The sequence below is a fragment of the Pseudomonas asiatica genome (assembly GCF_040214835.1).
GTDB lineage: Bacteria > Pseudomonadota > Gammaproteobacteria > Pseudomonadales > Pseudomonadaceae > Aquipseudomonas > Aquipseudomonas putida_Z.
In genome coordinates, this window is sequence record NZ_CP157874.1 from 182,672 (window position 1) to 238,397 (window position 55,726).

At 64.6% G+C, this 55,726-nt stretch carries 50 protein-coding genes and 1 tRNA gene (2 of these 51 cut by a window edge); 31 read left to right on the top strand and 20 right to left on the bottom strand.

Annotated elements, in window-relative coordinates; genetic code table 11:
- The 5 genes from ABNP31_RS00785 to rsd all read left to right on the top strand — a co-directional run.
- Positions 1 to 359, top strand: partial view of a uroporphyrinogen-III synthase gene (locus ABNP31_RS00785; RefSeq protein WP_350012907.1) — the 3' end only. Its footprint begins 409 nt before the window's first position; only the last 359 of its 768 coding nucleotides appear in the window; its start codon lies beyond the left edge, outside the window; it ends in the stop codon at positions 357 to 359.
- A 45-nt stretch (positions 360 to 404) separates the two neighbouring features.
- Entirely contained in the window at positions 405 to 1,505 is a 1,101-nt protein-coding gene (locus ABNP31_RS00790) for a uroporphyrinogen-III C-methyltransferase (protein WP_084785108.1), read from the top strand.
- Positions 1,502 to 2,740: a heme biosynthesis protein HemY gene (locus tag ABNP31_RS00795; RefSeq protein ID WP_015268543.1), complete on the top strand. Its 1,239-nt coding sequence runs from the start codon at positions 1,502 to 1,504 to the stop codon at positions 2,738 to 2,740. Before ABNP31_RS00790 ends, ABNP31_RS00795 begins: the two co-directional genes overlap by 4 nt.
- A gap of 221 nt (positions 2,741 to 2,961) precedes the next feature.
- Positions 2,962 to 3,468: a disulfide bond formation protein B gene (locus tag ABNP31_RS00800; RefSeq protein WP_085664199.1), complete on the top strand. Its 507-nt coding sequence runs from the start codon at positions 2,962 to 2,964 to the stop codon at positions 3,466 to 3,468.
- Between the two features lie 230 nt (positions 3,469 to 3,698).
- On the top strand, positions 3,699 to 4,169 hold the full coding sequence (gene rsd, locus ABNP31_RS00805; protein ID WP_085664198.1) for a sigma D regulator: 471 nt from the start codon (positions 3,699 to 3,701) through the stop codon (positions 4,167 to 4,169).
- Between the two features lie 9 nt (positions 4,170 to 4,178).
- Here the strand turns inward: rsd and ABNP31_RS00810 are convergent, their stop codons facing one another.
- Entirely contained in the window at positions 4,179 to 4,817 is a 639-nt protein-coding gene (locus ABNP31_RS00810; protein WP_238067131.1) for an FKBP-type peptidyl-prolyl cis-trans isomerase, read from the bottom strand.
- A gap of 380 nt (positions 4,818 to 5,197) precedes the next feature.
- On the opposite strand from ABNP31_RS00810, the gene ABNP31_RS00815 reads away from it, so the two are divergent.
- Positions 5,198 to 6,325, top strand: coding sequence for an AlgP family protein (locus ABNP31_RS00815; RefSeq protein ID WP_238067132.1), 1,128 nt, complete (start codon positions 5,198 to 5,200; stop codon positions 6,323 to 6,325).
- Here ABNP31_RS00815 and ABNP31_RS00820 read toward each other — a convergent pair.
- The gene (locus tag ABNP31_RS00820; RefSeq protein WP_238067133.1) at positions 6,301 to 6,783 is read right to left on the bottom strand and encodes a TIGR02444 family protein; all 483 of its coding nucleotides are present in this window, start codon (positions 6,781 to 6,783) and stop codon (positions 6,301 to 6,303) included. The two genes, ABNP31_RS00815 and ABNP31_RS00820, sit on opposite strands and share 25 nt — an antisense overlap.
- Before the next feature lie 50 nt (positions 6,784 to 6,833).
- Between ABNP31_RS00820 and abc-f the strand changes: the two genes are divergently transcribed.
- The 3 genes from abc-f (at position 6,834) to ABNP31_RS00835 (ending at position 10,163) form a co-directional block, all read left to right on the top strand.
- A complete protein-coding gene (gene abc-f / locus ABNP31_RS00825; RefSeq protein ID WP_085664195.1) occupies positions 6,834 to 8,744 on the top strand; it encodes a ribosomal protection-like ABC-F family protein in 1,911 nt (636 codons plus the stop codon).
- Entirely contained in the window at positions 8,744 to 9,331 is a 588-nt protein-coding gene (locus ABNP31_RS00830) for a mechanosensitive ion channel family protein (protein WP_085664194.1), read from the top strand. Before abc-f ends, ABNP31_RS00830 begins: the two co-directional genes overlap by 1 nt.
- Before the next feature lie 199 nt (positions 9,332 to 9,530).
- Entirely contained in the window at positions 9,531 to 10,163 is a 633-nt protein-coding gene (locus ABNP31_RS00835; protein WP_046616418.1) for a LysE family transporter, read from the top strand.
- Positions 10,164 to 10,235: 72 nt separating this feature from the next.
- On the opposite strand, the gene ABNP31_RS00840 is transcribed toward ABNP31_RS00835, so the two are convergent.
- Positions 10,236 to 10,988, bottom strand: coding sequence for a slipin family protein (locus ABNP31_RS00840; RefSeq protein WP_025337287.1), 753 nt, complete (start codon positions 10,986 to 10,988; stop codon positions 10,236 to 10,238).
- A 2-nt stretch (positions 10,989 to 10,990) separates the two neighbouring features.
- The gene (locus ABNP31_RS00845) at positions 10,991 to 12,337 is read right to left on the bottom strand and encodes an NfeD family protein (RefSeq protein ID WP_085664193.1); all 1,347 of its coding nucleotides are present in this window, start codon (positions 12,335 to 12,337) and stop codon (positions 10,991 to 10,993) included.
- Between the two features lie 98 nt (positions 12,338 to 12,435).
- On the opposite strand from ABNP31_RS00845, the gene ABNP31_RS00850 reads away from it, so the two are divergent.
- From ABNP31_RS00850 to ABNP31_RS00860, 3 genes are all read left to right on the top strand, one after another.
- On the top strand, positions 12,436 to 12,894 hold the full coding sequence (locus tag ABNP31_RS00850; protein ID WP_003260230.1) for an aminoacyl-tRNA deacylase: 459 nt from the start codon (positions 12,436 to 12,438) through the stop codon (positions 12,892 to 12,894).
- A gap of 60 nt (positions 12,895 to 12,954) precedes the next feature.
- Positions 12,955 to 13,197, top strand: coding sequence for a DUF2789 domain-containing protein (locus ABNP31_RS00855; protein WP_350012908.1), 243 nt, complete (start codon positions 12,955 to 12,957; stop codon positions 13,195 to 13,197).
- Positions 13,198 to 13,266: 69 nt separating this feature from the next.
- Positions 13,267 to 13,905, top strand: coding sequence for an NADH:ubiquinone oxidoreductase subunit N (locus ABNP31_RS00860; RefSeq protein WP_075044293.1), 639 nt, complete (start codon positions 13,267 to 13,269; stop codon positions 13,903 to 13,905).
- 6 nt (positions 13,906 to 13,911) lie between these two features.
- Here ABNP31_RS00860 and ABNP31_RS00865 read toward each other — a convergent pair whose 3' ends face one another.
- Positions 13,912 to 14,349 (bottom strand): CBS domain-containing protein, encoded by a 438-nt coding sequence (locus ABNP31_RS00865; protein WP_025337291.1) that lies wholly within the window; start codon positions 14,347 to 14,349, stop codon positions 13,912 to 13,914.
- Between the two features lie 213 nt (positions 14,350 to 14,562).
- Positions 14,563 to 16,293 (bottom strand): dipeptidase, encoded by a 1,731-nt coding sequence (locus tag ABNP31_RS00870; protein WP_085664192.1) that lies wholly within the window; start codon positions 16,291 to 16,293, stop codon positions 14,563 to 14,565.
- Positions 16,294 to 16,563: 270 nt separating this feature from the next.
- Here ABNP31_RS00870 and ABNP31_RS00875 point away from each other — a divergent pair, with 270 nt between their 5' ends.
- Positions 16,564 to 17,973, top strand: coding sequence for a PLP-dependent aminotransferase family protein (locus tag ABNP31_RS00875; protein ID WP_085664191.1), 1,410 nt, complete (start codon positions 16,564 to 16,566; stop codon positions 17,971 to 17,973).
- On the opposite strand, the gene panB is transcribed toward ABNP31_RS00875, so the two are convergent.
- From panB to ABNP31_RS00920, 9 genes are read right to left on the bottom strand one after another with little or no spacing between them, the layout of a single operon-like run.
- Complete coding sequence (gene panB / locus ABNP31_RS00880) at positions 17,961 to 18,776, bottom strand: 3-methyl-2-oxobutanoate hydroxymethyltransferase (protein ID WP_085664190.1); 816 nt, start codon at positions 18,774 to 18,776, stop codon at positions 17,961 to 17,963. The genes ABNP31_RS00875 and panB overlap by 13 nt on opposite strands.
- 47 nt (positions 18,777 to 18,823) lie before the next feature.
- Complete coding sequence (locus tag ABNP31_RS00885) at positions 18,824 to 20,077, bottom strand: ATP-grasp domain-containing protein (RefSeq protein WP_085664189.1); 1,254 nt, start codon at positions 20,075 to 20,077, stop codon at positions 18,824 to 18,826.
- Positions 20,058 to 21,314 (bottom strand): methylaspartate mutase, encoded by a 1,257-nt coding sequence (locus ABNP31_RS00890; RefSeq protein ID WP_085664188.1) that lies wholly within the window; start codon positions 21,312 to 21,314, stop codon positions 20,058 to 20,060. The genes ABNP31_RS00885 and ABNP31_RS00890 overlap by 20 nt, the downstream gene beginning before the upstream one ends.
- A 2-nt stretch (positions 21,315 to 21,316) precedes the next feature.
- Positions 21,317 to 22,813, bottom strand: a complete 1,497-nt coding sequence (locus ABNP31_RS00895; protein WP_238067136.1) for a hypothetical protein — start codon at positions 22,811 to 22,813, stop codon at positions 21,317 to 21,319.
- Positions 22,810 to 24,048, bottom strand: a complete 1,239-nt coding sequence (locus ABNP31_RS00900) for an ATP-grasp domain-containing protein (protein WP_085664186.1) — start codon at positions 24,046 to 24,048, stop codon at positions 22,810 to 22,812. Before ABNP31_RS00900 ends, ABNP31_RS00895 begins: the two co-directional genes overlap by 4 nt.
- A 32-nt stretch (positions 24,049 to 24,080) precedes the next feature.
- A complete protein-coding gene (locus ABNP31_RS00905; RefSeq protein ID WP_085664185.1) occupies positions 24,081 to 24,539 on the bottom strand; it encodes a cobalamin B12-binding domain-containing protein in 459 nt (152 codons plus the stop codon).
- On the bottom strand, positions 24,536 to 25,759 hold the full coding sequence (locus tag ABNP31_RS00910; protein WP_085664184.1) for an MFS transporter: 1,224 nt from the start codon (positions 25,757 to 25,759) through the stop codon (positions 24,536 to 24,538). Before ABNP31_RS00910 ends, ABNP31_RS00905 begins: the two co-directional genes overlap by 4 nt.
- On the bottom strand, positions 25,752 to 26,822 hold the full coding sequence (locus tag ABNP31_RS00915; protein ID WP_085664183.1) for an LLM class flavin-dependent oxidoreductase: 1,071 nt from the start codon (positions 26,820 to 26,822) through the stop codon (positions 25,752 to 25,754). Before ABNP31_RS00915 ends, ABNP31_RS00910 begins: the two co-directional genes overlap by 8 nt.
- 59 nt (positions 26,823 to 26,881) lie before the next feature.
- On the bottom strand, positions 26,882 to 27,811 hold the full coding sequence (locus ABNP31_RS00920) for an asparagine synthetase A (protein WP_085664182.1): 930 nt from the start codon (positions 27,809 to 27,811) through the stop codon (positions 26,882 to 26,884).
- A gap of 187 nt (positions 27,812 to 27,998) precedes the next feature.
- Here ABNP31_RS00920 and ABNP31_RS00925 point away from each other — a divergent pair, with 187 nt between their 5' ends.
- From ABNP31_RS00925 to ABNP31_RS00935, 3 genes are all read left to right on the top strand, one after another.
- Positions 27,999 to 29,315 carry an MFS transporter gene (locus tag ABNP31_RS00925; RefSeq protein ID WP_085664181.1) on the top strand — a complete coding sequence of 439 codons (1,317 nt, stop codon included), beginning with the start codon at positions 27,999 to 28,001 and terminating at the stop codon, positions 29,313 to 29,315.
- Positions 29,312 to 30,700: an amidase gene (locus ABNP31_RS00930; RefSeq protein WP_085664180.1), complete on the top strand. Its 1,389-nt coding sequence runs from the start codon at positions 29,312 to 29,314 to the stop codon at positions 30,698 to 30,700. The genes ABNP31_RS00925 and ABNP31_RS00930 overlap by 4 nt, the downstream gene beginning before the upstream one ends.
- Positions 30,701 to 30,763: 63 nt before the next feature.
- Complete coding sequence (locus tag ABNP31_RS00935) at positions 30,764 to 32,083, top strand: OprD family outer membrane porin (RefSeq protein WP_350012909.1); 1,320 nt, start codon at positions 30,764 to 30,766, stop codon at positions 32,081 to 32,083.
- A 288-nt stretch (positions 32,084 to 32,371) separates the two neighbouring features.
- On the opposite strand, the gene ABNP31_RS00945 is transcribed toward ABNP31_RS00935, so the two are convergent.
- Positions 32,372 to 32,448, bottom strand: a tRNA-Arg gene (locus tag ABNP31_RS00945).
- A gap of 207 nt (positions 32,449 to 32,655) precedes the next feature.
- On the opposite strand from ABNP31_RS00945, the gene ABNP31_RS00950 reads away from it, so the two are divergent.
- From ABNP31_RS00950 to ABNP31_RS00985, 8 genes are all read left to right on the top strand, one after another.
- Positions 32,656 to 33,405: a GntR family transcriptional regulator gene (locus ABNP31_RS00950; protein ID WP_085664178.1), complete on the top strand. Its 750-nt coding sequence runs from the start codon at positions 32,656 to 32,658 to the stop codon at positions 33,403 to 33,405.
- Positions 33,402 to 35,126, top strand: a complete 1,725-nt coding sequence (locus ABNP31_RS00955; RefSeq protein ID WP_238067139.1) for a fumarate reductase/succinate dehydrogenase flavoprotein subunit — start codon at positions 33,402 to 33,404, stop codon at positions 35,124 to 35,126. The genes ABNP31_RS00950 and ABNP31_RS00955 overlap by 4 nt, the downstream gene beginning before the upstream one ends.
- Positions 35,127 to 35,189: 63 nt before the next feature.
- Positions 35,190 to 35,435 (top strand): 4Fe-4S dicluster domain-containing protein, encoded by a 246-nt coding sequence (locus tag ABNP31_RS00960; RefSeq protein WP_008096634.1) that lies wholly within the window; start codon positions 35,190 to 35,192, stop codon positions 35,433 to 35,435.
- Positions 35,436 to 35,553: 118 nt separating this feature from the next.
- A complete protein-coding gene (locus tag ABNP31_RS00965; protein ID WP_015268564.1) occupies positions 35,554 to 36,960 on the top strand; it encodes an ABC transporter substrate-binding protein in 1,407 nt (468 codons plus the stop codon).
- A 15-nt stretch (positions 36,961 to 36,975) separates the two neighbouring features.
- Entirely contained in the window at positions 36,976 to 37,758 is a 783-nt protein-coding gene (locus ABNP31_RS00970) for an ABC transporter permease (RefSeq protein ID WP_015268565.1), read from the top strand.
- Positions 37,758 to 38,609: an ABC transporter ATP-binding protein gene (locus tag ABNP31_RS00975; RefSeq protein ID WP_015268566.1), complete on the top strand. Its 852-nt coding sequence runs from the start codon at positions 37,758 to 37,760 to the stop codon at positions 38,607 to 38,609. The genes ABNP31_RS00970 and ABNP31_RS00975 overlap by 1 nt, the downstream gene beginning before the upstream one ends.
- Positions 38,606 to 39,571, top strand: coding sequence for a HEAT repeat domain-containing protein (locus ABNP31_RS00980; protein WP_350012910.1), 966 nt, complete (start codon positions 38,606 to 38,608; stop codon positions 39,569 to 39,571). The genes ABNP31_RS00975 and ABNP31_RS00980 overlap by 4 nt, the downstream gene beginning before the upstream one ends.
- Complete coding sequence (locus ABNP31_RS00985; RefSeq protein WP_025337299.1) at positions 39,571 to 39,852, top strand: DUF971 domain-containing protein; 282 nt, start codon at positions 39,571 to 39,573, stop codon at positions 39,850 to 39,852. The genes ABNP31_RS00980 and ABNP31_RS00985 overlap by 1 nt, the downstream gene beginning before the upstream one ends.
- Before the next feature lie 177 nt (positions 39,853 to 40,029).
- On the opposite strand, the gene ABNP31_RS00990 is transcribed toward ABNP31_RS00985, so the two are convergent.
- Both ABNP31_RS00990 and ABNP31_RS00995 read right to left on the bottom strand, forming a co-directional pair.
- The gene (locus tag ABNP31_RS00990) at positions 40,030 to 40,893 is read right to left on the bottom strand and encodes an ABC transporter ATP-binding protein (protein WP_025337300.1); all 864 of its coding nucleotides are present in this window, start codon (positions 40,891 to 40,893) and stop codon (positions 40,030 to 40,032) included.
- Positions 40,890 to 42,479 (bottom strand): ABC transporter permease, encoded by a 1,590-nt coding sequence (locus ABNP31_RS00995; RefSeq protein ID WP_256578981.1) that lies wholly within the window; start codon positions 42,477 to 42,479, stop codon positions 40,890 to 40,892. Before ABNP31_RS00995 ends, ABNP31_RS00990 begins: the two co-directional genes overlap by 4 nt.
- A 297-nt stretch (positions 42,480 to 42,776) precedes the next feature.
- Between ABNP31_RS00995 and ABNP31_RS01000 the strand changes: the two genes are divergently transcribed.
- Complete coding sequence (locus tag ABNP31_RS01000) at positions 42,777 to 43,814, top strand: ABC transporter substrate-binding protein (RefSeq protein WP_350012911.1); 1,038 nt, start codon at positions 42,777 to 42,779, stop codon at positions 43,812 to 43,814.
- A 37-nt stretch (positions 43,815 to 43,851) separates the two neighbouring features.
- Positions 43,852 to 44,757, top strand: a complete 906-nt coding sequence (locus tag ABNP31_RS01005) for a TauD/TfdA dioxygenase family protein (RefSeq protein ID WP_025337303.1) — start codon at positions 43,852 to 43,854, stop codon at positions 44,755 to 44,757.
- 114 nt (positions 44,758 to 44,871) lie between these two features.
- Here the strand turns inward: ABNP31_RS01005 and ABNP31_RS01010 are convergent, their stop codons facing one another.
- A complete protein-coding gene (locus ABNP31_RS01010; RefSeq protein ID WP_075044302.1) occupies positions 44,872 to 45,786 on the bottom strand; it encodes a LysR family transcriptional regulator in 915 nt (304 codons plus the stop codon).
- Positions 45,787 to 45,942: 156 nt separating this feature from the next.
- Here ABNP31_RS01010 and ABNP31_RS01015 point away from each other — a divergent pair, with 156 nt between their 5' ends.
- The 5 genes from ABNP31_RS01015 (at position 45,943) to ABNP31_RS01035 (ending at position 54,648) form a co-directional block, all read left to right on the top strand.
- Positions 45,943 to 48,315, top strand: coding sequence for a TonB-dependent receptor (locus tag ABNP31_RS01015; protein WP_433916052.1), 2,373 nt, complete (start codon positions 45,943 to 45,945; stop codon positions 48,313 to 48,315).
- 17 nt (positions 48,316 to 48,332) lie between these two features.
- Positions 48,333 to 50,009 (top strand): aryl-sulfate sulfotransferase, encoded by a 1,677-nt coding sequence (locus ABNP31_RS01020; RefSeq protein WP_085618370.1) that lies wholly within the window; start codon positions 48,333 to 48,335, stop codon positions 50,007 to 50,009.
- Positions 50,010 to 50,347: 338 nt separating this feature from the next.
- On the top strand, positions 50,348 to 51,790 hold the full coding sequence (gabD, locus tag ABNP31_RS01025; RefSeq protein ID WP_015268576.1) for an NADP-dependent succinate-semialdehyde dehydrogenase: 1,443 nt from the start codon (positions 50,348 to 50,350) through the stop codon (positions 51,788 to 51,790).
- Positions 51,791 to 51,973: 183 nt separating this feature from the next.
- Positions 51,974 to 53,251 carry a 4-aminobutyrate--2-oxoglutarate transaminase gene (gene gabT, locus ABNP31_RS01030; RefSeq protein WP_003255866.1) on the top strand — a complete coding sequence of 426 codons (1,278 nt, stop codon included), beginning with the start codon at positions 51,974 to 51,976 and terminating at the stop codon, positions 53,249 to 53,251.
- Between the two features lie 137 nt (positions 53,252 to 53,388).
- Positions 53,389 to 54,648: a response regulator gene (locus tag ABNP31_RS01035; protein WP_075044305.1), complete on the top strand. Its 1,260-nt coding sequence runs from the start codon at positions 53,389 to 53,391 to the stop codon at positions 54,646 to 54,648.
- Between the two features lie 191 nt (positions 54,649 to 54,839).
- Here the strand turns inward: ABNP31_RS01035 and ABNP31_RS01040 are convergent, their stop codons facing one another.
- A protein-coding gene (locus ABNP31_RS01040; RefSeq protein ID WP_085664173.1) for a GGDEF domain-containing protein crosses the window boundary here: on the bottom strand, positions 54,840 to 55,726 show its 3' portion. It continues 142 nt past the right edge of the window; only the last 887 of its 1,029 coding nucleotides appear in the window; its start codon lies off the right edge, out of view; it ends in the stop codon at positions 54,840 to 54,842.

Consider the following 55,726-nt stretch of genomic DNA (forward strand, 5'->3'; position numbering starts at 1 on the left):
GTGGCGTCGGAGGTCGCGAACTGCTGGCAGAGCGTCTTGCAGAGCAAGGTGCTAGTGTCGATTATCTGGAACTGTATCGTCGCTGCCTGCCGGCTTACCCGGCGGGCACCCTGATGCGCCGCATCGAAGCGGAACGCCTCAATGGCCTGGTGGTCAGCAGTGGGCAGGGTTTTGAACACTTGCAGCAGATGGCCGGCGCCGATTGGCCGCAGCTGGCGCGTCTGCCGCTGTTCGTGCCCAGCCCTCGGGTTGCCGAGCAGGCCAGGGCCGCCGGGGCCCAACAGGTTGTGGATTGCCGTGGCGCCAGTGCCACGGCCTTGCTGGCAGCCGTGCAGCGCAGCGCTGCACCTGCCTCTTAAGGCGCTAAGCTGAACGCGATGCGCCCCCATGCAAAGGATGGATACGTGAGCGAGACTGTCTTGTCCAATAACGATCAGCCGTCGGCACAGGCGCCGGCGGAACCCGTCACCACCCCACCTGCCAAGCGCTCCGGCAGTGGCCTGGCAACGTTGGCCCTGCTGTTGGGCGCGGCCGGGGTGGCGGTAGGTGGCTGGGGTGTCTGGCAGGTGCGTCAACTGCAAGGCAGCGAATTCAACCAGGGCCAGCACATCGAGGCGCTGAACCAGCGCGCCGAAGCCCTGCAGCAGCGTGAACAGCAGATCAGCGCGCAGCTGGCCAGCCTGCCGGCGGCCAGCGAGCTGGAAGACCGCCGCCGCCTGGTGGCGCAGTTGCAAGGCGACCAGCAACGCCTCAGCCAGCGCCTGGAAACCGTACTGGGCGAAAGCCGCAAGGAATGGCGCCTGGCCGAGGCCGAGCACCTGCTGCGCCTGGCCACCCTGCGCCTGTCGGCGCTGCAGGACATCACCAGTGCCAAGGCTTTGGTCGAGGGGGCGGACGAGATCCTGCGCGAGCAGAGCGATCCGGGTGCCTTCGCCGCCCGTGAGCAACTGGCGCGCAGCTTGGCCACGCTCAACAGCACCCAGCAACCGGACCGTACCGGCCTGTTCCTGAAACTGGCCGCTCAGCGCGAGCTGGTGCAGCAACTCAGCGCCCAGTCGCCGGAGTTCGACACCAATGCCGATGCCTTGGGCGCGCTCACCGCCGATGGTGACGGCGCCAGTCGCCTGTCCCAGTGGTGGGCCGAGATCTCCAAGTACTTCCAGATCGACTTCAACGCCGATGACAACGTGCGTCCGCTGCTGGCCGGGCAGCAACTGAACCAGCTGCGCCTGGCCCTGAGCCTGACCATCGAGCAGGCCCAGTGGGCAGCGCTCAATGGCGATAGCAAGGTGTACACCCAGGCGCTGGACGACGCCCGCAGCGTGCTGCTGGCCAACTTCAACGCCGACAACCCGCAAAGCAAGGCCATGCTTGACAGCCTCAACGCCCTGGCCGAACAGCCGGTGTCGGTGGTTACCCCCGACCTCAGCGAAAGCCTGGCCGCAGTGCAGGCCTATATACAGCGCCGCCACCTGCCGGCCGAGGCTGAAGGGGGCAAGCCATGAAGCGTGTCTACCTGCTGGCCGTGCTGGCGATCGTGGTCGCCGCGGCGCTGGGTATTGCGGTCGCCAAGCACAGCGGCTACGTGCTGATTTCCTATGGCAGCTTCCGCTACCAGTCGGGGCTGTGGGCGGCCCTGGCCGGCTTGCTGGTTGTGGTGCTGCTGCTGTGGCTGGTGCGCTACCTGGTCGGCCTGGTGCTGACTTCCAGCGGCGTGGTCAACCCGTGGTCGCGGCGTAATCGCAGCCGGCGCGTTCGTCTGGCCATCGAGCAGGGCCAGCTGGACCTCGCCGAGGGCCGTTGGGCCAGTGCCCAGCGCCATCTGCACCGTGCCGCCGAGGCCGAGCGCCAGCCGTTGCTGTACTACCTCGGTGCCGCGCGTGCCGCCAACGAGCAAGGCCGAACCGAAGACAGCGACAACCTGCTGGAACGTGCCCTGGAGCGCCAGCCGCAAGCGGAACTGGCTATCGCCCTGACCCATGCACAGTTGCAGATGGACCGTGGCGAAAGCGACGGCGCCCTCGAAACCCTGTTGGCCATGCAGGAGCGCCACCCGCACAACGGCCAGGTGCTGCGCCTGCTGCAGCGCCTGCACCTGGAGCGCGGCGACTGGTCGGCATTGATCCGCCTGCTGCCCGACCTGCGCAAGGGCAAGGTGCTGCCAGCCGCCGAGCTGGCTGCCCTGGAGCAACGTGCCTGGGGCCAGAACCTGAGCCTGGCCACCACCCGTGGCGAGGATGCGCAAAGTGCCCGTCAGGCCCTGGAGCGCGCCTGGCAGCAACTGACCGCAGCCCAGCGCCAGGAGCCACAGCTGGTGCTGGCCTATGCCGAGCAATTGCGCCAGGTGGGTGCCCAGAGCGAAGCCGAACAAGTGCTGCGTACCGCCCTCAAGCGTGAATACGAAAGCCACCTGGCCCGCCTGTACGGCCTGGTGCGCGGCGATGACCCGGCGCGCCAGCTGCAAACAGCCGAAGGTTGGCTCAAGGCCCACCCGCAAGATGCCAGCCTGCTGCTTACCCTGGGCCGTCTGAGCTTACAGAACCGCCTGTGGGGCAAGGCGCGCGACTACCTGGAAAGCAGCCTGCGCATGGAGCGCAACCCCGAAGCCTGTGCCGAGCTGGCGCGCCTGCTCGCTGGCCTTGGCGAGACCGAGCGCAGCAACCAGCTGTTCCAGGAGGGCCTCGGCCTGCTGGACGAGCGCCTGCTAGCCCTGCCTTTGCCCGAAGGCGTACGCGCCTGACCTACCCCAGGGCCCGCGCAAAGGCGCGGGCCTTGGGGGCGGGTAACCTTTCTCTCGATGTAAGTTAGATCTGCAATCCATTTCTTCAGACGTTTCCTACTGCATAGTTGGAAATTTCCTTCGCGATTCAGCGACTTGTCGTTGCTGTCGCGCCTTGAAACAAAGCGCGTCTTTCCTCTACCGTTTCAGGCCACTTCATTATCCCGGGACCTTCACCGCCCATGTTGCCGGCCCGTTTGCGCACCTTTTTCCTACCTGCCTGTCTTGCTGCATTGGCGGTACTGGCCGCGTCCTTCCACCTGGAAAGCGTCCTCGGGCTGGTGCCCTGCCCATTGTGTTTCAGCCAGCGGCTGCTGCTTGGCGTGTACGCGCTGCTGTGCCTGGCGGCAGTGCTGCAGGCACCGGGTACGGCGGGCATTCGCTGTTACGCGCGGGCGACGCTGGGCTGTTCGCTGGCCGGGGCGTTGCTGGCAGCGCGACATGTCTGGTTGCAAGGGGATGACGGGGCCATCCCGGTCTGCCCGGTGCCGCTCGGGCGGCTGTTCGAGCAATCCTGGGGCGAGGCGGCACGGCAATTGTTGTTCGGCGGACCGGATTGCAACTCGCTGACCTGGAGCTTTCTCGACCTGACCCTGCCCGAGTGGAGCCTGCTGGCCTTCCTGCTGCTGGCGGTGCTGCCCTTGAGTTGCCTGCTGGCGTATCGTTTCCGCACCCTAGCGAGAACATGACCTGGCGCAAGGTTGCGCCATTGGCACGACCAATGGCCGTGTAACAGGGTATTAAACACTTGTATGAACTTTGTCCGCTGCGTACCTTGAAGGGCAGCACGCGCGGGAATAATCTCCCAGCACGCATACCGAAAACACAACTGCTCGATGCCGCCTGCTGATGTCACCTTTGTGCTGCACGGTCGTGGTGCGAGGTGCAGCGGCATCTACCCAGAAGGGAAGAGATCGCCATGCTCGATAGTTGTCAGAACGCTCAGGAACGCTGGGGTGGGGTTCACAAACTGATCGACCGCTGGCTGGAGGAGCGCCAGGAACTGGTGCAGGCTTTCCGCGCGCTGCGGGTTGCCAAGCCGGCCTTCGCCGACAAGGACACGAACGGGGAGTTTTGCACGCTCCTTGTCGACTACGTTTCGGCGTGGCATTTCGAAGTCTGCGAGCAGCTGGTCAGTGAGGCCAAGGCCTTCGGCGACGAGAAGGCGCTGAAGCTGGCCGAAGAGATCAACCCACGGATCAACGACAGTACTCAGATCGCACTGGCCTTCAATGACCATTGCGCCAAGGGTGAATGCAAGGACACCGAACGCTTTGCCGAAAAGCTGGGCAAGCTGGGTGGCCTGCTGCACGAGCGCTTCGAACTGGAAGACTGCCTGATCGAAGTGTTGCACAACGCGCACAAGGAAGAAGGCGCGGTCCAGGCCTGAGGGTTGGCGTCAGTCGCCAACCGCCAGCAGTTCGATCTCGAACACCAAGGGTGTATAGGGTTCGATCAGGTCGCCCGCGCCCTCGGCGCCATAAGCTTGCGCTGAGGGAATCACCAGGCGCCATTTGGCGCCGGTGTGCATCTTTGGCAAGGCCACCTGCCACCCTTCGATTACCGAGTCCAGGCTGAACCACTGGGGCGTCTGGTTCTGGTCGAACACCGAGCCGTCTGGCAGACTGCCCACGTAGCGCACTTGCACCTTGCCACCGGCTTTGGGCTGCGCACCCGTACCTGCTTGCAGTTCGCTGTAGAGCACGCCCTCCGGTAGTTCGTGCACGCCATAACGACCACGCTCGATGGCCATGAAGCGTGTTTCGGCAGCTTGAAGTTTCTGCATGGCGGCGTCGCCTTCCTGGGCTTCCTGCTGCTGGAGCAAGGCCTGCATGCGTGCCTTGTCGAGTTTCAGCGGTTGCCCCTGGTAGGACTGGCGCAGGCCTTCTACCAGCGCATCCAGTTGCAGGCCCGGCATATCCTGGCGCAGCCGCTCACCCAGGCTGGCGCCGATACTGTAGGCGAGGTCATGTTCTTCGCTGTCAGCCAAGGCGATGGGTGCCAGCAGGCATAAACCTAAAACAAGATATCGAGGCATGGTCAGTTCCTGCGCCAATGAGCGGGGAAGTATGCCAGTGTTCGTTATTTGTATTCGCCTTTTTACGCCCGCTGTAGGAGCGGCCTTGTGTCGCGAAAGGGCTGCGGAGCAGCCCCGGCGATATTTGCCCTGGCGCTGACACCGGGGGCCGCTCTGCGCCCCATCGCGACACAAGGCCGCTCCTGCAGCGGGCTGCGCAGTACAGATAATTGCCAAATATCAGCAATGATTTATTCAGCAACTACACTTGCTCGGAGCTGCAAGATAACAACTTTGCCCAGGCATGCAACGCGGCGTAAATAATACTGTCAACATGCCCTAGCGGCGGTAGCAGCAGAAGCATAGTATGAGCCGCAATCTCGTCAGCCAGGAGGTAAACCATGTCGGCTAAAAAGAAGCCAGTAAGCACGCCGTTACACCTGCTCCAGCAACTTTCGGGCAGCTTGCTCGAACACTTGGAAGATGCCTGCTCGCAAGCGCTGGCTGATGCGGAAAAACTGCTGGCCAAGTTGGAAAAGCAGCGTGGCAAGGCCCAGGAAAAACTGCACAACGGTCGCCTGAAACTGCAAGACGCGGCCAAGGCAGGTAAAGCCAAGGCGCAGACCAAGGCGCAAAAAGTCATTGGCGAACTTGAAGAATTGCTCGACTCCCTCAAGGAACGTCAATCCCAGACCCGTTCTTATATCCAGCAACTCAAGCGCGATGCCCAGGACAGCCTCAAGCTGGCCCAAGGTGTAGGCAAGGTTCGCGAAGCTGCAGCCAAGGCGCTTGACCAGCGTGCTGCCAAGACCTCCAAACCGGCAGCCGCCAAACCTGTCACCAAGGCTGCTACGGCCAAACCTGCAGCCAAGCCGGCCGCCAATGCCACTGCTGCCAAACCTGCGGCCAAGCCAGCCGCCAAGCCAGCCGCCAAGGCCACTGCTGCTGCCAAACCTGCAGCCAAGCCGGCTGCCAAGGCCACTGCTGCTGCCAAACCTGCAGCCAAGCCAGCCGCCAAGGCCACTGCTGCTGCCAAACCTGCGGCCAAGCCGGCTGCCAAGGCCACTGCTGCTGCCAAACCTGCGGCCAAGCCAGCCGCCAAGGCCACTGCTGCTGCCAAACCTGCGGCCAAGCCAGCCGCCAAGGCCACTGCTGCTGCCAAACCTGCGGCCAAGCCAGCCGCCAAGGCCACTGCTGCTGCCAAACCTGCAGCCAAGCCAGCAGCCAAAGCCACCGCAGCCGCTAAACCTGCAGCCAAGCCAGCGGCAGCCAAAACGCCAGCCAAAGCCGCTGCTGCCAAGCCGGCCGCGAAACCAGCTGCCGCCAAGGCCCCAGCACGTACGGCCGCCAAACCCGCCGCCAAGCCAGCAGCTGCGAAGCCTGTTGCCAGCAAGCCAGCCGAAGCCAAACCGGCTACGCCAGCCGCCAGCACTCCTGCCGCCGCGACCAACTTGGCCACCCCGACAGCTTCGGTAGCGCCATCGGCACCTGCTAGCACCCCGGCTCAGGCACCGTCTTCGGCGTCCTGAAGCGCTGCCGCCGCGACGCGCAACCGAACCAGCGCGTCGTGGTGGCGGGCCTGGGCCGGCGCCAGCCGGTCCAGCCAGTTTTCCATGGGCTCATGGGCGCCCACCGGCCACTGTCGCGAACGCTCCTGCAAGCGTTCCAGCAAGGCTTTCTCGGCCTGTAACTCCAACCCCTTCACCTGCTCACGCAGCGCCGCCAGCTGCGCATCACCTTGCGCTGCTGCTCGCCACTGTTGGCGCAAGCTACGTAACGGGTTGACCACTTCGCGCTGCCAGGGCTCGGTAACCTCGCACAATGCCTGTACGCGATCGTCCCGCACGGCCACGCCACGTGCCTGCAACCAGGTTGCGCACAGCAGCAGACAGACATCGCCACCCAGCGCCTGCAGGTCTAGGCAGGCGGCTTCTACGCCGGGCCTGGCGTACAGGGCCAGGGCGTGATTCCACAGGTCGGTGTGCATGGTTCCACTCGCGCTATGGGCCGAGGAAGCTGGTAGACTCCGCGACCATCATGATCAGACTATCCAACCTCACTTTACAGCGTGGTCCGCAGCGCTTGCTAGAAGGCGCCGAGATGACCCTGCACACCGGTCACAAGGCCGGCCTGATCGGCGCCAACGGCGCCGGAAAATCCAGCCTGTTCGCCTTGCTGCGCGGTGAGCTGTCGCCCGATGCCGGCGATTGCCAGCTGCCCGGTGACTGGCGCATCGCCCACATGCGCCAGGAAGTCGATACCCTCGACCGCCTGGCCGTGGACTATGTGCTCGACGGTGACGTGCGCCTGCGCAAGGTCCAGGCCGAACTGGCCGCGGCCGAGCAGGCCCACGACGGTACCGCCCTGGCGCGCCTGCACATTGAGCTGGATAGCGCCGACGGCTATACCGCCGACGCCCGCGCACGCAAGTTGCTGGCCGGCCTTGGTTTCACCAACGAACAGATGGACCGCCGCGTCGGCGACTTCTCCGGTGGCTGGCGGATGCGCCTGAACCTGGCCCAGGCCCTGATGTGCCCGTCCGACCTGCTGCTGCTTGACGAGCCCACCAACCACCTGGACCTGGACGCTATCCTGTGGCTGGAGGACTGGCTCAAGGGCTACCCCGGCACGTTGTTGCTGATCTCCCACGACCGCGACTTCCTCGATGCCGTGGTCGACCATGTGCTGCACGTCGAGCAGCGCAAGCTGAACCTGTACAAAGGCGGCTACACCGCCTTCGAGCGCACCCGGGCCGAGCGCCTGGCGCAACAGCAGCAGGCCTACGAGAAACAGCAGGCCCAGCGTGCGCACATGGAAAAGTACATTGCCCGCTTCAAGGCCCAGGCCACCAAGGCCCGCCAGGCACAGAGCCGGATCAAGGCCCTGGAGCGCATGGAGGAGCTATCGGCGGCGCATGTCGATTCGCCGTTCGACTTCGTTTTCCGCGAGTCGCAGAAAATCTCCAGCCCGCTGCTCAGCCTGTCCGAAGGCCGCCTGGGCTACGGTGACAAGGCGATCCTCGACAAGGTCAAGCTGCAGCTCACCCCCGGTGCGCGCATTGGCCTGCTCGGCCCCAACGGCGCTGGCAAGTCGACCCTGATCAAGAACCTCGCAGGCGAGCTCGAACCATTGTCGGGTCGCCTGGTGCGGGGTGAGAACCTGGCCGTGGGCTACTTCGCCCAGCACCAGTTGGATTCGCTGGACGACAAGGCCAGCCCGCTACTGCACCTGCAGCGCATTGCCCCCACCGAGCGTGAGCAGACCCTGCGCGACTTCCTGGGCGGCTTCGACTTCCATGGCGATCGCGTCGACGAGCCGGTGGTGAACTTCTCCGGTGGCGAGAAGGCCCGCCTGGCGTTGGCCCTGATCGCCTGGGAGCGACCGAACCTGCTGCTGCTCGACGAACCGACCAACCACCTCGACCTGGAAATGCGCCTGGCGCTGACCATGGCCCTGCAGGAGTTTGCCGGTGCCGTGGTGGTGGTGTCGCACGACCGCCATCTGCTCAAGAGCACTACCGACGACTTCCTGTTGGTGGCTGACGGCAAGGTCGACATCTTCGATGGTGACCTGGACGACTACAGCCGCTGGCTGGTCGAGTACCGCCAGCGCAGCGCGCCGGCCAGTACCGCCCCGGTCAACCCGGACAAGACCGACAAGAAGGCCCAACGCCAGGCTGCCGCAGCCTTGCGCCAGCAACTGGCCCCGCACAAGAAGGCCGCTGACAAGCTGGAAGCCGAGCTCAACCAGGTGCACGCGCAACTGGCCGAGATCGAGACCGCGCTGGGTGATGGTGGCCTCTACGACGCGTCGCGCAAGGACGAGTTGCGTGACCTGCTGGCGCGCCAGACCAAGCTGAAACAGCGCGAAGGCGAACTGGAAGAGGCCTGGATGGAAGCGCTGGAAACCCTCGAAAGCATGCAGGCCGAGCTCGAGGCGCTGTCCTGATGGAGGAACTGCGTTCGCTGCTGCCAGGGCAATGGATGGACACCTTCTGGCTGGGCTTGCAGATCCTGTTGATCCTGGTAGCGGCCTTCGTCCTGCAGCGCATCGTTGCACGCGGGCTGAGCCGCCTGGGCCAGCGTTACCCGTTGCCGCCGGAACTGCTGGTGCCGGTGCGTGGCGGCCTGCGCTGGCTGATCATGGGCAGCGCGTTGCTGTTTGTGCTGGAGCGCCTGGGTGTATCGGCGACTGTGCTGTGGACAGCACTGTCCGGCTTCGTCGCGGTGGCGGCGGTGGCCTTCTTCGCCATGTGGAGTGTGCTGTCCAACCTGCTTTGCGCGGTGCTGATCTTCACCGTCGGGCCGTTTCGTATTGGTGACGTGGTCGAACTGGTCGACACCCTGGACAAGCCGGGCGTCAAGGGCCGGGTGATTGCCATCAACCTGCTGTTCACCACCCTGATGGAAATGCCCGAGGCGGGCGGGGCGCTGGTGCAGGTGCCCAATAGCCAGTTCTTCCAGAAGTCGGTACGGCGCTGGCGCGGGGCTGAGGTGCAGTCCATGCAAAAAGAGTCGTCCGCCGAGGCTGACTGAACCTGCACCGGCCTCTTCGCGGGTAAACCCGCTCCCACAGGAGTTCCGCAGCCCTTGGGGACAGCGCGATACCTGTGGGAGCGGGTTCACCCGCGAAGAGGCCAGCACAGGCAATACAAATCCTTCAGAAATCGCTGGTTATTTTTTCACCAACACCTTAGCTTAACGTTTTGCAACATATGTTCGAGCGAGGTGTGTGATGTCGATGGAAGTGTGGTTGGGCTTCTTTGCCGCCTGTTGGGTGATCAGCCTTTCACCCGGTGCCGGGGCGATTGCCTCGATGTCCAGCGGCCTGCAATACGGCTTCTGGCGTGGTTACTGGAACGCCCTGGGCCTGCAACTGGGCCTGATCGTGCAGATCGCCATCATCGCCGCCGGCGTCGGCGCCATCCTGGCCGCCTCGGCCACGGCCTTCCAGATCATCAAATGGTTCGGCGTCGCCTACCTTGTCTACCTGGCCTACAAGCAATGGCGAGCCTTGCCGATGGACATGAGCGATGAATCCGCCGTGCGCCCTATCGGTAAACCGCTGAGCCTGGTGTTCCGTGGCTTCCTGGTCAACGTCAGCAACCCCAAGGCACTGGTGTTCATGCTGGCGGTGCTGCCGCAGTTCATCAACCCGCATGAACCGCTGTTGCCGCAGTATGTGGCGATCACCGTGACCATGGTCACCGTGGACATGCTGGTGATGGCGGGGTACACCGGGTTGGCTGCGCGGGTTTTGCGCTTGCTGCGTACGCCCAAGCAGCAGAAGCGTTTGAACCGGACGTTCGCCGGGTTGTTCATTGGTGCGGCCACCTTCCTGGCGACCCTGCGCCGCGCGCCAGTCTGATAGGCCCGGGGGCTGCTTTGCAGCCCATCGCGACACAAGGCCGCTCCTACAGGGATCGCATGGCGGCCTTTGCTATTTCTGCTTGTCCACCAACCCCTTGAGCAAATCCACCGGCAGCGGAAAGACGATGGTCGAGCTCTTGTCCCCCGCAATCGTCCCCAGCGTCTGCATGTAACGCAACTGCATCGCCCCCGGCTCCTTGCTCAGCATCTGCGCCGCCTGCATCAATTTCTCCGACGCCTGCAACTCACCCTCGGCATGGATCACCTTGGCCCGTCGTTCACGCTCGGCCTCGGCCTGGCGGGCAATGGCACGCACCATCGATTCGTTGAGGTCGACGTGCTTGATCTCGACGTTTGCCACCTTGATGCCCCAGGCATCGGTCTGTGCATCCAGCACCTGGCGAATGTCCGAGTTCAGCTGCTCGCGTTCGGCCAACAGTTCATCCAGTTCGTGCTTGCCGAGCACCGCGCGCAGCGTGGTCTGGGCCAGCTGGCTGGTCGCCACGAGGAAGTCCTCGACCTGGATGATCGCCTTCTGCGGGTCGAGCACGCGGAAGTAGACCACGGCGTTGACCTTGACCGAGACGTTGTCGCGGGTGATCACATCCTGCGGTGGTACATCCAGCACCACGGTGCGCAGGTCGACCCGCACCATTTGCTGGATCACCGGAATCAACAGGATCAGCCCCGGCCCCTTCACCTGCCAGAAGCGCCCCAGCTGGAACACCACGCCGCGCTCGTACTCGCGCAGGATGCGGAATGCCGACAGCAACAGCATCGCCAGCACGATCAGCACCGCGCCGAAGCCCAATTGCATGAACATGGTCATTCTCCTTGCGCCGCGGGCGCGGCGGCGCTCACTTCCAGCATGACGCCATGGCGCGCGGTCACCCGCACGTTCTGGCCCGCTTGCAGTGGCGTTGCACACTGCGCCTGCCATTGCTCGCCCTGGGCCAGCACAAAGCCACAGAACGGGTTGCCCGCCATCACTTGGGTGACGGTGACCAGGCTGCCGACCAGGCCGGCGTCACCGCTGACCAGCGCCCGTCGGCGGGCCTTGAGGGCCATGCCCAGCACACCGCCGATCAGCAGCGCCGAGAGCACCGCCAAGGTGCCGATCAGGGCCAGCGGGATGCCGAAACCAGGGGCATCGGTGTCGATCAGGATCAGCGCGCCGACCACGAAGGCGACGATGCCGCCAAAGCCGACCACGCCGAAACTGGGCAGGAAGGCTTCGGCGATCATGAAGGCGATGCCGAGCAATATCAGCGCCACCCCGGCGAAGCTCACGGGCAACAGCTGCAGGGCATACAGCGCCAGCAGCAGGCAGATGCCGCCGACCACGCCGCCTACCGTCGAGCCGGGGTTCATGAACTCGAACAGCAGGCCGTACACACCGATCATGATCAGGATCAGCGCCACGCTGGGGTTGGTGATGACCGCCAGCACCCGTGTGCGCCAGTCCGGCAGGTGCTCGACCAGGCTGGCGCCGGCAGTCTGCAGCTGCTGGGGCTGGCCAGCGACAGTGAGCGTTTTGCCATCGAGCTTGCGCAGCAGGTCGGGCAGGTCATCGGCCACCAGGTCGATCACGTCGAGCCGCAAGGCCTCGCTGGCGGACAGGCTGACCGCCTCGCGCACAGCCTTCTCCGCCCAGTCGGCATTGCGCCCGCGCAGCTGCGCCAGGCCACGAATGTAGGCTGCCGCATCGTTGACCTGCTTGCGCGCGAGGGTTTCGTCATCGCTGCCTTTGGCCTTGTCGTCCTTGGGCGTGCCTGGCGGGGCGCCTATCTGCACGGGGGTTGCGGCGCCCAGGTTGGTACCGGGCGCCATGGCCGCGACATGGCTGGCATAGAGGATATAAGTGCCAGCGCTGGCGGCGCGGGCACCACTGGGGGCGACGAAGGTTGCGACCGGCACGGGGCTGGCGAGAATCGCCTTGATCATCTGGCGCATGGCGCTGTCCAGCCCGCCCGGGGTGTCCATGCGGATAACCACCAGTTGCGCACCCTGCGCCTTGGCCTGGTCGAGGCTGCGCACCAGGTAGTCGGCGCTGGCCGGGCCGATGGCGTCATCGATGCCCAGCACCCATACTGTACCGGGCGCTGCCCAGCCGCCTGGCGTGATACCAAGCAGCAACAGCAGCAACAGCCAGCGCCAGCAGCGGGTGATCACCTGTCGTCACCTCGTTTGCCTCTATTGCACAAGTTTAGCCCTGCCTGCTGGTACCCGACCTAAAATTGGAAATTGGGGGGCGAAACCGGAGGTGCATCATGCGTATGGCAAAGACCCTGCAGGATCGCCTGGACAAGGCCAACTGCGATTACGACATCATTCCCCATCCACATTCGGCCACCAGCCTGGAGTCGGCCCGTACGGCCGGCGTGCCCGCCGAGCGGGTCGCCAAGTCGGTGATGCTCGATGACCGTCATGGCAACTACATCATGGCCGTGCTACCGGCCAACCGGCATCTGGACATGACCAAGGTACGCATGTCCGGGGCCTGGCAACTGACCCGTGAAAGCGGCCTGCCGAGCCTGTTCGGCGACTGCGAGCGCGGTGCCGTACCGGCGCTTGGCGATGCCTACCAGATAAAGATGCTGCTTGATTCGAGTCTTACCCGCCAAGGCGATGTCTATCTGGAGGCGGGTGATCACGATCACCTGATCCACATGAGCATGGAGCAATATCTGAAGCTGGTGCCGCGCGCCGAAGTGCGTGAGCTCAGCTGATGCTCTCAACCCATGCCGGGCCGGCATCGTCGACGACCGGTCTGGCGACGAGGAGGAACCATGGATAACCCGATTCATCCTTTGTCCGAGATTTTCAAACAGCTGGGGCTGTCTGACGACCCGGTCGATATCGACCGTTTCATCACCACCCATTCGCCGCTCGACGACGATATAAAGCTGGTTGACGCGCCTTTCTGGAACGATTCACAGCGCGCTTTTCTGAAAGAGAAGTACATCGCTGATGACGACTGGATTCCGATGATCGACCAACTGAACGAGGCGCTGCATCCAAGCAAAAAATAAAGCGCCGAGTGGTGCCTGACGAGTGATTGGCCGTTGCTATGCTCAGGAAAACAACAAGGGGATAGCGCGATGAAAGATCCCTACGCACCAGGCTTCTGGTGCTCCGTGACGATCCTGGGCACGTTGACGGCCAGTTATTTCTACGGCATACGGCAAACGCAACAGATGAACCAGGCGGTGCATTTCCTGTATGCCGCTGCCGCTGTCACTGTGGCGGTTGCACTGGTGGCGCTGGCCTGGATCGCCTGGCAGCAACTGCACCTGAACAAGCGTGAGGTGGTGCAGGGGCGAACGTTGCTGACCATCTGGAACACCAAGGTCGCGCTACGCCGCGTCGAGACGGTGTTCGACCGTTACTTCTGGGGCAGCTACTGGCATTCGGGGCGCACCTTCGAAGAGGTCATGGGCGAGCTCAAGGGCACGCCGCTGGAGCAGAGCCTGGATGCCCTGAAACGCCAGTGCCGCTTGCTCGATCGCGAAATTCATGACCACCATCACCACTGGCTGGCCAATGCCCGCGACCTGTCCAGCGTGGCCCAGGCCATGGCCCGTGAACGCTACCAGCTGGATGTGGGAGAGCCGACCCGCAGCGGCCATGGCAACACCGCCGTGCTCAACCGGGACCTGGAAGTGCTGGTGTACACCTGGTCGGCGCGCCTGCGCAGTTTCGACCATCAGCTGGACGAGCTGGAGCGCGCCTACCACTGAGGTGCTTCATTCGCCGCGGATGTATTGCTCCAGTTTCAGGATCAGGTTTGCCTGTTCGGCGATGGTTTCCTTGACCAGGTCACCGATCGACAGCAGGCCGAGCAGCTCGCCATTGCTGACCACCGGCAGGTGGCGCAGGTGGCGGTTGGTCATCAGGTTCATGCAGTACTCGAGGTTCTGCTTCGGTTCCACGGTGACCACCGGCGCACTCATGATCTCGCGCACAGGGGTGGCGGCGGACGAGCGGCCCTTCAGCACCAGTTTGCGCGCATAGTCCCGTTCACTGACGATACCCACTACCTGGTTGGCCTCGACCACCGGTAGCGCACCGACGTTTTTCTCCGCCAGCAGCTTCAGGGCGTCGAGTACCGAGTCATCCGGGCCGATGGTGTACACGGTCTGGTGCTGGGACTTGGTCTTGAGGATTTGTTCGACGGTCTTCATACGGGCCTCTGCGGGTGAAAAAAGCGATGTCTCGGAGTAAATAAAGCATCCGGCACGGCGCTCTGCACGGCAATGCAGGAAACGGCATCGAGTCGATTGAAAAACGTCATGAGCGGTCGCCTGTGCCGGCCTCCTCGCGGGCATGCCCGCTCCCACAGGTTGCGTAATTCCTGTGGGAGCGGGCGTGCCCGCGAAGAGGCCGGTAGAGTTGGCTCAGAGCTTCGGCATCTGCCCGATCCGCGCCACCATCTCGCTCACCACCTGCAAGTCCAGCATGAACTGCTCAACGGTCTTGAACTCGTTGTCGTTGTGCCCGGTGTACTTCACATCCGGCATGGCCAGGCCGAACTGCACGCCGTTAGGCAAGTCGTGTACCGAGGTGGCACCCGCCGAGGTACCGAACTCGTGCTTCATGCCCAGGTTCTCGGTGGCCACATCAAGCAAGGCCTTGACCCATTCGCCCTCGGGGTTGCGGTACATCGGCTCGTCCAGGCTGTAGTCGAAGGCCACCGAGGTATGGCTCTGCCGGGTCCATTTGCCCAGCTTGTCAGCCAGTTCGTCCTTGATCGTGGCAATTGGCTTGCCTTTCGGAATGCGCAGGTTCACCGCCAGTTTCAGGCCTTTTTCATCCACCCCGACAAAGGTCAGCGAGGCGGTCAGCGGGCCCATGAACGAATCCTTGAAGGCCACGCCGAGCTTGTTGCCCAGGTAGTCCAGGCCCCAGTTGTCGGTGGCATAGCGGGCGGCATCGGTGAAGTGGTTGTGCTTGAGCGGCACATCCTTGCCCAGGCCGTTGATGAAACCAAGCATGCGCGCCACCGGGTTGACCCCGGACTCCGGCTCCGAAGAGTGGGCGGACACGCCGGTCACGGTGAGCAACACCTGCTTGCCATCGGCCTTGGCGGCGATGCTGAAGTCGCCGCCATTGCGCTTCACGTAATCGGCGCCGGCTTTTTCCAGCTGGCTGGCCAGCTTCGCCGGGTTGTCGGTGACCAAGGTCGCGACCGAGGTTGTCGGGATCTGGTTGGTGGCCAGGCCGCCGGTCAGGTTGACGATCTCGGCACCCTTGCCACTGGCCTGGCGCTTGCTGAAGCTGGCCATGATCGTGCCGTAGCCTTTCTCGGCGATGACCACCGGGTAGCCGCCATCGAGGGCCAGGTTGTAGTCGGGCGTGGGGTTGCGTTCGAAGTAGTAGGGGATGGCATCACCGCTGGTTTCTTCAGTGGTGTCGATCAGCAGCTTGAACTGGCGAGCCAGCGGCAGGTTCTCGTCCTTGGCCACTTTCAGCGCGTACATCGCCACGACAATGCCGTTCTTGTCGTCTTCGGTGCCGCGGCCGTACATGCGGTCACCGACCAGGGTGACCTTGAACGGGTCCAGGCGCGTGCCATCGGCCAGCTTCCAGTTGTCCGGGTTGACCGGCACTACGTCGGCGTGGGCATGGATGCCGACCACTTCCTTGCCGCTGCCCAGCGAAATCTCGTACACCCTGTTGTCGATATTGCGGAAAGCCAGGCCGAAGCTGTCGGCCAGGGCCTTGATCTTGTCGGCGATCCTGAGGAACTCGGGGTTCTCGTGCTGCGGCGTGCCTTCGACGTTGAAGGTGGGGATGGCCACCAGTTCACGCAGGGTTTCGCTGGCAGCCTTGCCGTACTTGATGCGGGTATACAGGCCGAGCAGGCGGTTGATCTCGTTCTGCTGCTCGGCGGCCAGTGGCTTGCCGGCCAGGTAGGCATCCAGGGTTGCCGCGAGGTTGTCGGCCTTGGCCAGGTCGCTGCCTTTGAGCTTGCCGAGGAACTGCTTGAAGTCGCTTGGGTCGCTGCCGTCGAAGGCTTTGACAATGGCCGCGGACTGCTGCTGGGTAAGGTTGGCCTGTGCCGGTTGGGTGAACAGGCCGATGCTGGCCAGCAGCAGGGTGGTGGCGGTAAGTTTTTTCAGGTGCATGGTTGTGCGCATTCCTTCGCCAATCATTGTTGTGGGTTACCCGTCGGGAAACGGGAAGACGCCCACGCTAACACCAATGACCCGTGGCACGGGAGTGCCAGAAACGCGACATGTCGCACAAACGAAAAAGCCCCGGGCGAGTTGCCGGGGCCTTTCTGTGCTTCTGTCCCGTCCTGAGCAAGGTTCATACCTACAGCCCGGGGCGTAGCGCAGCGCGCGGGATTCGCGTGTAACCTGTGCCTGCGCTTTTTCACAAGTGACCCCGTGAGTATGGAAGCAGACAACAACACCAAGTCCCACTACACCTACCAGGCCGTGTACCGGTACCTGCTCGATTGGATCGAGGCCTCACCGTCGGACGTTGAACAGCGCCTGCCGTCGTTGCGCCAGCTGGCCCAGCGCCTGAACGTGTCGGTGTCCTCCACCAAGTACGCCTATTCGCTGCTCGAAGACGAGGGCCGGGTATACGCGAGGCCCAGGCTCGGTTATTTCACCCGAGCCAGCAAGGCGCCGCTGCACGGCGAATGTTCACCCAGCCTGCTCGATACGGTGTTTTCCAGCGCCCGCCAGCCCGGCATGCTGGCCCTGAGCAGCGACGCGCCGGCCATGCTGCTGTCGCTGGAGAAACCGCTGCTGATGATCGAGCGTGAACTGGCGCGCCAGTACCCCCGCTCCCATGCGCCGCTGTACCAGCCGTTCGGCGAGCCGGAGCTGCGCGGTGTGCTGGCCGACCGCTACACTCGCTCGCCCCAGCGCTACTGGCATGCCGAGCATGTGTTCATCGGCTCGGACCTGCGCAGCATCCTCGAGCTGTCGTTGCGCGCCCTGGGCTTGGAAGGCCAGGTGGCGCTGGTCGAGTCGCCTTGTTCCTGGGCGGTGCTGCGGCAGTTGCTGGCTGCGCGCATGACCATCGTCGAGGTGCCATTGCGCGCCGACGGCCGTTTCGACCTGGAGCAGTTCCGTCAGTTGCTGCATGCCCAGCCCGTGCGCCTGGCGGTGCTGTCGTCGGCCACCAATGTGCCCCAGGGCGGGTTGATGCCGGCCGCGGACAAGCGGCAGATCTCCCGCTGGCTGGCCGAGCGGGATGTGTGGCTGTTCGAGAACGATGGCTACGGCGAGTTCTGCTTTGAGGCCTCGCCGGCCCGCTATCGTGACTTCGCCGACCCCAACCGCTTGCTGGTGTTTTCCACGCTCGACAAAGTCATCGGATCCGAGGCGCCCTATGGATACCTGCTGTGTCGGCGCCAAACCGAGCAGTTGCAGCAGCTGTTTCTGGAACGTGCCTTCCGCCTATCGCCGATACGCCAGAAGGCCATCGCCAAGATGTACACCACCCGCCGGGTTGACCAGCACTTGCAGTTGCTACGCGCCATGCTGCGCGAACGCATGCAGCACATGCAGGGCCTGCTGGAGCTCCACGGCCAAGGTTGCCTGCGCTGGGTCGCGCCCCAGGGCGGGGCCAGCCTGTGGCTGGAAGCGACCCGGCCGGTGGAAATGCGCCGGGTATTCCAGCGCCTGCTGAGCCAGCGCATCGTCATCGCGCCCGGGGAAATCTTCAGTCAGCGGGGCCTGTGGCGCAGCCATCTGCGCTTGTGCTACACGCTGGACTGGAGCAAGGACATTCCCCAGGCGCTGCAGCGCCTGGTCAAGGCGATCCAGGACGAGGCTCAGACGCCGTAGCAGTGCTCAAGCGTCGGGAAGGTGCCGTCACGCACCTCGTCTGCGAAGTGCGTGCAGGCCTTGCGAATCACACCGGCGACATCGGCGTACTGCTTGACGAACCGTGGCACATGCTCACCCCCCAAGCCCAGCAGGTCCTCGGTGACCAGCACCTGGCCATCGCAGGTCGGGGAGGCGCCGATACCGATGGTTGGCTTGTCGCTGGCCTCGGTTATGGCCCGGGCCACCGGCTCGGCGACGCCTTCGAGCAGCAGCGCGAAGGCGCCCGCCCGCAGGTTGGCGCGTGCATCGGCCATCAATGCTGCGCCGCTTTCCGAGCTCATGCCCTGGGCCTTGTAGCCGCCCATGACGTTGACGAACTGCGGCATCAGGCCGATGTGCGCCATCACCGGCACACCGCGTTCCACCAGAAATTCCACGGTGCCGGCCAGCACCTGGTTGACTTCCAGTTTCACCCCGGCGCAGCCGGTACGGGCAAGCACCTCGGCGCAGTTGCGAAACGCCTGCTCGGGGCTCTCCTGATAGCTGCCGAACGGCATGTCGGCGATCACGCAGGCCAGGCGCGTGCTGTCGACCACCGCGCGGGTATGGGCGATGGTCTCGTCCAGGCGCATGCCCAGAGTAGAACTGCGTCCGTAGCCGACCATCGCGGTGGAGTCACCGACCAGGATGAAGTCGACCACGGGGTCGATTACCTGGGCAATCGCGCTGGAGTATGCCGTCAGCGAGACGATCTTCTGACGGCCTTTCATGGCCACCAGTTGCGGGACAGTCATTCGTCCGTTACGGATATGCGTGCTCATCAGTGTCTCCTTAGTGGTGAAACGGCCCCGGTAATCGGGGCTCCCGGTTACAGCCAGTCTTGCTCCCACGTCCGCCAGGCGAGTTGGTCCTGGCGGATGCGGTCAGGTTGCGGATGGACCATGAACACGGCCCCCGGCGAACTGTTGAGGTCGACGGTCGGCGCCAGGGCGCGGCCGTCGCTGAAACGCCAGCGGGCGCTGTGGTAAGAGGCCAGCTGGTCGAGGTGCGAGGTTACCCGGCCCAGGTCGAAGCGACCCTGGCCGCGGGCGATCAGGTTGAGGGTGCAGGCCGCCTGCAGCTGGCGATAGCGCCGTGGGCGCTGCAGCAGGCGCGCTGGGGTCAGGCATGCCTCGACGGTCAGGCTGACCTGGTCGGCGCCGGTGGCAGCCTGCAGGGCGGGTGGGTTGGCCAGGCCGGACAGGCGCGCGCCGGTTTCCAGCAAGCGTGGCCCGGCGGCGGTGAGGATCACCTCGGTATGTGCCGGACCCTCACCGATAGCCAGGGCATCGAGCACGCCCTCGACATAGCCGACCAGGGCCTCCAGCCACGGGTCGTCGGGGGCCAGCAGGTATTCGCTGTCGTAGATCTTTCGCCCATCCTCGCTCAGGGTCTTGGTGCAGCGCCAGGCATCGCTGAGCCAGTGCCGGCCTTGGTGGCTGACGGTGTTGATCACGTACTCGTCCCCTTCGAGGTACTCCTGCACCAGCACTTCATGGTTGTCGCACATCATCAGGTTGGTGCCGCCGAGGATAGCGTCGGCGGCATCGCGGACCTGGCTGGCGTTGCGGCAGATGAACACCTGGTCGGAGCCAGCGCTGTCCAGCGGCTTGACCACCACCGGCCGCGGACCCTGGGCCTGGAACCAGGCGCAGGCCTGCTCGGCACTGCCGGTGCGCAATTGCGCTGCCACCGGCAGACCTGCGGCGGCCACCTGCTCGGCCATCAGCGCCTTGTCGCGGCGCGCTGCCGACAGCGCCGGGTCGTTGCCCGGCAGACCAAGGGTGGCGGCCAGGCGATCGGCCAGCTCAACGCCGAACTCGCTGCCGGTCAGCACGGCTTCGGGGTGCTGGGCCGCCAGCACCTGACACAGTGGCTCGAAGCCGACCTCGTGCAGTTGGTAGCGCTGGGCGAACAGGGCCTGCGGGCAGCTGGCGGCGAAGGCGGCCGGCATGTCCCGTCGCGAGCTCACGTGCAGCAGCGGACGGTGCTCGGCCAGGGCACGAGCGAGAAAGGCCCCGGTGGAGTAGGCGTCCACCAGTACCAGTGGGCGCTGGCCCGGTTCAATGCAAGGGTTGGTCATAACGGTTCACCATGTAGTGCAGCATCTGGAACAGTTGGTCGGCGCGCACGCCGTGTTCGGCGTTGCCTGCCGCGTGGCTACGCGCAAGCGGCAGGCCGCCCAGGGTGGCCCAGCGCAGCGCACCGTGGTCGTCGATCAGGGTGGTGGCGCGGCCGGCGTTGTCGGAGTGCAGGCAGTAGGGAATATCCAGCAAACCTCGGGCGAAGGCCTGCAGCAGCGCAATGCCCAGGTCGGCGTGCAGGTCGAGCACGGCGTCGACCAGTTGCCTGGTTTCCATCAGGATTTCCTCGTAATAGCCCTGGTTGGCAGGATCGAGCGCCGCTGGTGCCTGCGCCGCGCTGCTGCTGGCCATGTCCAGCGCCTGAAGGTTGTCGCGCACCGAGGGAATCTGTCGGGCTTCGGCCACGGTCTTGACGATCAGCCGTTCGCAACCGGTGGCCTGTGCCAGGCGGGCGCTGTCGACGATCAACCGGCGGGCGCCATGTTCGGTACAGGGGAACACGCCCATGTAGGTGTACACCACCACGTGCCAATGGATATCGCCCAAGTAGTGCGCCGCCAACTGGCGCAAGGCGCGCAGCGCGCCTTGGTCCTGGGCCATGCTGGTGCCCTGGGCATAGCTCAGCGACACGCTGCGGATGCCGTACTGGCGAAAGAACATGGTTTCGAGCAGGCCGACCGCCAGCAGCATCGAGGGTGGGCATAACTGACCCAGCAGGCAGCCGCCGAAGCTCTCGATATGGCCATGCGCGGTGCCCTCGGCCAGCGCACGGCAGCTTTGTCCCCAGGCGTCCACCGCACGCAGCAGCGGCAAGCGACTGTAGGGCATGCAGTAGGACACAGGGCCGCCTTCGGTGGCATCCAGGCCAACTGCGGCCATGCGCTTGAAGATGTTCTGCGGCTGGGCCGTGCCATGGCGTACCTGGATCGGAAAGTGCTCGCTGTAGAGGCCGTCGAGCATGCCGCGCAGGGCTTCCAGCGGGTGGCTGACGATGGGAAAGCCATTGAGCGGGCTGCCGTCGTTGAGGCAGCGCAGGGCGCTCTGGTAATCGCCGACACGGGTGTAGCTGTCGAGGGTGATGGTGCCCAGGGCGTCCGGTTGGCGGGCCACGGCCTCCAGGCCAGCACGCATGCTGGGGATGTCGGCGAAACCCATGCGCGGCTGCACCACAAGCTGCCTGCGCTCGCGGGCGCGTTCGATGAAGCGCTGGAAGTGGCTGGTATTCGTGCTGGCCATGGTCAACGCCCTGACACCAGTTCGACCACCTGTTCACCGGTGATCGGATCGTGACGCACGATCCGCCCCTTGTGCGGGTCGCCGGCGCGCACTCGGGCGATCAGCGAGGTATCGCTGTCGAAATCGATGGGCGCGTGCCGGTAAAGGCTGCGCAATGCCGCCAGCGGCAGGCCGCTGACCTCACCAAGCCATTGGCCGAGCATCTCGTCCTCGGCCTGGCCGTCAAGCAGCGCGTGCAAGTCCTCCAGCCGCCCGACAATCTGAGGATGACGCAGGCTCAGGTATAGCGCCAGGTCACGGCCATGGCTGACGAAGGGCGAGAACTGCATGCAGACAAGCTGCTCTTCGTCGAGGTCAAAAGCCGAGCGGGCGAAGCTGTCGGCCAGGGCGCGCCGGTTGGCCATGCCTGCGGCGCCGGCATAGGGCGCCAGGGCCAGCTCGATAAGACGATCGGGCATTTCCTTCTTGCGCATCAAGGCCTGGGCCAGTTCCAGGTATTCGGCCAGGCCATCATCGTAGCTGCGTCCTTGCACCTGCTCGGCCTTGAGCCCGCGCAGATGGGCCATGAGCATCGGGTTGGCGCAGTCCGACTCGGTGAAGCTGAATGCCAGCTCCTCGAAACGGAAGCCGAGGAACTCGGTGATCAGCTCCCAGTGGTCGTCGACCCGGTAGCTCACCAGGTCGTAGATGCTGATGAACGCAGGTTCCCCGCCGGCGTTGCCGGTACTGACCCGACGCTCGTCAAGTGCGGCGTCGAAGCCTTCGCCGAGCAGTTCGATGAAGTAGGCCTGGGCGATACCGTCCAGCGCCTGCAGCAGCCCGCGAAAGCCTTGGCGGCGGCAGGCCTCGACGTTCAGCCCCAGGCGTTCGGCCAGGCGCATGATCCAGGTGAAGTAGTGCTTCTGTTCCTTGCGCGAGTCGCCGGTGACCACCGCGTCGACGCCACCCTGCCACCAGGCGGCGCGGCCAAAGAAGTCGGCCACCGCAAGGTTGCAGCTGTTGCAGAAGGTCGGGCGACCGTCGCCGGCGGTGCGGTGGCCGTTCATCAGCACGTCGAAGCGGTTCATCGCCTTCACCTGGCCGGGGAAGGGCAGGTGGCGTTCGAACGGGCGGATCTGCCGGTGGTCGACCACCAGCATCTCGACCCGTGCGTCGCCGTACAGCGCCAGGGCATGGTAGACCCGATCGATGTTGGCCATCACCGCGTCGGCCACCCCGGCATGACGCATGTTGGCGATACGCAGGTGGAAGGTGCGACCATGGGTGATGGCCAGGTGCAGCTGGGTCGCACGCAGCAGCGACACGGTATAGGAGCTGTCCTTGCCGCCGCCGTAGGCGACCATCAGGCGGTAGTCGGCCAGGCCTTCCAGGCCTCCGGCGGCCTCGATCAGGCGTTCGCCGAACACGCGCACGGCGTTCTGGTCGTTGTCGCTCAGGTAAGGGGTGAGCCGGGCCAGCAGCGCGGCGTCGTCGTGTTCGGTACGTGCGGCGTGGTTCATGCTGGTTGCGTCTCCAGGCGGTAGTGTTCGATGACATGTCGGATGTCTCGCTCGATGCCGGCCTGGTCGCTACCGGTGAAAATGAAACGTCCGCCCTGCAGCGCGTCGTAGCCGCCGCCGACCTCCAGCACTTCGCCGGGCTGGGGCAGCAACTCGCGCCAAAGCGAAGCGACCTGGGTGCGCTGCGACGGTGCCTCGAGCACTGTGCACGGCAGTTGCCGCGGCTTGGGGATGATCAGCCAGCCGCCGCTGGGGTCGCTGTCCTGGCCGGGCAGGGTGGCAGGCTCGCCGAGCAGGTTCTTCAGCCAATGCTCATAGAGATTGACGCCGAACACCTGGTTGATCAGGTGTGGCACCTCGCTGCCGCCAACCCGCGCACCCACTTCCAGGAATACCAGGCGACCGTCCTCGCACACGAACAGTTCCAGGTGGAACGCGGTGTCGCGCAGCCCCAGCGCCTGCAGGCACTGGCGACTGAAGTCGGCGATGCGCGTACGCAACGGCGAGGCTTGCAGCAACACCGAGCCCAACGGCTGGTGCCGGGCGAAGTCCAGACAACTGTTGAGGTAGCGCGACACGGCCTGGAACGGCACCTGACCGGTAGCGTCGGTGTAGCCGTCGACGTGGTATACCTGGCCCTCGACGAAGGCCTCCACTTCGTGGCGCGCCAGGTCGACGCCGTCGAGCGCGGCCAGCAGCTGGCGCTCGTCATCGACCCGCACCACGCCGATGCTGGCGGCGCCGTCCACCGGCTTGACGATCAGCGGGTAGCCGGTTGCGTTGGCGAAGTTCAGGGTGTGTTCCAGGCTATGGCAGCGAGTGAAGGCCGGCACGGCCAGGCCATGCTCTTGCAGCACGTGTTTCATCCGCGCCTTGTCGCGGTACACCCCCACTTCGTCCGGCCCATGGCCCGGAATGTTCAGTGCCTGGCGCACCTGGGCGGCGATTTCGAGGGTGAATTCGGACAACGCGATCAGCAGGTCGACCGGGCCGACCCGTTCGATCACTTCAGTCACTGCGGCCAGCAACTGTGGGTACTGGTTTACGTCCTCGACCTGCACCATGTGGGCGATCTGCTCGCGTGGCGTCAGCACGCCGAGCGCGCCGGGGCCGTCGACCACATAACTGATGCGGTGGGCATGGTGATCGAAGAAGGCTTCGTAGCGGGTCAGTTCGTTGTCCCAGCGCTGGCCGTCGTGGAAGCGCGGCCAGCGGTTGACGATCACGATATGCATGGGTTCGTTCCTTGTTCGGGCAAGAAGGGGGCTCAGGTCCAGTGCGTCACGTCGCCAGCGCCGAGCACCAGCGAGTGACGGGCCTGGGCCAAGCGATCGAGATGGCGCTGGAAGGCGTCTAGGGCGTCGTCCTCGGTGAACACCGCGTCGTACCCGGCAGCCAGCAGCTCCTCGCGGACCGCGCGGGTTTGCGCCTCGGAGGTGGTCAGCTTGCCGCCAATCACGATGTGCAGGTGCGGGTGCTGCTGGCGCAGCGCGCGAATCAGTGCCAGACCCTGGGAGTAGCCGTGGCCGTTGACACTGCTGATCACCAGCAGATGCGCGTGTTGGTGCTGGTCGACGGCGTCGAGCACGGCCTGGACCGGTGTGCAGCTGCCCAGGTTCTTCACCTCCAGGCCGCGCTCGCCCAGCCACAGTTGCAGGTACACCAGGTTCCACATGTGCGAGTCGGATTCGACCGTGGCCAGCAGGCACAGGTGTTGGCTTTTCATCGGGATGCCTCCATGGCTAGTGTGTCAGTGCCAAGTGCGGCGTTCAGGCGCCGCGTGGTGAGGTGGAACAGCAGGGCGCCCGGCACGCTCAACAGCAGGCCCATGGCGAGAATCAGGCCCTGAATGCCGTAGCGTTGGCCGATGCTGGCGCTGAGCAGGCCGCCCAGCGGGTAGGACGCCAGGTTGAGAAGGTAGAAAGGGCCCATTACCTTGCCCAGGTGCTTGCGCGGGATCACCTTGATCCGCTGGGTGCGGTTGAACACGTTGAACAGGGTGCAGCCGGCCATGGCCAGGACGAAGCTGGCACCGTAGGCGAATACGCCATTGGCCATGCCCATGGCCAGGATCCCGCCGCACAGCACGGCGAAACCCAGCGCCCCCACCTGGTGGATCGACAGTCTTGTCAGCAACCACGGCACCAGCAGGAAGTTCAGCAGGCCCAAAGCCCCGGCGGCGCTGTTGATCAGGCCGAAGGCACTGTCGGTGGCCTGGAACACGTCGCTGACGACGAAGGCATTGGCGCTGAGCACGCAGGCGAAGGCCAGGTTGATGCTGCAGTTCAGCAGCGCCAGGCTGATGATCGGCGGGTTACCCAGCAGCAGCTGCCAGCCCTGGCGCAGGGCTGCGAGCACAGGTTGCCGAGTACTGTCGGCGTGGGCGTTGGGCAGACCGCGCCAGCACAGTGCTGCCAGCAGCAGCGCGACGGCGGCCAGGCCCAGCAGCGCCAGCTTGCCGCTGTACAGCACTAGCGCGGCGGCGCAGGCCGGACCCAGCACCTGTGCCAATAGCTCCATGTTCTGCACCAGCGACTGGGTGTGGGCCAGGCGCTCGGCCGGCGCCACCTGCGGCACGGTGCGCTCCACGGCCATGCGCACCGGAGCCATCAGCAGCGACAGCAGTACGCCGTTGGCCGCCAGCGCCCAGACCGTCAGGGCCGGCGCCAGGCTGCAGCACAGTACGGTCAGCCCCAGGCTGGCGGCGCGCAGCACGTTGGCCCACTGCAGCAGACTGCGCCCGCCTACACGGTCCGCCAGCACCCCGGCGAACGGGTAAGCGAGCAGCGCCGGCAGCCATTCCAGGGCGAACACCAGCCCGGAGTAACGCAGGCTGCCGGTGACCTGGTAGACCATCAGCGGGACGGCAAACAGCACCGTCTGTTCGGCCATCAGGCCCAGCAGCAGGCCGGCGCCGAAGCGGCGCAGGGGCGGGTGCTCAGCCATGCTGGCGGTCCAGTTCGGCTTCAAGTTCGCGCAAGCGTGGCAGCACGTGCTGGCAGAAGCTGCGCATCTCGTCGCGGGTCGGCCAACCGGAGAAGATGAACTCGCTCACCCCGGCCTTCTTGTACTCCAGCAGGTAGGCGGCCACTTCCTCATAGCTGCCTACCACGCACAGAGCCGGGCCGCCTCGGTAGGCCACAGCCCCCGACCAAAGCATCGGCGACAGCCAGTCGTGATGGGCACCCTCGGCCAGACGAAACGATGTCTTGACCGCCTCGGAGTCGCAGCGGGCGACAAACTGGCGCACCCATTCACGGTGCTGCTGGTCGGGGTTTTCCATCATTGCGTCGACCTCGGCCAGTGCCTCGTCGCGGGTTTCTCGCGCCAGCACGTGCATGCGTATGCCTACCGAACGTCCGGCCGCGAGTACTTCGCGCGCGGCCTCGGCAATGCCTTCGGGCGTGTCGCCGTAGCGCAGCCAGCAGTCGCTGTGGGATACCGCGACCTGCTGGGCGATGCCTGAGGCGCCGCTCAGATACAGGCGTGGCCGCTCAAGGTCCTTGAACGGGAGGCCCAGCTGGGCCTTGTCCAGCTGGTAGAAGTCGCCATGGTGGCTGAGTGGCGTTTCCCCGGCCCAGAAGCGCCTGAGAATCTCGATGAACTCGCAGGTGCGCGCATAGCGGCCATCGTGAGCAACGTAGTCACCGTAGTACGCCTGCTCGTCCGGCGAGATGCCGGCCACCAGGTTCAGGGCGATGCGCTTGTCGGACATCCACGACAGCGTGTTGACCACCTGGGTGAACAGGGTCGGGTGCAGCAGCCCGGGGCGGTAGGCGAGGATGAACTTGACGTTGCGAGTTTCGCGCACCAGCGCGCCGATCATCGGCAGCGGGTCGGGCATGTGGTAGCTGATGCCCATCAGCAGCGAGTCGATGCCCAGTTCGTCGGCCTCCTGGGCGAAATCGACGATACCGGCGAAGTCCAGGCGTCCGGTGTCGTACTTGTCGGAGGCTTTCTGCTGGCCGCTGTCGAGCGGCGAGCACCAGTGAATGCGCAAGGGGGTCATGCGGGTGTCTCCGGAAAAGGCCCGCCGTCAGAGCGGGCCGGTGCGAGGGCGTGAAGGGCTCAGAACAGGAAGTCACTGCCGACACTGCGGTCGAACAGGGCGACATCGCGGATATGGCGCTTGCCGCAGATGAAGCGCAGCAGCCGTTCGATGCCCAGCCCGCCGCCGGCGCTGGGATGCAGCAGCCCCTGGCGGGCTGCTTCGAGGAAGTTGCCGAACGGGGTCAGGTCCATGTCCAGCTCGTTCATGCGGTAGAGGATCTGACCGTGCTCGTACTCCCGTTCGGCGCCCGACAATGCCTCGCCATAGCCCTCGGGCCAGACCAGGTCATAGTTGTTGTAGTGGCCGCGTTGGCCGGGGGTCTCGCGGTCGTAGAACTCGCGGCGGTGGTTGGTGATGAAGAACGGCGTATGGGCCTTTTCCGACATCAAGCGCTCGAAGTCATCGCCCAGTTCGGCCTGCAGTTCGTCGGTGCTGTACACCGGGAAGGCGGTTTCGTAACGCGGCAGTTCACGGCCCAGCTGGGCCAGTTGCGCGGCGCAGTGTTGGCGCACCTCGTCCAGGGTGTGCTTGACCATCTGCTCGATCAACTGCATGGCCTGTTGCATGGTGCCGCCGCGAATCTCGAAGTCGAACTGGGAGAACTCCAGCAAGTGACGCTGGGAGTCCTTGATCTCCGGCTTTTCCAGGCGGATGTTCGGCGCAACGATAAAGATGCGCTCGTGGCCGCGGGCGGTCAGGGCCAGTTGCTTGTGGAAGATCATGCTGGCGGTGAGTTTCAGGCGCCGCTGCTGGTACTGGATCTCGGCCGGGTACACCGCGTGGTTCAGGGGGTCGGTGATCGGCGACATCAGTATCGGCAACAACTGGCGGAAGTCACGGTCGAGCAAGAAGGTCTGTAGGGCGTGCAGCACACGGCCACGGATAATGGCCACTGCTTCGACGTCTGGGTGGTCAAATGCGGCGATCTGGCGCTGAATTTCATCCATGTTGGGGCCATCTTGTGGGTCAAAGGTGGCCCGATTATTGGCTTTCGCTGTCAAAACTCAATGTACAGATTCCGGTGAAAAAGCGACCCAGACGCGCTTTTTATTGTCCTGTCCGCCCGCGACGGTGACCATGAACCCGACCGGTTCTGCCGCGCCTTCGTTACCCGATTACAGGACACCCATGCCAATGACGGCCCATCCTCGACCCGTTTCCACGCGCTTCGGCCGCGCCGACTACAAGACCCTGGGCCTTGCCGCGCTGGGCGGCGCTTTGGAGATCTACGATTTCATCATCTTCGTGTTCTTCGCGCTGATCCTCAGCGAGCTGTTCTTCCCGCCGCACATGCCCGAATGGCTGCGCTTGCTGCAGAGCTTCGGCATATTCGTCACCGGCTACCTGGCGCGGCCGCTGGGAGGCATTCTGCTGGCGCACTTCGCCGACCGCCTGGGGCGCAAGCGTGTGTTCAGCCTGAGCATCCTGATGATGGCGTTGCCGTGCCTGCTGATCGGCCTGATGCCGACCTACGCGCAGATCGGCTACTGGGCACCGTTGCTGTTGCTGGCCCTGCGCATCCTGCAGGGCGCCGCCGTAGGCGGCGAAGTGCCCAGCGCCTGGGCGTTCGTCGCCGAGCACGCACCGGCCGGCCACCGCGGCTTCGCCCTGGGCATGTTGCAGGCCGGGCTGACCTTCGGCTACCTGCTGGGCGCGGTCACCGCGGCGGTGCTGGCGCGGGTCTACACCCCACAGGAGATGCTCGATCACGGCTGGCGTCTGCCGTTCATCCTGGGCGGTGTGTTTGGTCTGGTCGGTGTCTGGTTGCGTCGCTGGCTCAGCGAAACGCCGGTATTCGTCGCCCTGCAGGCGCGCCACGCAGCCGACCCGGAGCTGCCGTTGCGCACCGTGCTGCGCGGACACCGGCGAGCCATCACCCCGGCACTGCTGCTGACCTGCGTGCTGACCTCGGCAGTGGTGGTGCTGGTGGTGATTACCCCGACGGTGATGCAGAAGCGCTTCGGACTGCCGGCGGACCAGACCTTCGCCCTGAGCAGCCTGGGCATCGTCTTCCTCAATATCGGTTGCATCCTCGCCGGGCGCATGGCCGACCGCCTCGGCCCCTGGCGTGCCCTGGCGATCCACAGCGCCCTGCTGCCCGTCGGGGTGGCGGCGCTGTACGCCAGCCTGATTTTCGAGTTGCCGCTGATCGGCGTGGCCTACGCGCTGGCCGGCTTGTGTTGCGGCGTGGTCGGGGTGGTGCCGTCGATCATGGTCGGGCTGTTCCCGGCGGCCATTCGCGTGTCGGGGATATCTGTCACCTACAACATCGCCTACGCGTTGTGGGCGAGCGTTACACCGTTGCTGCTGATCGCCCTTATGCCTTGGAACCAGTGGGTCGCGGTGGGCTTCAGCGTGCTCATGGGCGCAGTGGGGCTCTGCTGCGTGCGCCTGTTCGCCCAGCGTGGGCCGGACGTCGAAAATGCCAGTGTGCCGGCAGGTGCCAAATGAGCTGCGGCCCTTTGCAGTGGCTGTCGGTGGCCGAACTGACGTCGCTGTATGATCGCCGCGAGCTGTCGCCACTGGAGTACCACCAGTACCTGATTGACCATGTACAGCGCCGCGAGCCGGCCTTGAATGCACTGTGCCAGTTCACCCCTGAGCTGGTGCTGGAGCAGGCCGCTGCGTCCACCCAACGTTGGGCCAGGGGCGCGCCGCTCGGGCCGCTGGATGGCGTGCCGGTGACCTTGAAATCGTTGATTGCCACCCGTGGGCAGCTGCTCGACCAGGGGTGCGCGGGCCTGGAGCCGCGCCTGGCATTAGCCGATGCGCCACCGGCGGCGCGCCTGCGCGAGGCGGGCGCGGTACTGCTGGGCAAGACCTGCGTGCCGGATTTCGGCATGTTGTCCTCGGGCCTGTCGAGCCTGCACGGCATCACCCGCAACCCATGGAACACGGCACTCAACCCCGGTGGCTCCAGCGCCGGGACGGCGGCCGCGGCAGCGGCGGGCTACGGTCCGCTTCACCTGGGCACCGACATCGGTGGTTCGGTGCGCCTGCCGGCCGGCTGGTGCGCGCTGGTGGGCTTCAAGCCGACCCTCGGGCGCATACCCATCGACCCGTATTATACCGGCCGCTGCGCCGGGCCCATGACCCGCACGGTAGACGACTGCGCGGCGATGATGGCGGTGCTGGCGCGCCCGGACCTGCGTGATGCCACCAGCCTGCCGGCGGCCGAGCTCGACTGGGGGTTGCCCCCGGTGAGCGTGCGCGGCCTGCGGGTGGGGCTGCTGCTTGAACCCGGTTGCGGCCTGCAGCCCGACGCGCAGACCTGCGCCGCGGTGCGCGCCGCCGCCGGGCTGTTCGAGGCGCAGGGCGCCAGGCTGGTGGAGGTGGCGCCATTGATGGAGCGTCGTCTGCTCGACGGCCTTGACCGCTTCTGGCGCGCGCGGCAGTGGAGCGAACTCCGCCAGCTGGCGCCCGAGCGCCTGGCCCAGGTGCTGCCGTACATCCGCCAGTGGGCCGAGCCGGCCCGCCACATGACGGCGGTGGAGGCGGTGGAAGGCTTCAACCAGACCTTCGAGATGCGCCGGCGAGCTGCGCGGCTGTTCGAGCAGTGCGACCTGCTGCTGTCGCCGACCAATCAGGTGCAGGCCTATCCCGCCGAGCTGGCCTCCCCCGGCAACGACCCGCAACTGCCGTTCGAACACATAGTGTTCACCGTGCCTTGGAACATGGGCGAGCAACCGGCGCTGTCGATCAACTGCGGCTTCAGTGACCAGGGTATGCCCATTGGCTTGCAGATGGTCGCCCCGCGCTTCGCCGACACTTGGCTGCTGCGCCTGGCCAAGGCCTTCGAAACCTGGCGCGGGCCGATCCGGCACTGGCCCGATTGACCCTATGAAGTGCCTGGCAGGCACGGCACCGACCTTCGTTCACGGACAGGACACCCCTTGCATATGCAAAGACGCACACTTCTGTGCTGCGCCCTCATCACGCCCTGCGTGGCTGCTGGCCAGCCCGGCTTCATCGACGGCAGCCGTCTGGACCTCAACCTGCGGCACTACTACTCCAACCAGCATACGCAGGGCGACACCTACCTGGCGATCCGCAAGGACGGCCGCCTGACCCCCTCGCGTCTGCGCGAGACCTGGGTGCAGGCGGCGATGCTCGACTATGCGTCAGGCTACACTAGCGGTGTGCTCGGCATTGGCGTGGATGCCTCGCTGTACGGCGCGATAAACCTGAATCGCGGCCATGGCCGGGTGGCCAACGGTGGCGACCGGGTACTGGTGGACAGCGACGGCGACGCCATCCCCACCTGGAGCCGCCTGGCTGTCGGCGCGCTGCGCCTGCGCCTGGCCGGCAGTACCTTGCGGGTTGGCCGACAACGCCTGGACAATCCGGTCCTGCGCTACAAGGATAACCGGGCGCTGCCGTCGAGCTTTCAGGGTGTGGCGCTGAGCAACCAGAGCATCGCTGGCCTGCAACTGGACGCCGGGCGCTTCGATCGGGCAATCCCGCGCACCGGCACCGGCAGCGAGCTGCTGACCAGCACCTTCGGCGATCGGGCGGTGAAGGCCGATTCGATCAGCTATATCGGTGCCCGTTACAGCGGCGCGCTGTCTGCCAGCCTGTACGGCTCGCACCTGGCAGATACCTGGCAGCAGCTGTACGTGGGGCTGGGCGGCACGCTGGGCGATCGGGCCAAGCTGGCTGTGCGCCCGGCCTTTCACTACTACCGCACCCGCGACAGCGGCCAGCAGCAACTGGGCTATATCGACAACCAGGCCTGGAGCCTGGCCACCACGCTGGCGCACCAGGCCCATGGTCTGACGCTGGCCTGGCAGCAGGTCGAGGGCAACGAGTATTTCGACTATGTGTGGGAGTCGACCGGCAACTACATGGCCAACTCGCTGTATTCGGACTACAACGGCCCGAACGAACGCTCCTGGCAGTTGCGCTACGACTTCGATGCCAGCGCCTACGGCGTGCCGGGCCTGAGCTTTGGGTTGTGGCACGCCAAGGGCTGGGGCATCGATGGCAGCCACTACCAGGGTGACCGCAATGGCCGCCACGCCGGATACAACGTGCGCGGTCTGCGCGGCGCGCGGCACGAGGAGAATGGCTTGGTACTTGGCTACGTGCTGCAGGGCGGCGCCTGGCGCGACACCAGCGTGCGTACCATCGTCTACAACCATCGCGCCCACGGCGGGCAGATCGATGGCAGCTACGACGAAGTGCGGCTGGTGGTCAACATGCCGCTGCGATTGTTCTGACCTTCCTCAACCCAGCGCCTTGTGCCGCCGGTGCCAGAGCATGCCCAAGGCCAGCAGCCATGCGGCCCAGTGGGTTACGTTCAGGCCGTACCTGGAATAGCGCCGGGAATAGAATACATTTGGGGGCGAGCCGGCCGACTTGAGCGAAACGGTTCCGGTGATGCCGATCTTCGGCCTATTGATAGTCCAGACGCACATCGCCCAGTTGCACTTTGGCAAAGCGACTTTCAGGACCAAGGCAAGTTCTGCGCGGAAGCGCCAACCCCTTGTGACACAAGGGAAAGAAGATGGCGCACTCGGCGGGATTCGAACCCACGACCCCTGCCTTCGGAGGGCAGTACTCTATCCAGCTGAGCTACGAGTGCAACGCGCACGCATGATACCCATCTGTGGTGGTGCCGTCCATCACCTTGATCTGTAGCCATTTTTCCCTTCAGCCGTGAAACGGGCGGTAATGGCACTCACAAATGCCTCTATCCATATGCAATATCGATATTTCCATCGTTGCTGTTATGCCCACTATTCTCTAGTCACAACTTGTTATAACAAGTAATCGATCAGTGAAGAGACCTATGGCCCAACTGCTCCCCCTGTCCCCGGTACCGCTCTACACCCAGCTCAAGGAATTGCTGCGCGAGCGCATCCTCGATGGCACTTATCCGCCACATAGCCGCATGCCCTCGGAAAGCGAGCTGGGCAAGGCCTTCGACGTCAGCCGCATCACCGTGCGCCAGGCACTGGGCGACCTGCAGAAGGAAGGGCTGATTTTCAAGATCCACGGCAAGGGCACCTTCGTAGCCAAGCCCAAGGCTTTCCAGAACGTCAGTACCCTGCAGGGGTTGGGCGAGTCGATGACGCAAATGGGTTACGAGGTGATCAACCGCCTGCGCAGTTTCCGCCATGTGCCAGCCAATGCATTGGTGGCCGCGCGGCTGCAGGTCGAGGAGGGCAGCCTGGTCACCGAGATCCGCCGGGTGCGGCTGATCAACCGCGAGCCGGTGTCGCTGGAGCTGACCTGGTTGCCCAAGGCCGTCGGCGAAAAACTGGAAAAGGCCGACCTTGTCACCCGCGACATTTTCCTGCTCCTGGAAAACGACTGCGGCATTGCCCTTGGCCACGCCGACCTGGCCATCGATGCCGTGCTGGCCGACAGCGACCTGACCCAGGCCCTGGATGTTGAAGAAGGCTCGCCGATCATGCGCATCGAGCGCCTGACCCATGCCGCCGATGGTACGCCACTGGACTTCGAACACCTTTACTACCGCGGCGATGCTTTCCAGTACCGCCTGCGCATCGACCGCCAGAAGGGGAGCAAGGCATGAGCATCCAGACCCAGGACTACGACATCATCGTCATCGGTGGCGGTACCGCCGGGCCGATGGCGGCGATCAAGGCCAAGGAGCAGGACAAAAACCTGCGCGTGCTGCTGCTGGACAAGGCCAACGTCAAGCGCAGCGGTGCCATCAGCATGGGCATGGATGGCCTGAACAACGCGATCATCCCAGGCCATGCCACCCCCGAGCAGTACACCAAGGAAATCACCGTGGCCAATGACGGTATCGTCAACCAGGCCACGGTGCATGCCTACGCTACCCACAGCTTTGAAACCATCGAGCAACTCGACCGCTGGGGGGTGAAATTCGAGAAGGACGAGACCGGCGACTACGCGGTGAAAAAGGTTCACCACATGGGCGCCTACGTGCTGCCCATGCCCGAAGGCCACGACATCAAGAAGGTGCTGTACCGTCAGCTCAAGCGTGCCCGGGTCGAAATCAGCAACCGTATGGTCTGCACCCGTGTGCTGCTCGATGGTGAAGGCGCGGCCGCTGGCGTGCTGGGTTTCGATTGCCGTAGCGGCGAGTTTCGCGTGGTGCGGGCCAAGGCGGTGATCCTTGCCTGCGGAGCGGCCGGGCGCCTGGGCCTGCCGTCGTCGGGCTATCTGATGGGCACCTACGAGAACCCGACCAACGCCGGTGATGGCTACGCCATGGCCTACCATGCAGGTGCCGAACTGGCCAACCTCGAGTGCTTCCAGATCAACCCGCTGATCAAGGACTACAACGGCCCGGCCTGTGCCTACGTCACCGGCCCACTGGGTGGATATACCGCCAACAGCAAGGGTGAGCGCTTTATCGAGTGCGACTACTGGAGCGGCCAGATGATGTGGGAGTTCCACCAGGAGCTCGAGGGCGGCAATGGCCCGGTGTTCCTCAAGCTCGATCATTTGGCCGAGGAAACCATCCAGAACATCGAAGAAATCTTGCACAGCAACGAGCGCCCCAGTCGTGGCCAGTTCCACGCCGGGCGTGGCACCGATTATCGCCAGCACATGGTCGAGATGCATATCTCGGAGATCGGTTTCTGCTCGGGGCATTCGGCGTCGGGGGTTTGGGTCAATGAAAAGGCCGAGACTAGCGTCAAAGGGCTGTATGCCGCGGGCGATATGGCAGCGGTGCCGCACAACTACATGCTCGGGGCCTTCACCTATGGCTGGTTTGCCGGTGTGAACGCTGCGCATTACGTGACCGGGCGCGAACTAGCCGAGGTCGATGCCGAACAGGTCGAGCGCGAGCGCGCGCGAGTGTTTGCCCCGCTGCAGCGTCAGCATGGCCTGCCGCCGGCGCAGGTCGAGTACAAGCTCAGACGCATGGTCAACGATTACCTGCAACCGCCGAAGGTGACCAAAAAGATGGAAATCGGCCTGGCGCGCTTTGCCGAGATCGAACGTGACCTGGACCAGATGAAGGCCAGCAACCCTCATGAACTGATGCGTGCGATGGAAGTTTCGGTGATTCGCGATTGCGCCGAGATGGCGGCGCGGGCCTCGCTGTTCCGCGAGGAAAGCCGCTGGGGGCTGTACCACCACCGGGTGGACTTCCCTGAGCGCAATGATGGCGAGTGGTTCTGCCATTGCCATCTGAAAAAGGGCGAGAACGGTGAAATGACCAGCTTCAGGAAAGCGGTCGAGCCTTACCTGATTGCGTTGGACGCAGAAGAGCAATCCGCCTACGACCAGCTGCGGGTAAAGGCCGATGCAGCCTAGGCGACGCTGTGTCCGGTGAACACTTCGAAGAACGAGGGCCGCAGGCCCCGAGGACTCCGTGAAATGGCCTACCAGCCGCAAGAAATCTTCTTCCGCAGCAGCGCCCCCGTCACCATCGACGAAGACAAGTGCATCGCCGAAAAAGGCTGCACCGTCTGCGTGGAGGTTTGCCCCATGGACCTGCTGGCGATCAACCCGGCCACGCAGAAGGCCTACATGGCGTTCGACGAATGCTGGTACTGCATGCCCTGCGAAAAGGACTGCCCCACGGGTGCGGTGAAGGTCGACATCCCGTACCTGCTGCGCTGATTCATCCCGCCATCCGGCGCACCACCGGACGCCCTCCTGCTGTGCCCCTCGTTTCCCACCACCCAAGCCGGGCGGCGGAGACGACCCAACTCTTATAACGACTCGAGGGGAAACACCCATGCGCCTTGTTGCAACCGTGGCCGGCCTCGCGCTGGCGCTCACTGGCCTGAATGCCAGCGCCGAAACCATCCGCATCGCCATTGGCACCCAGGACACCACCATCAACTGCGCCACTGGTGGCCTGCTGATACGCGAGCTTGGCCTGCTGGACAAGTACCTGCCGCATGACGGCAAATACAAAGATGCCAAGTATCAGGTGGAGTGGAAGAACTTCACCAGCGGTGCGCCACTGACCAATGAAATGGTCGCTGGCAAACTCGACTTCGGTGCAATGGCCGACTTCCCCGGGTCGTTCAACGGTGTTGCCCACCTGGATGCCGGCAAGCGCAGCCTGTTCGTAAGCGTGCTGTCGGGCAGCGTGCACGGCAGCGGCAATGGCATCGTCGTACCGGCGGCGTCCAGCGTGCAGTCGCTGGCTGAACTCAAGGGCAGGACCATTTCCGTGCCGTTCGCCTCCACCGCCCACGGCATGCTGCTGCGTGCCGTAGCAGCCCAGGGGTGGGACCCGCAGAAGGATGTGCGAATCATCGCCCAGGCGCCGGAAATCGCCGGTTCCGCCCTGCGTAGCAACCGCATCGAGGCCCATGCCGACTTCGTGCCGTTCGCCGAACTGTTCCCCAACCGCGGCTTCGCCCGCAAGATCTATGACGGCGCCCAGGCCAACGCACCGACCTTCCATGGCGCTTTGGTCGATGCCGATTATGCGAAGAAGTACCCCGAAGTGGTCACCGCCTACCTGCGCGCCAGCCTCGAAGCCGATCGGCTGATCGCTGCGGAACCTGAGAAGTACAGCGAGTTGATCGAGAAAGTCACCGGCATCGAGGCCGAGGTCAATTACCTGTTCCACGGCCCGCTCGGCCTGCAGACCCGCGACCTGACATGGAAGCCTGAATACCGTCAGGCAGTCGCAACCTCCATCGATACGCTCAAGCTGCTTAAAAAGACCGACCGCGGCCTCGACACCGACAAGTTCATCGACGACCAATACATCCGTGCGGCCTTCAAGGAGGCTGGCCTGGACTACGACAAGGCGCTGAAAGACTACGATCCGCAGCCACTCAAGGCCAATGACGCGCTGACAGGCAAACCGATCACCGACTTCAGCCGCCTGGCACAGATCTGGGTGCGCGGTGAAGGCAAGGTCCGCCACTACGCTTCGCCGGAGGCCGCGCTTGGCGCCTTGGCCCAGCTGGAGCAGGAGGGCAAGGACATCCGCGCCATCTACGCCCAGGCCGCCGACAGCGGAATCAAGTTGCTGGCGAACCAGGCCTGGTTCGTGCGTAACGCCAAGGGTGAACTGGCGGCGTTCCTGCTCAAGGACCAGGCCGAGCAGTATGCCAAGGCCCATGGTGGTGAAGCGCTGGACTTCGTCAGCGCCAACCAGAAGCTGGTCGCCCAGCGCTGACCGGGAGGCACCGACATGACCTGCAACCTCAAGCGCTGGCCGGTGCGCCTGGCTTCGCTGCTGGCCTGCCTGCTGTTCTGGCAGGTCGCGGCGAGCGTGAAGCTGGACCTCGGGCTGCTGACGTTCACCTATGTCCCCACACCGAAGGCGGTACTGGAAGCTGCCTGGCAGTTGCTGACCTCCAGCACCCTGCTGGCGCACCTGGGCAGCAGCCTGTCGCGGGTTTTTGCCGGTTATGGCGCCGCGGCGCTGATTGGCGTGGCCCTGGGGTTGTTGATCGGCCGCTCGAAATGGGCCGAGGACACCCTGCTGCCGCCACTCGAAGTGCTGCGGCCGATTCCTGCGGTGGCGTGGATCCCGCTGGCGATCCTGATGTTCCCATCGTCGGAACTGTCGATGGTGTTCATAACGTTCACTGGTGCGCTGTTCCCGATCCTGCTGAACACCGTGCACGGCGTCGAGGCCATCGACCCGCGCCTGGTGGCGTCGGCGCGCAGCCTCGGTGCAGAGCGTTGGTCGATCCTGCGCGAAGTGGTGTTGCCTGGAGCGCTGCCAAGCATCGTCACTGGCCTGGCCATCGGCATGGGGACTTCATGGTTCTGCCTGGTCACCGCCGAGATGATTTCCGGACAGTTCGGTATCGGCTACTACACCTGGGAGTCGTACACCTTGCAAAACTACCCGGACATCATCGTCGGCATGCTGCTGATCGGCGTGCTGGGCATGGGCAGCAGCGCCCTGGTCAAGCGCCTTGGGGAGTTGGCCACGCCTTGGTACCGCACGCGGAGGGCCAGTTGATGAACAGTTATCAACCAGCACCAGGGCGTATCGACGGGCGTGGCCTGTCGATTCGACTGGGGCACGGCAGCGAAGCATTCGAGGCGGTGCAGCGTCTGGACTTTGCCGTAGAGCCAGGCGAGTTCGTCTGCATCCTTGGCCCCTCCGGTTGTGGCAAGTCGACGTTGCTTGGCGCCCTGGCCGGGCACCTGGTGCCCAGCAGCGGCCAGTTGAGCGTGGATGGCCAGACCGTTGCCGGGCCGTCACCGCAGCGTGGCATGGTGTTTCAGCACCACACCTTGCTGCCTTGGCGTAGCGTGCTCGACAACGTGGCCTTCGGCCTGAAGATGCAGGGCCAGGGCCGCGCCGAACGTCGCCGGCAGGCTCGTGAAATGCTGCAACTGGTGGGGCTGGCCGACTTTGCCGGGCGCTGGCCCAGTCAGTTGTCCGGCGGCATGCAGCAACGGGCCGAGATTGCCCGTGTGCTGATCAACCGCCCGCGCCTTTTGCTGATGGACGAACCCTTCGGTGCCCTGGATGCGCAAACCCGTGCACGCATGCAAGAGCTGTTGCTGGATATCTGGGCAAGCATCCGCACTACCGTGGTGTTCGTCACCCACGATATCGACGAGGCGCTGTTCCTGGCCGACCGTATCCTGGTGATGAGCCCGCGACCTGGCCGCTTTATCGAAGACCTGCACCTGGAGTTTCCGCGCCCACGCCGCGCCAGCCTGCTGACCAGCCCTGAATTCACTCACCTCAAGCGTCACTGTCTGGCCTTGCTCCGTCACGAGGAAGGCCGCGAACTTCCGCGCCTGACCCCGCTGGGCCTGCCGGACACTGAGCACCCACCGCTACGGATCGCGCTATGACTGAACGAACGACTGACAACCCCGACATCCTTGCTCTTCTGCCTCGCCTTGGTGCCGCTGATGCAGGCGTGCGCCGCATCGCCCTGATCGAACTGGCCGACCTGGAAGACCCGGATGGCTTGCCATGGCTAACCGATGCACTGCTGGTGGATGCCGCCGACGAGGTGCGTGCCGAGGCCGCGCGCCTGCTCGAGGCCTGGGAAGAACCCGAAGTTGTGCAGGCCCTGTGCGCTGCGCTGGCCGATGCTGCCGAGCCGGTACGGCTGGCTGCCGCCCAGAGCCTCAGCGAACTCAAGAGCCTTGAAACCGGTCAGCTGATCCTGCCATGGGTCAAGCATGCCGATGCCTTCGTCCGTGCCAGCGCCCTGCGTGCCTTGCGCGAGCTGCGCCTGGAGGATGCTGCAGAGCCTGCACTGCTGGCCCTGGCCGATGGCGACGCCGCGGTCCGGCGTGAGGCAGTGGGTATTCTTGGCTGGCTCAAGCACCAGCCGGCATTGCCAGCATTGGCAAAGCTTGCCGCAGACGAGCCGGACACCGAGGTGCGCCGCGCGGCCATTGGTGCGCTGGGCCTCGCCCGCGACAGCGCGGTGGTGCCAGCATTGGTGGCTGCATTGGCTGACAAGGCCTGGCAAGTGCGCGAAGAAGCCGCCACCACGCTAGGCAAGGTGGGCCTGGCCCCAGCAGGCCCGGCACTGGTAAATGCCCTTGCCGATGACTTCTGGCAAGTCCGTCTGCGTGCGGCGCGGTCCCTGGGGCGGCTGCGTCATGTTGCGGCCCTGGACGCGCTTGGCGAGTTGCTCGGCCACGGCATTGCCAACCTGCGCAAGGAGGCGGCTCTGGCCCTGGGTGAGCTGGGCCAGGCGCGTGCCTTGCCGGTGCTGCAGGCCGCCGAGGCCGATAGCGACCCCGAGGTGCGCAAGGCTGTGCGGATCGCCATGGCGCAACTGCGCGGGGCCTCCTGATGAACGCCCCGCAAGCTATTCGCAACATGCGCGGGCCCGGGCAACTGGTGCTGCAATGGCAAGACGGCGAACACAGCCTCAGCCATGCCCGCCTGCGCGGTGCTTGCCCCTGTTCACAATGCCGAGCGGCACGGCTGCAGGGGAGCATCAGCCTGGTTCGCGATGACGTGCGCGTGGTGCAAATCGAGCCGCAAGGATATGGCGTGCAGCTGGTGTTCAGCGATGGGCATGAGCGGGGTATCTACCCTTGGGCTTACCTGCGTGACCTCAGTGCCCGGTGAGACCTGAATTCGCAAGCGGTCCGCGTACCCTGTGGGAGCGGCTTTAGCCGCGAAGAATCCAACTCGGTGCATGGCACCGGCTGCGCCGGTGTTCGCGGCTAAAGCCGCTCCCACAGGGGCCCTGCTAATTCAGTGAGTCATGGGCATTTCTATGAGTACGGGCCCGTTCCCACAGGCTCAGAGCGCAATCAGCTCCGGCCTCAGCCCTTCGACCCGGCGCACCGGCGGCGTCAGGTAGCCGCCATCCCCGGTGATCTGGTGCAGCACCTTCTCCCGCAGCTCGTGAAGTGCCACGCCCGTACGCAACCGTGGGTGTGGCAGGTCGATCTCCACCACCGACTTGATCCGCCCCGGGCGCGGCTCCAGAACCACCACCCGGTCGGCCAGGTAGGTGGCCTCCTCGGCGTCATGGGTGACCAGCAGCGTGGTGATGCCGGCACGTTCGCGAATGGCCAGCAGCTCGTCCTGCAGTTGCTGGCGGGTCAGCGCATCCAGCGCGCCGAACGGTTCGTCGAGCAGCAGGATACGCGGGCTGGCTACCAGGCCTCGGGCGATCGCCACGCGCTGCGCCATGCCGCCGGACAGCTGGTGTGGGTAGGCCGACTCGAAGCCGACCAGCCCCACCAGTTGCACGAATTCGTGTACCCGCCGCGCGCGCTCACCCTGGGTGAGCGGCTCGTTGACCAGGCCCAGGGCAATGTTCTGTTCCACGCTCAGCCAGGGGAACAGCCGGTGTTCCTGAAACACGATGCCGCGTTCGCTACCAATGCCGCTGACAGTGTGGCCGTCCACACGGATGTTGCCGCTGTAGTCGGTATCCAGCCCTACCAGCAGGCGCAGCAGGGTGGATTTGCCACAGCCGGAAGCACCAACGATGGCGATGAACTCACCCTGGTTGATCGACAGGTTGAAGTTGCGGATGGCTTCCAGCGGCTGGCCATCGACGCTGAACACTTTGCCGACCCCCTCGAAGCTGACCAGGGGCGGGGTGACGTCGGGCTGGTTGGCCGCGTGCAGGTGCGAGGTATTGAAGGCGTTCATGCGGTTCTCCAGCGCGTGGCGCGCGATTCGAGGCGTTGTCCAAGGGTGCCGAGCAGGGCGCCTACCAGGCCGATCAGCAGCATGGCGGCCATTACCTGGTCCATGCGGAACAGTTGCTGGGCGCCGATCATCAGGCTGGCGATGCCACCGTCCGAGGGCATGAAGTATTCGGCACCGATGGTGCCCAGCCAGGCGTAGATCAGCGACAGGCGCAGGCCGGCAAAAATGGCCGGGGCTGCGCCGGGCAGCACCAGCAGGCGCAGGCGTTGCCACAGGTTCAGGCGCAGGGTGCGCGCGGCTTCACCCAGCTGCGGCGAGAGGCTGGCGATACCGCGCTGGGTGGCGATCAGCAACGGGAAGAACGCAGCCATGCCGACGAATACCTGCTTGGCCCCTTCACCCAGGCCGAACCAGGCTGTGAGCAGCGGCACCCAGGCAAACAACGCCACCTGACGCAAGGCCGACAGGCTGGGCCCGAAGATACCTTCGGCATTGGCCGAAAGCCCCAACAGCAAACCGACCAGCAGGCCAGCGCTACCGCCCAGCAGCAAGCCGGCCAAAGCGCGCTGCAGGCTCAGCAGCAAGGCTTGCGGCAGCGAACCATCGGCCAGGCCGGTCAGCAGGGTGCGCAACACTTCAAGTGGCGAGGTCAGGATGTTGCTGTCGACCCAGCCAAAGCTGCTGCTGGCCTGCCACAGGGCCAACAGTGCCAGTGGCAGCAGCAGGCTTTGCCAACCCCGCGGCACGGGGCCACGGTGCTGCTCCCCTGTGGCCGCTTGCGGCCAGTACAGCAGGCGCTTTTCCAGGGCCGAGAAGCCGCGCTCCAGCAGTGCGCCGACCAGGCCGATCACCAGGATGCACAGCAGCACCAGGTCGAGCATGAACAGCTGCCGTCCCCACACCATCAGGTAGCCAATCCCTTCGCTGGAGGCCAGCAGTTCGACCGCCAGTAGCGAGGTCCAGCCGGTGGCCAGGGCCAGGCGTACGCCGGTGAGGAAGGCGGGCAGGGCAGCCGGAAGCAGCAGGCGCAGGAACATTAGATGGCGAGGCAGGCGCAGCACTGCAGCGGCCTCTCGCAGCTTGGGCTGGGCATCACGTACACCGACCAGCGTGTGCAAGGTAACGGGGACCACCACGGCTTTCACCAGCACCACCAGCTTGAGCAACTCGCCGATCCCGAAGAACAGCATGAACAACGGGATCCAGGCCAGGGTAGGAATCTGTGCCAGCGCCACGAAGGTCGGCAGCACCAGCGTCTGCGCCCGCCGCGAAGCACCCAGCCAGACCCCCAGCAGCAACCCGCTGCCGATGCCGACCGCCAGCCCCCAGAACAACCGCTGCAAGCTTATCCCCAGGTGCCCCCACAGCTCGCCGGAGCCAAACTCCACCGCGCTCTGCCACACCAATGCTGGCGCCGGCAGGATCTGCTCGCTCATCCAGTGCTCCCGGCTGGCCACTACCCACAGCACGGCAATTGCTGCAGGCACCAGGTATGCGAGGCCTTTGTAGGAGCGGCCTTGTGTCGCGATAGGGCCGCACAGCGGCCCCCGGAGCCACCTCCGATTCCTGCTCAGAACTCCATTCATCGGCCATCTCTCGAAGCGTTGTTAGATTATTCATTTATGGAATTAAAAATTCTAAAAAATGACTTTCAAGAGATAAGAGCATGCGCTTCATGCATACGGAAGCCCCTCGCCGTTGCGTTTTCCTCATATTTTCCATGCGTTTTCCGCAAGCCAGCCGCAGGCCCGCATGCCGCCTGATTTATGCCTTTCAGTTACTGAAGAATGAAGTTTTGATCTTTGTAGGTTCTAACCAGACCTGCCTAGCTTCTGGCCAAAGCGCCGGCCATCGCCGGTGGCAGCCTGCCAAGGAGCCTTGCCATGAAAACCCCGCTGCGCCACCTGATCACCGCCCTTGGGCTGGCCTTCACCCTCAGCGCCCACGCAGCTGAACCGGCCAAGCCAGCAAGCATCCGCATCGCCGTGCCCGACCTCAGCGCGGGCAGCAAGCCCAGCGCCGGTGGCGTGGTCGACGTGCTGCGTGACCAGCAACTGCTGGAGAAGGAATTCGCCAAGGACAACATTCGCATCGACTGGCACTTCTTCAAGGGCGCCGGGCCGGTGGTGAACGAAGCGCTGGCCAACGGCCAGGCCGATTTCGCCTACCTCGGCGACCTGGCCGCCATCGTCGGCAAGGCCAATGGCCTGGACACCCGCGTGCTGTCGGCGGGGGTACGTGGGGTGAAGAGCTACCTGGGCGTGGTGCCCGGTTCCGGCATCAAGACCCTGCACGACCTCAAAGGCAAGCGCGTGGCGGTGTTCCGTGGCACCGCCAACCAGCTGTCGTTCGCCAGCGCCCTGGCCAGCCAGGGGCTTAGCGAGCGCGAGCTGAAGGTGATCAACCTGGACTTCAACGCCGCCAATGCCGCACTGGCCGCCAAGCAGATCGACGCCACCTGGGGCCTGTCCAACCTGCTGTCGCTGCGCGAGCGCGGGCTGGTCGAGCTACCGGTCAACTCGCGTGACCTGGAAGGTGCCGGCAGTACCCAGGCGGTACTGCTGGGCACTGGCGATTTCATCCGCAAATACCCCGAGCTGGTGCAGCGCCTGGTCAATGCCCAGCAACAGGCCAGCGCCTGGCTGCGCGACGAACACAACCGCGAGGCCTATGTCGAGCTGGTGGCCAGCAATGCCAATTGGCCGCGCAGCATCCTCAACGACGACCTGGCCAAGGAAGACCTGGCCCATTACTTCGATCCACGGCTGGACGCCGAATTCGTCGGCCAGCTGCAACAGGGCGTGGACCTGGCCACCAAGGAGCGCCTGATCCGTCGTGGCTTCCAGGTGGCCGACTGGATCGAACCACGCTTCCTCGATGCCGCCCTGCAACAGAAGCAGGCCGTGCAGGCCGCCCGCTGAATCCCGATAACCCGACAATGACCGCAAGGACACGACCATGAGCAACGCCGCCCTGGCCACCGCGCCACAAACCCTCGAACTCGACATCCACCCGGTTGCCGGCCGCATCGGTGCCGAAATTCGCGGGGTGCAATTGTCCGCCGACCTTGATGCCGCCACCCTCGACGCCATCCAGGCCGCGCTGGTGAAGCACAAGGTGATCTTCTTCCGTGGCCAGACCCACCTGGATGACCAAAGCCAGGAAGCCTTCGCCAAGTTGCTCGGCGAGCCGGTCGCCCACCCCACCGTGCCGGTGGTGGATGGCACCAGCTACCTGTTGCAGCTCGATGGTGCCGAAGGCCAGCGGGCCAACTCCTGGCACACCGACGTGACCTTCGTCGACGCCTACCCCAAGGCCTCGATCCTGCGCAGCGTGGTGGCGCCGGCATCCGGTGGTGACACCGTGTGGGCCAACACCGCCACGGCCTACCAGGAGCTGCCCGAGCCGCTGCGCGAGCTGGCCGACAAGCTATGGGCGGTGCACAGCAACGAATACGACTACGCCAGCGTGAAGCCCGATGTGGACCCGGCCAAGCTGGAGCGCTATCGCAAAGTGTTCACCTCCACGGTGTACGAGACCGAGCACCCGGTGGTGCGCGTGCACCCGATCAGTGGCGAGCGGGTGCTGCAGCTGGGGCATTTCGTGAAGCGCATCAAAGGTTATTCGCTGGCGGATTCGCAACACCTGTTCGCGGTGCTGCAAGGGCATGTGACGCGCCTGGAGAACACTGTTCGCTGGCGCTGGCAGGCGGGGGACGTGGCCATCTGGGATAACCGCGCGACGCAGCATTATGCGGTGGATGATTACGGGACCCAACCGCGGGTGGTGCGGCGGGTGACCCTGGCGGGTGAGGTGCCGGTCGGGGTGGATGGGCAACTCAGCCGCACTACGCGTAAAGGCTGATATCGCCGGGGCCGCTTGGCGGCCCTTTCGCGACACAAGGCCGCTCCTACAGGCGATCGCATACCCTTGTAGGAGCGGCCTTGTGTCGCGAAACGGGGGCAAAGCCCCCGCCAGCTACAACTCGGTATCGCAGGCAATCAACTGCCTGACCAGCCCCTGAGCCAACGGCGATAGCCCATACCCCACCCGGCTCACCACCCCATAACGGGTATAGAACGCTTCTTCCTGCTCCACCGTCAGGTCGGCCAGCTGCAATGCCACCAATCCCCCGTCACGCTGATACGGCCGCAAGTTGGCATTGCAGGCAATGCCGATGGTGTCGGAATGCATCACCACATTCAGCAGTGCATAGCCATGCTCGCACTCCACCGTCGGCAGAAAATCCTGCCGCCCGCTGAGGTCGCTGAGGATCTTGCGGATGTTCGGCGGGCGGAAGGTGGTGGCCAGGGGGTAGTCGAACAGGTCACGCGCCCGCACGCTCTCGCGCTCGGTCAACGGGTGCCCGACGCGGCAGCAGAAATGCCAGCGCTGCGGCGTCAGCTTGTGCACCTGGTAGTCCGGGTCGGACTCGAACTGGCGGGTGTCAGCGACGAAGAACTCGATCTCCTCGGCAACCAGCTTGCGGTTCAGCGCCTGCCAGTTATCCACCTGGAAGCAGGTACGCGCCGCGGGGTATTCGGCGACGAAGCGTGCCACCGCCCGCGGTACCAAACCCCCTGCCGGCGCCGGGCCGGAGCCGAAGCGCACCACGCCGGTAGTGGCACCGTTGAACTGGTGGATCTCGTTGACCAGGTTGTGCGCCCCATGCACCAACCGCCGCGAATGCTCCAGCACCAGCAGGCCCTGGCGAGTCGGCGCCAGCTCCTTGCTGGCGCGGTCCACCAGGCGGCAGCCGATGTTGTGCTCGAGGGTCTGGATGCTGCGGCTGAACGCTGATTGCGACAGGTTCACCGCAGCCGCCGCAGCAACGAAGCTGCGGTGCTCGACAAGGGCAATGTAGTGGCGCAGCTGACGGAGATCGATATGCATTTTTTACATTGAAACTTTCGGTCGAATGCAATTGCTGACAAGGGTTAGCCCCCTTATAAAGGGAGTCACTTATTCCACAAAATATGATTTACAAATATTTATATCGCCTAAAAGAATATAAGCCCGACTGACCGCGATTCGGTTCCGCCAACGGAAATGCTCGCCAGGGCCCATGCCTCAAGGAGCATTTGCATGTCCGGAGTTTCCCGTTGGCCTGCGCGCGCGTCGCGTTTCACCTTGCAACCCTTGGCTGCCGGCGTGCTGCTGGCGGCGTCCTCTGCCAGCTTCGCCGAAGAACCGGTCACTGCCACCCCGGCGGTGGAGCAGGAAGCCAAGCTCGGCACTGTCACGGTCAATGCCCGCCGCCGCGAAGAAACCGCGCAAAGCGTGCCCACGCCGATCAGCGTGCTCGACAGCGAAACCCTGGAAAGCCAACGCATCTACCGCGTGCAAGACCTGCAGCAACTGGTACCCAGCACCAACGTCGCCTACGTTCATGCCCGCCAGTCGAGCATTTCGATCCGTGGCCTGGGCAACAACCCCGCCAGTGATGGCCTGGAAGGCAGCGTCGGCATCTACCTGGACAACGTCTACCTCGGCCGCCCCGGCATGGCGGTGTTCGACCTGCTGGATGTGGAGCAACTGGAGGTGCTGCGCGGCCCGCAAGGTACGCTGTTCGGCAAGAACACCACCGCCGGCGTGCTCAACATCACCACGCGCAAGCCCACCTTCCACCGCGAGGGCAGCATCCAGCAGTCGTTTGGTGAAGACGGCTACCTGCAAACCCAAGGCAGCTTCTCGGGGCCGATCAGCGACACACTGGCCGGGCGCATCAGCGCCTATCGCACCGAAGACGACGGCTATGTGAAGAACATCCACAACGGCGACGACCTCAACGGCGGCAAGCGCCAAGGTTTTCGTACCCAGCTGCTGTTCAAACCGAGCGAAACCTTCAACCTGCGCTGGATCGGCGAATACAACGAAGAAGACTCCGACAACGGCATCCTCAGCCTGTACAGCACCGGCCCTACCATCAATGGCGTCAACCGCTACGAAAGCCTGGCCGCCCAGGCCGGCGCGACGTTGGTGTCGGGCAAGCACCGCAAGGTGAACTTCGACGCCGACCAGCAGGTGACGGTGTTCCAGGGCGGTACCTCGGTGGAGGCCAACTGGACCCTGCCCAACGACTTCACCCTGACCTCGATCACCGCCTACCGCTGGTGGGACTTCACCCCGCGCAACGACGACGGCCTCAACGTGCCGGTGTTCTACAGCGCCGGGGTGTCGGTGCGCGACAAGCAGTACTCGCAGGAAATCCGCCTGGCTTCGCCCACCGGTGGTGCCTTCGACTACGTGCTGGGCGCGTACTACTTCAAGCAGGACCTGGACAACAAATCCTTCACTTTCTACGGGCCGCAGGCGGACATCTGGAACCTCACCCCGGCCGGCGCCCTGGCCAACGTCGACACCATTGGCAACGGGCACATCGACACGGACAGCTACGCGCTGTTCGCCCAGGGCACCTGGCACATCACCGACCGCCTGGACTTCACCGCCGGCGTTCGAGGCACCTATGAAGAAAAGAGCGCCTGGGTGACCCGCGATGCACCAACCGGCGGTGCGGCAGTAACCGGGGCCGCCGCAGCAGCACGCCAGGGCCGGGTAGGCGCCTACGATTCAGGCGACCTCAACCAGTACAGCTTCAGCCCCTCTGGCCTGCTGGGCCTGAGCTACCGCTTCAACGAGCAATTGCTGGGCTACGCCACCCTGACCCACGGCGAGAAGTCTGGCGGTATCAACCTTACCGTTGGCGCTGCGCCACGGCTGGGCACCGATTCGCTGCTGGTCGGCACCGAGCGGGTCAACAACGCCGAACTCGGCTTGAAAAGCTCGCTGTTCGACGACCGCCTGCAACTCAATACCAACCTGTTCTGGGCCGAAGTGCATGGCTACCAGGCCAACGTCTACGACCAGATCAACCGCGTGCAGTACTTGGCCAACGCCGGCCGCGTGCGCTCGCGTGGCCTGGAGTTCGAAGCCACGGCACTGCCGCTGCGCGGCCTCACGGTCAACTTCAACGGCTCGTGGAACGACGTGCGCTACACCGAGTACAAGGACGCCCCATGCCCGCCGGAAGTGAGCCTGGCCAATGCCACTGCCACCTGCGATTTGTCCGGCCACCAGGTGGTCGGCGCCTCCAAGTACATCGCCAACCTCAACACCCAGTACAAGTGGCAGGCCAGCGAGCACATCGAACCCTACGTCACCGCCAGCTACGCCTTCCGCTCCAAGGCGGTGGGCACCATCGACGATTCCGATTTCGGCCAGATCCCCAGCTACGCGCTGGTCAACCTTTCCGCCGGTGTGCGCCTGGACCAGGGCGACGGCGTGGTCGACCTGTCGCTGTGGGTGAAGAACGCCGGTGACAAGACCTACTTCACCAGCCTGTGGAACTCCGCCAACGGTGGCTATGCCGGCGTGCTCGGTACCCCGCGCACTTTCGGCGCCACCGCCCGTTACGACTTCTGAGCACAAGGAGCTATGCCATGAATGCCAAGACCGAAACCCCTGCATTGCCTGAAGGCGCCTGCCTGACCGCCAAGGTTCCCGAGCGTGACGAGGCGCTGCTCGGCGACGTGGTGGTCAACCCGTATCGCCTGGCGCCGCTGACCGCGATCATTCGCGACGGTGGGCGCAGCCTGAGTGCCGCGCACGTGCGCGTGCTGGGGCGGGGCGAGCGCGGTGTGGACATCGCCTACGAGGTGTCCGACCGTTCGTTGTGGACCTATGGCGGCATCCCGGTATTCGGCCTGTACCCGGATCACGTCAACCAGGTGGAAGTGACCTACAAGCTCGACGGCGAGCGCATCCGCGAGCAGTATCAGATCTACGCCCCGGCCGTGCGCCTGCCTGTGGTGGCCAGGCAGACCGCTGCCTTGCCTGAAGTGCAGCCGGTCAAAGTAGCGCCAGGTTTTGAAAAGCGCCTGTACCTGTTCAACCATCTGCAGGGGGACATCCCGGGCGGGCGCGCCTTCAAGTGGAATGCCCTCGGCGGTGCGGCGGAATGGGACCAGGTGGGCAACAACTGGATCGCCGACAGCAATGGCGACGTGCGCTGGTACCTGGACATCGAGCAGATCCACGACTCCAACCGCCGCGATGGCCTGGGCGGCACCATGGGCTTCCAGCAGACCCGCGACGGCAAGCTGATCTGGGGCCAGGGCCAGACCTACTCCAAGTACGACCTGCTGGGCCGGCGTATCTGGCAGCGCAGCCTGCCCGACAAGTTTGCCGACTTCTCCCATGAAATCCGCGAGACCGCCAATGGCACCTACCTGCTGCGGGTGGGCACCAGCGACTATCGCCGGCCCGATGGCAAGCGCGTGCGCTCGATCCGCGACCACATCATCGAGGTCGACGAGGCCGGTGATGTGCTGGACTTCTGGGACCTCAACCAGATCCTCGACCCGTACCGTGGCGACCTGCTTGAAACCCTGGGCAAGGCAGCCATCCAGTTGCCGGCCGGGGTGCAGAAACAGGACGAGCGGCTGGCCAACGAACTGGCCGAGGGTGACCTGCCCTTTGGTGACACCCCGGGGGTGGGCACCGGGCGTAACTGGGCGCACGTCAATGCCATCGACTACGACGCCGATGACGACAGCATCATCGTTTCAGCACGGCACCAGGGCGTGGTGAAGATCGGCCGCGACAAGCAGGTGAAGTGGATTCTCGCCTCGCCCCAAGGCTGGCCTGAGCGTCTGCGCGAGAAAGTGCTGAAGCCGGTGGCGAGCGAAGGCTTCGACTGGTCCTGGACCCAGCACACCGCCTGGCTGACCGGAAAAGGCACACTGACCGTGTTCGACAACGGCTGGGGCCGCGACTTTGCGCCGACCAGGCTGACCGGCAACTACAGCCGGGCGGTGGAGTACCGCATCGACGAGGCCAAGGGCACGGTCGAACAGGTGTGGGAATATGGCAAGGAGCGCGGTGACGAGTGGTACAGCCCGGTGACCTCGGTGGTGGCCTACCGGCCGGAGACCGACACCCAGTTCATCTACTCGGCGTCGGTGAACTTCCTGACCCCGGAGAAACTGACCACCACCGTGCTCAACGAGGTACGGCGCGGGACCCAGGAGGTGCTGGTGGAGCTGAAGGTGCACAGCCGGCAGCCGGGCAGCGTGGGTTACCGGGCCCTGGTGATCGACCTAGCCAAGGCCTTCTGACCCATCCCTTCCGGGAGGGCCGTCGGTCCTCCCATCACATTTCCTTCAGCTCGTTCGTCTAACCTGTACTGGCCTCTTCGCGGGCACGCCCGCTCCCACAGGTACTGCACCGAGTTCGAAACCGGTGGAGTACCTGTGGGAGCGGGCGTGCCCGCGAAGAGGCCCGTTGCCATTATGCAAATGATGAAATTTCCGCCAGGGTGTTCAACCATTCGTTCTTTTTTTCGAACAGCCTATTGTCCAACACCCCAGCAGCCGCTTAGCATTCGTTTGAGATTTCAAACGCTCGATGCCCTGCCTTGGGCGCTTTTCAACAATCAACAATTCGGGAAGCCGACATGCAGCTCAAAGACGCTCAGTTGTTCCGCCAGCAAGCCTACATCAATGGTGAGTGGCTGGATGCGGACAACGGCCAGACCATCAAGGTCACCAACCCGGCCACTGGTGAAGTCATCGGTACCGTGCCGAAGATGGGCACCGCGGAAACCCGCCGCGCCATCGAAGCCGCCGACAAGGCCCTGCCGGCCTGGCGTGCCCTGACCGCCAAGGAGCGTTCGGCCAAGCTGCGTCGCTGGTTCGAACTGATGATCGAGAACCAGGACGACCTGGCTCGCCTGATGACCACCGAACAAGGCAAGCCGCTGGCCGAAGCCAAGGGCGAAATCGCCTACGCTGCCTCGTTCATCGAGTGGTTCGCCGAAGAAGCCAAGCGCGTCTACGGTGACACCATCCCGGGCCACCAGCCAGACAAGCGCCTGATCGTCATCAAGCAGCCAATCGGCGTTACCGCGGCTATCACCCCGTGGAACTTCCCGGCCGCCATGATCACCCGCAAAGCCGGCCCGGCCCTGGCCGCTGGCTGCACCATGGTGCTCAAGCCTGCCTCGCAGACCCCGTACTCCGCCCTGGCCCTGGTCGAGCTGGCCCACCGTGCCGGCATCCCGGCTGGCGTGCTGAGCGTGGTTACCGGCAGCGCTGGCGAAGTTGGCGGTGAACTGACCGGCAACTCCCTGGTCCGCAAGCTGTCCTTCACCGGCTCGACCGAAATCGGTCGCCAGCTGATGGAAGAATGCGCCAAAGACATCAAGAAGGTTTCCCTGGAGCTGGGTGGCAACGCCCCGTTCATCGTGTTCGACGACGCCGACCTGGACAAGGCGGTCGAGGGCGCGATCATCTCCAAGTACCGCAACAACGGCCAGACCTGCGTCTGCGCCAACCGTATCTACGTGCAGGACGGCGTCTACGACGCGTTCGCCCAGAAGCTGGCCGCCGCGGTTGCCAAGCTGAAGATCGGTAACGGCCTGGAAGAAGGCACCACCACTGGCCCGCTGATCGACGGCAAGGCTGTCGCCAAGGTCCAGGAACATATCGAAGACGCCGTTGGCAAAGGCGCCAAGGTACTGTCCGGTGGCAAGATCATCGAAGGCAACTTCTTCGAGCCGACCATTCTGGTCGACGTACCGAAGACCGCTGCCGTCGCCAAGGAAGAGACCTTCGGCCCGCTGGCGCCGCTGTTCCGCTTCAAGGACGAGGCCGAAGTCATCGCCATGTCCAACGACACCGAGTTCGGCCTGGCCTCGTACTTCTACGCCCGCGACATGAGCCGTGTGTTCCGTGTTGCCGAAGCCCTGGAATACGGCATGGTAGGTATCAACACCGGCCTGATCTCCAACGAAGTGGCACCGTTCGGTGGCATCAAGGCTTCGGGCCTGGGCCGCGAAGGTTCCAAGTACGGTATCGAGGACTACCTCGAAATCAAATACCTGTGCATCAGCGTCTGATAGCACGGTAACGGCTTTACCTCTGCCAGCGGGGCGCGAGAGCGACGTCTCGCTGGCCTTTTTTACATCGCAGTACCTGGTGGCCAGGGCGTTCACGGCAGTCGATCAACGAATACTGTTCGCGAGCACTCCCAGCCACCCCCGAATAAAAGCGCCACTCCAGACCGGCGCAATGAGGGCATTATGAGCAAGACCAACGAATCCTTGATGCAACGTCGTGTCGCCGCCGTCCCACGTGGCGTTGGCCAGATCCACCCGATCTTCGTCGATACCGCGAAGAACTCGACCGTGATCGACGTTGAAGGCCGCGAACTGATCGACTTCGCCGGCGGCATCGCAGTACTGAACACCGGCCACCTGCACCCGAAAGTGGTTGCGGCCGTGCAAGAGCAGCTGACCAAGGTCAGCCACACCTGCTTCCAGGTGCTGGCCTACGAACCTTATGTAGAGCTGTGCGAAAAGATCAACAAGCTGGTCCCAGGCGACTTCGACAAGAAGACCCTGCTGGTCACCACCGGCTCCGAAGCCGTTGAAAACGCCGTCAAGATCGCCCGTGCCGCCACTGGCCGCGCTGGCGTCATCGCCTTCACCGGCGGCTACCACGGCCGTACCATGATGACCCTGGGCCTGACCGGCAAGGTCGTGCCGTACTCCGCTGGTATGGGCCTGATGCCAGGTGGCATCTTCCGCGCCCTGTTCCCGAGCGAACTGCACGGCATCAGCGTTGACGACGCCATCGCCTCGGTCGAGCGCATCTTCAAGAACGACGCCGAGCCGCGCGACATCGCCGCGATCATCCTCGAGCCGGTACAAGGCGAAGGCGGCTTCCTGCCAGCGCCGAAAGAGCTGATGAAGCGCCTGCGCGCCCTGTGCGACCAGCACGGCATCCTGCTGATCGCCGACGAAGTACAGACCGGCGCTGGCCGTACCGGCACCTTCTTCGCCATGGAACAGATGGGCGTTGCGCCTGACCTGACCACCTTCGCCAAATCCATCGCTGGCGGCTTCCCGCTGGCCGGTGTGTGCGGCAAGGCCGAGTACATGGACGCCATCGCTCCTGGCGGCCTGGGCGGCACCTACGCCGGTTCGCCGATCGCTTGCGCCGCGGCCCTGGCCGTGATCGAAGTGTTCGAAGAAGAGAAACTGCTGGACCGCAGCAAAGCTGTGGGTGAGCGCCTGACCGCTGGCCTGCGCGAAATCCAGAAGAAGTACCCGATCATCGGCGACGTCCGCGGTCTGGGCTCGATGATCGCTGTCGAAGTCTTCGAGAAAGGCACTCACACCCCGAACGCTGCTGCCGTTGGCCAGGTTGTCGCCAAGGCGCGCGAGAAGGGCCTGATCCTGCTGTCCTGCGGCACCTACGGCAACGTCCTGCGTATCCTGGTTCCGCTGACCGCCGAAGACGCTCTGCTGGACAAAGGCCTGGCTATCATCGAAGAGTGCTTCGCTGAAATCGCCTGATGTGACGTGCTTCAGAAAAAACCCGCTTCGGCGGGTTTTTTTTTGTGCCCAGGAAAGCCGTGGGGCGCTATCGTTGTCGGAGGATTTGCTCAGGAAGCTGCGACGGACTGTGTGTCAGGGCTATTCAGGAGTTGGCGATGAACGCTGCAGACCCCACCCCACCAAGCGTACTGATTGTCGAGGGCGACCCCTGGGTACGCGACATGCTCAGCGAAATGCTGTTGAGCGTGCGCTGTGATGCCCGGCTGCAGGTCTGCGCCGACGGCTCGCAGGCCTTGAGTGCGCTGTCCAGCAAACCCGACCTGATCATCGCCGCGCGCGAACTGGCCGGTGTCGATGGCCTCGACTTGTTGCGCAAGGTGCGCGCCAAAGGTTCGGGGTTGCCGTTCATTCTCATGAGCAACCGCAGCGACAGTGCCAGTGTGCGCGAAGCACTGCCCTTGCACCCCACGGCCTACCTGAGCAAGCCGCTGAACCTGGACACCCTGCGCAAGCGCCTGGAAGAGCTGCTGCTGGCGGTTGGCGAAGAGATCGCCTGCCCGGTGCCAGCCTTGCAGGCTGGTGCCAGCCTGCCGGCCTACCTCGAACAGCGTCGCGCTACCGCCGATGGTGGGCCGCTGTTGGCCGATGTGCAGGTGGCGATCAAGCGCGCGCTCAACCCCCAGGGCCTGAACCTGAGAGTGCTCGAAGAGGAAGTGCAGGGCGACCCGCAGATCACCGCCGTGCTGATCGCTGCGGCCAACAGCGCAGCGCTGCACCGCGAAGCACCGGTGCAGACGTTGCTGCAGGCCTTGAACAAGCTTGGCAGCACCCAGAGCATGAACCTGATCCTGGGCATGACCCTCAAGCGCAGTGCGCGCCTCAGTGACCCGCTGCTGGCGGAGCATGCGGCCCGTTACTGGGAGTTATCGCTGCACGCTGCCGAATATGGCCGCACCTTGGCACGCATGCTCGAGCTGGACGAAGGGCGTTGTTATTGCGCGGGGTTGCTGCATTGCCTGGGTGACCTGGCGGTGCTGCGTTGCCTGCAGGAATGGCGGCTGGCCGGGGGCGAGCTGGATGAGGACCAGGTGCAGCTGTCGCTCAATGAGTTCGGGGCGGCGTTCGGCTCGGCGCTGCGTACGCGCTGGCGGTTGCCGCTGGGGTTGCGCGAGTTGATTGCGGCGATCTACCAGCTGGGCGGCGGGGTGTATTCGCGGGAGATCCTGGCCATGAACCTGGCCGGGCAGTTGTCGCGGCTGCCGGCCGAGCAGGGGCTGGAGAAGGTGGCCAGCAGCAAGACCGCGCGGCTGCTCAAGCTTGGCCTGCCGGAACTGAGGCGGTTGCGTAAGGTGGAGAACCCGGAGGTGAAACCCCAGGAAGAGCCGCCGGTAGCTGAGGCCGAGGTTTCCAGCTGAGATTTTGGGGCTAGGTTCGTTGAACCCGGCGCAGATCCTGTGGGAGCGGCCTTGTGTCGCGAAAGGGCTGCGAAGCAGCCCCAGCAATTTGTGCATCTGCGCTGAGATCCAGGGGCTGCTTTGCAGCCCTTTCGCGACACAAGGCCGCTCCCACAGGGATCGTACAGGCCAGCAAGTACAGTGTAAGGCAGTCAGCCGCGGACGATCTGGTTCTTGCCCTGGCGCTTGGCCTGGTACATCGCCGCATCGGCCCGGGCATACAGGCTGTCCAGCGCCACATCCTCGTCAGTCAGCCCGGTCACCCCCTGGCTCACCGTCACCCCGTAGGTCTGCTCACCATGGCTGAAGCTCAGCCGCTGGATATGCCGCTGCAAGCGCTCGGCAATCTGCTCCGCGACCTGGGCACTACAGCCGGGGAACACTGCCGCGAACTCCTCGCCACCAATGCGCCCGAACAGGTCACCTCGGCGTAGCACGGCCTTGCCGCTATCGGCGATCTGCTGCAATACCTGGTCGCCTTCCTGGTGACCGTAACTGTCGTTGATGCGCTTGAAGTCGTCGATGTCCAGCAGCAGGAAGGCCAGTGGCGTACCGTCTTCGCGGGCGCTGTCGAAGGCTTGCTGGGCGCATTCGAAAAAGTGCCGGCGGTTGCTGCTCTGGGTCAGCACGTCGGTGGTGGCCAGGCGCTGCAGTTCACCTTCGAGCTGCTTCTTCTCGGTGATGTCTTCGGCGATGCCGACGATGATCACCCGGTCGCCATCGCGTTGCTGGTTGATGTAGCACTTGTCGCTCAGCCAGCGTAGCTGGCCGTCGGCATTGAGGATGCGGTACTCGCGGTCTTCCACCGAGCCCTTGAGCAGTACCTGGGCCAGGCTGCGCTCGGCGAACTCCAGGTCGTCCGGGTAGATGCTGTCGCGCCACTCGTTGTAATCAGCCAGCACCAGGCTGGCCGGGCGGCCGAAGATGCGTTCGTAGGCGGGGCTGACGTACAGCACCTGACGGGTTTCCCAGTCGAAGGCCCATAGCACCGCGTTGACGCTGTCGAGCAGCGAGCTGAACAGCTGCTCGCGCTCGCTCA

Excerpts from the sequence above, each read along its gene's own strand:
- ABNP31_RS00870 (WP_085664192.1), bottom strand. The coding sequence starts at position 16,293 with ATGCACCTGAAAAAACTTACCGCCACCACCCTGCTGCTGGCCAGCATC.
- ABNP31_RS00970 (WP_015268565.1), top strand. The coding sequence starts at position 36,976 with ATGACCTGCAACCTCAAGCGCTGGCCGGTGCGCCTGGCTTCGCTGCTG.
- ABNP31_RS01000 (WP_350012911.1), top strand. The coding sequence starts at position 42,777 with ATGAAAACCCCGCTGCGCCACCTGATCACCGCCCTTGGGCTGGCCTTC.
- ABNP31_RS01015 (WP_433916052.1), top strand. The coding sequence starts at position 45,943 with ATGCTCGCCAGGGCCCATGCCTCAAGGAGCATTTGCATGTCCGGAGTT.
- ABNP31_RS00795 (WP_015268543.1), top strand. The coding sequence starts at position 1,502 with ATGAAGCGTGTCTACCTGCTGGCCGTGCTGGCGATCGTGGTCGCCGCG.
- ABNP31_RS00890 (WP_085664188.1), bottom strand. The coding sequence starts at position 21,314 with ATGGCCAGCACGAATACCAGCCACTTCCAGCGCTTCATCGAACGCGCC.
- ABNP31_RS01010 (WP_075044302.1), bottom strand. The coding sequence starts at position 45,786 with ATGCATATCGATCTCCGTCAGCTGCGCCACTACATTGCCCTTGTCGAG.
- ABNP31_RS00925 (WP_085664181.1), top strand. The coding sequence starts at position 27,999 with ATGACGGCCCATCCTCGACCCGTTTCCACGCGCTTCGGCCGCGCCGAC.
- ABNP31_RS00950 (WP_085664178.1), top strand. The coding sequence starts at position 32,656 with ATGGCCCAACTGCTCCCCCTGTCCCCGGTACCGCTCTACACCCAGCTC.
- ABNP31_RS00820 (WP_238067133.1), bottom strand. The coding sequence starts at position 6,783 with ATGCACACCGACCTGTGGAATCACGCCCTGGCCCTGTACGCCAGGCCC.
- ABNP31_RS00995 (WP_256578981.1), bottom strand. The coding sequence starts at position 42,479 with ATGAATGGAGTTCTGAGCAGGAATCGGAGGTGGCTCCGGGGGCCGCTG.
- ABNP31_RS00975 (WP_015268566.1), top strand. The coding sequence starts at position 37,758 with ATGAACAGTTATCAACCAGCACCAGGGCGTATCGACGGGCGTGGCCTG.
- ABNP31_RS00915 (WP_085664183.1), bottom strand. The coding sequence starts at position 26,822 with ATGACCCCCTTGCGCATTCACTGGTGCTCGCCGCTCGACAGCGGCCAG.
- ABNP31_RS00920 (WP_085664182.1), bottom strand. The coding sequence starts at position 27,811 with ATGGATGAAATTCAGCGCCAGATCGCCGCATTTGACCACCCAGACGTC.
- ABNP31_RS00830 (WP_085664194.1), top strand. The coding sequence starts at position 8,744 with ATGGAGGAACTGCGTTCGCTGCTGCCAGGGCAATGGATGGACACCTTC.
- ABNP31_RS00910 (WP_085664184.1), bottom strand. The coding sequence starts at position 25,759 with ATGGCTGAGCACCCGCCCCTGCGCCGCTTCGGCGCCGGCCTGCTGCTG.
- ABNP31_RS00980 (WP_350012910.1), top strand. The coding sequence starts at position 38,606 with ATGACTGAACGAACGACTGACAACCCCGACATCCTTGCTCTTCTGCCT.
- gabD (WP_015268576.1), top strand. The coding sequence starts at position 50,348 with ATGCAGCTCAAAGACGCTCAGTTGTTCCGCCAGCAAGCCTACATCAAT.
- ABNP31_RS00900 (WP_085664186.1), bottom strand. The coding sequence starts at position 24,048 with ATGCATATCGTGATCGTCAACCGCTGGCCGCGCTTCCACGACGGCCAG.
- ABNP31_RS00815 (WP_238067132.1), top strand. The coding sequence starts at position 5,198 with ATGTCGGCTAAAAAGAAGCCAGTAAGCACGCCGTTACACCTGCTCCAG.
- ABNP31_RS00875 (WP_085664191.1), top strand. The coding sequence starts at position 16,564 with ATGGAAGCAGACAACAACACCAAGTCCCACTACACCTACCAGGCCGTG.
- ABNP31_RS00835 (WP_046616418.1), top strand. The coding sequence starts at position 9,531 with ATGTCGATGGAAGTGTGGTTGGGCTTCTTTGCCGCCTGTTGGGTGATC.
- ABNP31_RS00930 (WP_085664180.1), top strand. The coding sequence starts at position 29,312 with ATGAGCTGCGGCCCTTTGCAGTGGCTGTCGGTGGCCGAACTGACGTCG.
- ABNP31_RS01005 (WP_025337303.1), top strand. The coding sequence starts at position 43,852 with ATGAGCAACGCCGCCCTGGCCACCGCGCCACAAACCCTCGAACTCGAC.
- gabT (WP_003255866.1), top strand. The coding sequence starts at position 51,974 with ATGAGCAAGACCAACGAATCCTTGATGCAACGTCGTGTCGCCGCCGTC.
- ABNP31_RS00935 (WP_350012909.1), top strand. The coding sequence starts at position 30,764 with ATGCAAAGACGCACACTTCTGTGCTGCGCCCTCATCACGCCCTGCGTG.
- ABNP31_RS01020 (WP_085618370.1), top strand. The coding sequence starts at position 48,333 with ATGAATGCCAAGACCGAAACCCCTGCATTGCCTGAAGGCGCCTGCCTG.
- ABNP31_RS00955 (WP_238067139.1), top strand. The coding sequence starts at position 33,402 with ATGAGCATCCAGACCCAGGACTACGACATCATCGTCATCGGTGGCGGT.
- ABNP31_RS00990 (WP_025337300.1), bottom strand. The coding sequence starts at position 40,893 with ATGAACGCCTTCAATACCTCGCACCTGCACGCGGCCAACCAGCCCGAC.
- ABNP31_RS00810 (WP_238067131.1), bottom strand. The coding sequence starts at position 4,817 with ATGCCTCGATATCTTGTTTTAGGTTTATGCCTGCTGGCACCCATCGCC.
- ABNP31_RS00855 (WP_350012908.1), top strand. The coding sequence starts at position 12,955 with ATGGATAACCCGATTCATCCTTTGTCCGAGATTTTCAAACAGCTGGGG.
- ABNP31_RS00840 (WP_025337287.1), bottom strand. The coding sequence starts at position 10,988 with ATGTTCATGCAATTGGGCTTCGGCGCGGTGCTGATCGTGCTGGCGATG.
- ABNP31_RS00800 (WP_085664199.1), top strand. The coding sequence starts at position 2,962 with ATGTTGCCGGCCCGTTTGCGCACCTTTTTCCTACCTGCCTGTCTTGCT.
- panB (WP_085664190.1), bottom strand. The coding sequence starts at position 18,776 with ATGAGCACGCATATCCGTAACGGACGAATGACTGTCCCGCAACTGGTG.
- ABNP31_RS00985 (WP_025337299.1), top strand. The coding sequence starts at position 39,571 with ATGAACGCCCCGCAAGCTATTCGCAACATGCGCGGGCCCGGGCAACTG.
- ABNP31_RS00885 (WP_085664189.1), bottom strand. The coding sequence starts at position 20,077 with ATGACCAACCCTTGCATTGAACCGGGCCAGCGCCCACTGGTACTGGTG.
- ABNP31_RS00860 (WP_075044293.1), top strand. The coding sequence starts at position 13,267 with ATGAAAGATCCCTACGCACCAGGCTTCTGGTGCTCCGTGACGATCCTG.
- ABNP31_RS00960 (WP_008096634.1), top strand. The coding sequence starts at position 35,190 with ATGGCCTACCAGCCGCAAGAAATCTTCTTCCGCAGCAGCGCCCCCGTC.
- ABNP31_RS00895 (WP_238067136.1), bottom strand. The coding sequence starts at position 22,813 with ATGAACCACGCCGCACGTACCGAACACGACGACGCCGCGCTGCTGGCC.
- ABNP31_RS00850 (WP_003260230.1), top strand. The coding sequence starts at position 12,436 with ATGCGTATGGCAAAGACCCTGCAGGATCGCCTGGACAAGGCCAACTGC.
- ABNP31_RS00905 (WP_085664185.1), bottom strand. The coding sequence starts at position 24,539 with ATGAAAAGCCAACACCTGTGCCTGCTGGCCACGGTCGAATCCGACTCG.
- ABNP31_RS01035 (WP_075044305.1), top strand. The coding sequence starts at position 53,389 with ATGAACGCTGCAGACCCCACCCCACCAAGCGTACTGATTGTCGAGGGC.
- rsd (WP_085664198.1), top strand. The coding sequence starts at position 3,699 with ATGCTCGATAGTTGTCAGAACGCTCAGGAACGCTGGGGTGGGGTTCAC.
- abc-f (WP_085664195.1), top strand. The coding sequence starts at position 6,834 with ATGATCAGACTATCCAACCTCACTTTACAGCGTGGTCCGCAGCGCTTG.
- ABNP31_RS00865 (WP_025337291.1), bottom strand. The coding sequence starts at position 14,349 with ATGAAGACCGTCGAACAAATCCTCAAGACCAAGTCCCAGCACCAGACC.
- ABNP31_RS00965 (WP_015268564.1), top strand. The coding sequence starts at position 35,554 with ATGCGCCTTGTTGCAACCGTGGCCGGCCTCGCGCTGGCGCTCACTGGC.